This is a genomic window from Streptomyces sp. NPDC057702, assembly GCF_042799315.1.
Classification (GTDB): domain Bacteria; phylum Actinomycetota; class Actinomycetes; order Streptomycetales; family Streptomycetaceae; genus Streptomyces.
Genome location: NZ_JBHVJC010000035.1, coordinates 1 through 45193 on the forward strand (window position 1 = coordinate 1; position 45193 = coordinate 45193).

The 45193-nt window shown below is 74.0% G+C and carries 36 protein-coding genes, 1 tRNA gene and 1 pseudogene; 20 read left to right on the top strand and 18 right to left on the bottom strand.

The features are described 5' to 3' along the window. Positions 1–149: 149 nt before the first annotated feature. Positions 150–1505, bottom strand: a complete 1356-nt coding sequence (locus ACFVFR_RS24915) for a P1 family peptidase (protein WP_383705432.1) — start codon at positions 1503–1505, stop codon at positions 150–152. A 340-nt stretch (positions 1506–1845) separates the two neighbouring features. On the opposite strand from ACFVFR_RS24915, the gene ACFVFR_RS24920 reads away from it, so the two are divergent. After that, positions 1846–2397, top strand: coding sequence for an AMP-binding protein (locus tag ACFVFR_RS24920; protein WP_383705435.1), 552 nt, complete (start codon positions 1846–1848; stop codon positions 2395–2397). A gap of 171 nt (positions 2398–2568) precedes the next feature. After that, positions 2569–2754: a hypothetical protein gene (locus ACFVFR_RS24925; RefSeq protein ID WP_383705437.1), complete on the top strand. Its 186-nt coding sequence runs from the start codon at positions 2569–2571 to the stop codon at positions 2752–2754. A gap of 106 nt (positions 2755–2860) precedes the next feature. Here ACFVFR_RS24925 and mscL read toward each other — a convergent pair whose 3' ends face one another. The 6 genes and pseudogenes from mscL to ACFVFR_RS24955 form a co-directional block, all read right to left on the bottom strand. After that, the gene (mscL, locus tag ACFVFR_RS24930) at positions 2861–3406 is read right to left on the bottom strand and encodes a large conductance mechanosensitive channel protein MscL (RefSeq protein ID WP_383705439.1); all 546 of its coding nucleotides are present in this window, start codon (positions 3404–3406) and stop codon (positions 2861–2863) included. 114 nt (positions 3407–3520) lie between these two features. After that, positions 3521–4231 carry a hypothetical protein gene (locus ACFVFR_RS24935; RefSeq protein ID WP_383705441.1) on the bottom strand — a complete coding sequence of 237 codons (711 nt, stop codon included), beginning with the start codon at positions 4229–4231 and terminating at the stop codon, positions 3521–3523. A 588-nt stretch (positions 4232–4819) separates the two neighbouring features. Then, complete coding sequence (locus tag ACFVFR_RS24940) at positions 4820–5701, bottom strand: S-methyl-5'-thioadenosine phosphorylase (RefSeq protein ID WP_383705443.1); 882 nt, start codon at positions 5699–5701, stop codon at positions 4820–4822. A 450-nt stretch (positions 5702–6151) separates the two neighbouring features. Then, entirely contained in the window at positions 6152–6508 is a 357-nt protein-coding gene (locus ACFVFR_RS24945; protein ID WP_383705445.1) for an FmdB family zinc ribbon protein, read from the bottom strand. A 66-nt stretch (positions 6509–6574) separates the two neighbouring features. Next, positions 6575–8002, bottom strand: coding sequence for an MFS transporter (locus ACFVFR_RS24950; RefSeq protein ID WP_383705571.1), 1428 nt, complete (start codon positions 8000–8002; stop codon positions 6575–6577). Positions 8003–9003: 1001 nt separating this feature from the next. Then, positions 9004–10458: pseudogene (locus tag ACFVFR_RS24955) on the bottom strand (potassium/proton antiporter); the annotation flags it as partial. 311 nt (positions 10459–10769) lie between these two features. Here ACFVFR_RS24955 and ACFVFR_RS24960 point away from each other — a divergent pair. Then, a complete protein-coding gene (locus tag ACFVFR_RS24960) occupies positions 10770–13541 on the top strand; it encodes a penicillin acylase family protein (RefSeq protein WP_383705448.1) in 2772 nt (923 codons plus the stop codon). A 199-nt stretch (positions 13542–13740) separates the two neighbouring features. Here ACFVFR_RS24960 and ACFVFR_RS24965 read toward each other — a convergent pair whose 3' ends face one another. After that, a complete protein-coding gene (locus ACFVFR_RS24965; RefSeq protein ID WP_383705450.1) occupies positions 13741–14355 on the bottom strand; it encodes a 5-formyltetrahydrofolate cyclo-ligase in 615 nt (204 codons plus the stop codon). Positions 14356–14455: 100 nt separating this feature from the next. Between ACFVFR_RS24965 and galU the strand changes: the two genes are divergently transcribed. From galU to ACFVFR_RS25000, 7 genes are all read left to right on the top strand, one after another. Then, positions 14456–15358 (top strand): UTP--glucose-1-phosphate uridylyltransferase GalU, encoded by a 903-nt coding sequence (gene galU, locus ACFVFR_RS24970; RefSeq protein ID WP_383705452.1) that lies wholly within the window; start codon positions 14456–14458, stop codon positions 15356–15358. A gap of 4 nt (positions 15359–15362) precedes the next feature. Continuing rightward, positions 15363–16697: a gephyrin-like molybdotransferase Glp gene (gene glp / locus ACFVFR_RS24975; protein ID WP_383705455.1), complete on the top strand. Its 1335-nt coding sequence runs from the start codon at positions 15363–15365 to the stop codon at positions 16695–16697. A gap of 245 nt (positions 16698–16942) precedes the next feature. Continuing rightward, on the top strand, positions 16943–17428 hold the full coding sequence (gene moaC / locus ACFVFR_RS24980) for a cyclic pyranopterin monophosphate synthase MoaC (protein WP_383705458.1): 486 nt from the start codon (positions 16943–16945) through the stop codon (positions 17426–17428). After that, on the top strand, positions 17425–18051 hold the full coding sequence (locus ACFVFR_RS24985) for a molybdenum cofactor biosynthesis protein B (RefSeq protein WP_383705460.1): 627 nt from the start codon (positions 17425–17427) through the stop codon (positions 18049–18051). Before moaC ends, ACFVFR_RS24985 begins: the two co-directional genes overlap by 4 nt. A gap of 14 nt (positions 18052–18065) precedes the next feature. Next, positions 18066–18671, top strand: a complete 606-nt coding sequence (locus ACFVFR_RS24990; RefSeq protein WP_383705463.1) for a GNAT family N-acetyltransferase — start codon at positions 18066–18068, stop codon at positions 18669–18671. 150 nt (positions 18672–18821) lie between these two features. Next, complete coding sequence (glpR, locus tag ACFVFR_RS24995; protein ID WP_383705465.1) at positions 18822–20603, top strand: gephyrin-like molybdotransferase receptor GlpR; 1782 nt, start codon at positions 18822–18824, stop codon at positions 20601–20603. A 92-nt stretch (positions 20604–20695) separates the two neighbouring features. Continuing rightward, positions 20696–20769: transfer RNA gene (locus tag ACFVFR_RS25000), tRNA-Ala, on the top strand. Between the two features lie 134 nt (positions 20770–20903). Here ACFVFR_RS25000 and ACFVFR_RS25005 read toward each other — a convergent pair. Then, entirely contained in the window at positions 20904–21275 is a 372-nt protein-coding gene (locus ACFVFR_RS25005) for a signal peptidase I (protein WP_383705467.1), read from the bottom strand. Positions 21276–21556: 281 nt separating this feature from the next. Between ACFVFR_RS25005 and ACFVFR_RS25010 the strand changes: the two genes are divergently transcribed. Next, a complete protein-coding gene (locus ACFVFR_RS25010; protein ID WP_383705469.1) occupies positions 21557–22054 on the top strand; it encodes a MarR family winged helix-turn-helix transcriptional regulator in 498 nt (165 codons plus the stop codon). A gap of 323 nt (positions 22055–22377) precedes the next feature. Here the strand turns inward: ACFVFR_RS25010 and ACFVFR_RS25015 are convergent, their stop codons facing one another. Then, the gene (locus ACFVFR_RS25015) at positions 22378–23973 is read right to left on the bottom strand and encodes an amidase family protein (protein WP_383705472.1); all 1596 of its coding nucleotides are present in this window, start codon (positions 23971–23973) and stop codon (positions 22378–22380) included. An 806-nt stretch (positions 23974–24779) separates the two neighbouring features. On the opposite strand from ACFVFR_RS25015, the gene ACFVFR_RS25020 reads away from it, so the two are divergent. Continuing rightward, positions 24780–25691 (top strand): LysR family transcriptional regulator, encoded by a 912-nt coding sequence (locus ACFVFR_RS25020; protein WP_383705573.1) that lies wholly within the window; start codon positions 24780–24782, stop codon positions 25689–25691. Between the two features lie 78 nt (positions 25692–25769). Here the strand turns inward: ACFVFR_RS25020 and ACFVFR_RS25025 are convergent, their stop codons facing one another. Further along, positions 25770–26234 carry a MarR family winged helix-turn-helix transcriptional regulator gene (locus ACFVFR_RS25025; RefSeq protein ID WP_383705475.1) on the bottom strand — a complete coding sequence of 155 codons (465 nt, stop codon included), beginning with the start codon at positions 26232–26234 and terminating at the stop codon, positions 25770–25772. A gap of 445 nt (positions 26235–26679) precedes the next feature. Between ACFVFR_RS25025 and ACFVFR_RS25030 the strand changes: the two genes are divergently transcribed. Then, a complete protein-coding gene (locus ACFVFR_RS25030) occupies positions 26680–27783 on the top strand; it encodes a Rieske 2Fe-2S domain-containing protein (protein ID WP_383705477.1) in 1104 nt (367 codons plus the stop codon). 70 nt (positions 27784–27853) lie between these two features. Here the strand turns inward: ACFVFR_RS25030 and ACFVFR_RS25035 are convergent, their stop codons facing one another. The 3 genes from ACFVFR_RS25035 to ACFVFR_RS25045 form a co-directional block, all read right to left on the bottom strand. Beyond that, positions 27854–28669: an SAM-dependent methyltransferase gene (locus tag ACFVFR_RS25035; protein WP_383705480.1), complete on the bottom strand. Its 816-nt coding sequence runs from the start codon at positions 28667–28669 to the stop codon at positions 27854–27856. Positions 28670–28786: 117 nt separating this feature from the next. Continuing rightward, a complete protein-coding gene (locus ACFVFR_RS25040) occupies positions 28787–29842 on the bottom strand; it encodes an aminoglycoside phosphotransferase family protein (protein ID WP_383705482.1) in 1056 nt (351 codons plus the stop codon). Positions 29843–30114: 272 nt separating this feature from the next. Next, positions 30115–30594: a GNAT family N-acetyltransferase gene (locus ACFVFR_RS25045; RefSeq protein ID WP_383705485.1), complete on the bottom strand. Its 480-nt coding sequence runs from the start codon at positions 30592–30594 to the stop codon at positions 30115–30117. Between the two features lie 280 nt (positions 30595–30874). Between ACFVFR_RS25045 and ACFVFR_RS25050 the strand changes: the two genes are divergently transcribed. Together ACFVFR_RS25050 and ACFVFR_RS25055 are read left to right on the top strand one after the other, a co-directional pair. Continuing rightward, positions 30875–31219: a hypothetical protein gene (locus tag ACFVFR_RS25050; protein ID WP_383705487.1), complete on the top strand. Its 345-nt coding sequence runs from the start codon at positions 30875–30877 to the stop codon at positions 31217–31219. A gap of 133 nt (positions 31220–31352) precedes the next feature. Continuing rightward, on the top strand, positions 31353–32135 hold the full coding sequence (locus ACFVFR_RS25055; RefSeq protein WP_383705490.1) for an exodeoxyribonuclease III: 783 nt from the start codon (positions 31353–31355) through the stop codon (positions 32133–32135). Between the two features lie 106 nt (positions 32136–32241). On the opposite strand, the gene ACFVFR_RS25060 is transcribed toward ACFVFR_RS25055, so the two are convergent. Continuing rightward, positions 32242–33090, bottom strand: coding sequence for a MerR family transcriptional regulator (locus ACFVFR_RS25060; RefSeq protein ID WP_383705576.1), 849 nt, complete (start codon positions 33088–33090; stop codon positions 32242–32244). Between the two features lie 343 nt (positions 33091–33433). On the opposite strand from ACFVFR_RS25060, the gene ACFVFR_RS25065 reads away from it, so the two are divergent. Genes ACFVFR_RS25065 through ACFVFR_RS25075 form a run of 3 tightly spaced genes read left to right on the top strand, consistent with a single transcriptional unit; the run spans position 33434 to position 36983 of the window. Beyond that, a complete protein-coding gene (locus tag ACFVFR_RS25065) occupies positions 33434–35071 on the top strand; it encodes a flavin-containing monooxygenase (protein ID WP_383705492.1) in 1638 nt (545 codons plus the stop codon). Beyond that, the gene (locus ACFVFR_RS25070) at positions 35068–36090 is read left to right on the top strand and encodes an alpha/beta fold hydrolase (protein ID WP_383705494.1); all 1023 of its coding nucleotides are present in this window, start codon (positions 35068–35070) and stop codon (positions 36088–36090) included. The genes ACFVFR_RS25065 and ACFVFR_RS25070 overlap by 4 nt, the downstream gene beginning before the upstream one ends. Then, positions 36087–36983: an SDR family oxidoreductase gene (locus ACFVFR_RS25075; RefSeq protein ID WP_383705496.1), complete on the top strand. Its 897-nt coding sequence runs from the start codon at positions 36087–36089 to the stop codon at positions 36981–36983. The genes ACFVFR_RS25070 and ACFVFR_RS25075 overlap by 4 nt, the downstream gene beginning before the upstream one ends. Before the next feature lie 141 nt (positions 36984–37124). Here ACFVFR_RS25075 and ACFVFR_RS25080 read toward each other — a convergent pair whose 3' ends face one another. The 3 genes from ACFVFR_RS25080 to ACFVFR_RS25090 form a co-directional block, all read right to left on the bottom strand. Further along, positions 37125–37310 (bottom strand): hypothetical protein, encoded by a 186-nt coding sequence (locus ACFVFR_RS25080; protein WP_383705498.1) that lies wholly within the window; start codon positions 37308–37310, stop codon positions 37125–37127. 162 nt (positions 37311–37472) lie between these two features. Continuing rightward, the gene (locus ACFVFR_RS25085; RefSeq protein ID WP_383705500.1) at positions 37473–38015 is read right to left on the bottom strand and encodes a hypothetical protein; all 543 of its coding nucleotides are present in this window, start codon (positions 38013–38015) and stop codon (positions 37473–37475) included. A gap of 363 nt (positions 38016–38378) precedes the next feature. Further along, positions 38379–41957, bottom strand: a complete 3579-nt coding sequence (locus ACFVFR_RS25090; protein WP_383705503.1) for a S41 family peptidase — start codon at positions 41955–41957, stop codon at positions 38379–38381. Between the two features lie 186 nt (positions 41958–42143). Here ACFVFR_RS25090 and ACFVFR_RS25095 point away from each other — a divergent pair, with 186 nt between their 5' ends. Beyond that, positions 42144–42773, top strand: coding sequence for a TetR/AcrR family transcriptional regulator (locus tag ACFVFR_RS25095; protein WP_383705506.1), 630 nt, complete (start codon positions 42144–42146; stop codon positions 42771–42773). Between the two features lie 105 nt (positions 42774–42878). Further along, a complete protein-coding gene (locus tag ACFVFR_RS25100; RefSeq protein ID WP_383705509.1) occupies positions 42879–45113 on the top strand; it encodes an MMPL family transporter in 2235 nt (744 codons plus the stop codon). Positions 45114–45193 lie beyond the last annotated feature (80 nt).

Below are 45193 nucleotides of genomic sequence, written 5' to 3' on the forward strand. Positions count from 1 at the left end.
GGTCTGGTGGGTTCGTTTATGTTTTTAAGAGACTGGGCTGTGGCTGTGTGGTGGTCGTGGGGGGTGGGCCCCCCTCCCCCCTCCCCTCCCCCCTCCCCACCCACCCCCGCCCCTCTCCCCGATGGCGCGCGGCCCTTCGGGGCCGTGGCTTAGGGGCCCTGCGCCGCGTACAGGTCTCGGTACGACGGGAAGACGCCTCCGGGTCCGTCGATGCTCTCGGCCGCGAGCATCGCGTCGACGACCGCCCGTGTCAGTACGTCCGCGCCGGCGGCCAGGATCTCGTTGAGCGCTCCGGCTCTCAGGTGGACTCCGAAGGCCGGGTCCACGGCGGTGTCGCGGCTGGTGGCGGCTTGGGCCGTTTCGGTGTCGGTTGCCGGGTCGTTCACCAGCGGTCGGTCGCCTGTGGCCAGGGCGAACACGGTGTCGCCGTCGGAGAGCAGGTGGACCGGTCGTACGGCGCGGGCCAGCCCGTCGTGTGCGGTGCCCGCCAGTTTCTGCGCCTGGGCGCGGCTCAGGGCGGCGTCGGTGGCCACGACGGCGAGCGTGGTGTTCAGGGGCGGGTGCACGGAGGCGGCCGAGCGCCGTGCGGATTCGTTTCGTGCCTCCTGTAGTCGGCGCTGGGCTTCGAGGTGCCGCTCCCGTGACACGGTGGCGTCGGCTGGTGCTGGTCCGCCGCTCCCGCGCTGGTCGCCGGCCCGGTGGTCGCCTGGTCGCGGGCCGTCTCTTCGTTGGCCACCTGTGCGTTGGCCGCCCGGGCGGTGGTCGTCCGTGTGTCGGGTGTCCGTGGGTTGCCGCTCCTCGTCGTACGGGGGGTGCTGGGCGAAGAGGGTGCCGTACAGCCGGCCCGTGGTCGGGTCGACCGGGGAGCCCGCCGCGTTGACGGCGACGAGCGCGGCGACGGTGATGCCGGAGGGCAGCACCACGCTGGCGGTGCCGATGCCGCCCTTCAGCCCGCCGGCCACCGCTCCTGTCCCGGCGCCGACGTTGCCCCGCGTGGGGCCTACCGGCCCGCCGTCGTGGGCGGCGGCGACGGCCTCCCGGCCGAGGCCGGCGTCCGGTCGGGACCGCCAGTCGCCGCCGCGCCCCAGATCGAACAGTGCGGCGGCCGGGACGACCGGCACCACCTGGGCCGGCTCCGGGCCGACCCGGAACCCACGGCCGCGCTCCTCCAGCCACGCCACGACGCCGGACGCGGCGTCCAGCCCGAAGGCACTGCCTCCGGTCAGCACGACGGCCTCCACCTGCTGCACCAGATTGCGTGGATCGAGCGCGTCGGTCTCCCGCGTGCCCGGCCCGCCGCCCCGTACGTCGACCGCGGCCACCACGCCACCGCGCGGCGCGAGCACGACGGTGGTGCCGCTCAGCCATCCCGAGCCCCGTCGCTGGGCGTGCCCCACCCGCAGCCCCCGTACGTCCGTCAAGGCGTCGTGCGGGCCGGGCCGGGGCGCGGCCCGCGCTGTCGTGGTGCTCTTCGGATCGGTCCCCGCGTCGTCAGCGTCCACCATGAGCTCATGCGTATCACGCGGGTCACGCGGGGGCGGGTGCGCGTCGAGCCGGTGGGCACGGGCCCGTGGCCGCGCGTCCTCGGGGCCGCCGTCCGCCGGGCCTGGCGGGCTCGTGCGCCTGTCGACGGGCGAGCCTGGATGTCCCTTCCCGGGGGAGAACCCGCGGTTACCCGGTGCGGCGGCGGGACCTCGGGGTAGCGTGGCCGGCGGCGGTGAATATGCCGGGCAACGGCCCGTGAGCAGGGTCAACGGGAGTGTCAAAGGCTGCTGGCACCACATCTGACGTGCGCGTATAGCGTTCGTTGATTGGACGTCAACGTCAGCCCGCGACTCTTTTCTCATGTTCGCCGTATCTGACACCACCGCACCAGCCGCCGCCACCACTCCGCCTCCCGCCATGACCACGCCGGGGGCCGTATCGAGTGGTTCGGGGGAACCGGTGGCGTTGCGCTGGGTCGGCGAGCAGGGGCGGGCCGAGGAGTTCACGCATACGCAGCTCCTCGACCAGGCGACCCGGGCGTCAAGCATGCTGACCGAGCTTGGCGTCAGGTCCGGAGACCGGGTGGCAGTGATGTTGCCGCTGGTGCCGGAGTCGGTCGTCACGACGCTCGCCTGTGGCCGACTCGACGCGTCCCGTGTCTCGCTGCCCATGAGGGAGCCGGTGGGAGCCCTGCGCGAGCGGATCAGGGAGTCCGGTGCACGCGTGCTGATCACCGTGGATGGGGTGCTACGGGATGGGCGCGCGTACGGGTTGAAGACTGCGCTCGACCGGGCGCTGACGGGATGTCCCGAGGTCAGGGCGGTGCTTGTCGTGCACCGACTGGGGCTTCCGGTCCGTTGGGTTGCGGGCCGGGACCACTGGTGGCACGAGAGCCTGGCCGCCACTCGGTAGATCGAGGGCCACATCACAGGGGCAGGCCGAGACGATCCTGCCCCGCCGCGTTCCGCGGCTGCCGGTTGGGGGACCGGCAGCCGCAACGCGGTCGGCACCGAGCATCGCTCCGGCACGGGGGACCGGAGCGATGCTCGGTGCCCTGCTGTGTGCCGGACGTACCCTGGAGGCATGAGTACCGCCCCCGCCTCTGAACCGCGCGATCCGGCTCCCGCGCTGATCTTCGACGATCCGCTGGCGCAGCGATCCTCGGACGATACGGACCAGGGGTGGGGCGAGCGGACTCCAAGGGCGGGCGAGGACGGCGCCGCCGACCTGGCCCGCTTTCTCGACGAGAAGCCGCCCCACCATCTGTGAGAGAACCCGGGGCGATGGGGCGGCCGCATCGCTGTCCCTCCCGGCCGCCCACGGGGGACGCCGCTGACGACGCCCCGTGGCGCGCGGGCGAGGCGGGACGGACCGCCTAGCGCTCGGTCGGCGCCGGCCCCGTGTCCGTACCCTCGTCGTCCGCACCGGCGGAGGAGGGTGCGGCGGGATTCGACCCCCCGCGCTGGGCGACCAGCACGTCGCGGATCTCGCGCAGCAGCTCCACCTCGCTGGCCTCCGCCTCGGCGTGCTCCACCTCGGCCTGCTTCTCCTTGGCTGCCTTGCGCGCCAGGTAGCGCGACATGGGCAGCACCATCAGGAAGTACACGACCGCCGCCGTGATGAGGAACGTCAGGGTGGCGCTGAGCACCGTGCCCCACATGATCGGGACGCCGCTGACCACGTCGCCCGCCTCGTTCGTCTCGCACGGGCCCTTGAGACAGGAGCTGTACCTGTCGAGGTCCTTGGTGCCGAACGCGCCGACAAGCGGGTTGATGACGCCCTTCACCACCGAGTTCACGACATTGGTGAACGCGGCGCCGATGACGACGGCTACTGCCAGATCGATGACGTTGCCGCGCATCAGGAAGGCCTTGAAGCCATCCAGAACGCTCTGCTTCTCCTCGGTCGCCGTACTGCTCACGGCCGCGCCTCTTTCCACTATCGGATTTCCAGATTCCGCAACTTATGGCACGGCGGAGCAGCGCTGTCCAATCCGTCCACTCGAATCCGTGAGTTGACAGCACACGGGCACGAATCATCGTTGCACCACCGCCAGGCGCGCGGTCAGGCCGGCGCTGACCAATGTCGTCGCGGTCTCCCGTGGCACCGAGAGCACCACGAGCGCGCCGTCGCCCGGGGCCGTCTCGTGTGGTCTCGGCACGTCGACCACACGGGCGGCGCGCGCCACCAAGCGGGGGCCGACGGAGGCATCGCGCGCGGAACCCGCCCGCCGGGCGGGCCGGTCCGGGGCCGCGCCCTCGGCCTCGGGTGAGCCGTCACCGGCCGGGCTGCCAGCTGGCCCGTCAGCCGTGTCGCGCGGTCCCGTCTCTGGCCCCGTCACCGGCTGGCCCGCCCAGTCAGCGGCGGGCTCGGCGGCCAGCACGTCCACCAGGTCGCCCCGGCGCAGCAGTCGTACGACGCCCGCGTCGGCGATCCGCACCGGCGCCGCCCGCAGGTCCGCCGGCGAGCCCTGGCGCACTCCGGAAGCTGGGCCCGGCGAGTCGCTCGGGGGCGACGAGGCGCCAGGGGCCCGCACGTCAGCCACGCGGGGCGGGGTGTTCGCCTCCGGCCGTGGGGTGGCGGGGGAGGAGCCACCGGCGCGTTCGTCGCCCGCCGGGCTCGCGGCGATGGCCGCGGCCAGGACGGCCGTGGCCACGAGGCCCAGGGCCGCCACGCGTCGTCGCTTGCGCAGCACGCGGTGCAGTCGGTGCCAGCGGGCCCGGCGTACACGCACCGGCTCGAACAACGGGACACCACGTGGCACGGGGGTGGCCCGGTCGCGCCCGGGCGTGATGTCCGGGTGCTGAGGAGAGTCGGGACGGGGAGCTGAGGGGACGTACGCGGACATGTGAGAACACCACCTGCCGTGCGGAGTTGCGGAGTCGTGGCCCTGTGGCCGCAGACCCCACGGTGCACGTGGTGGGCAGATCGTGCTGGCGGCTGTGGACGGCCATCATGCTGTGAACAACTCCGTCACCCGTCCGAGTCACCCCAGCATCCGCGCCCCGGCCACTCCGCGCCCCGGCCACTCCGCGCCCTGGCCACTCCGCACGCGCCGCTGGCGAGCGCCAGTGGGGGAGCCGCCCGAGCGCGTACCGTTCGACGCCCGGCCCGCCGCCGCCCCAACGCGCCCGCACCGTAACCCGGTTGAAGCTCGCGTACGCCGGCGGTCACCACCGAGCCCCCGATCACGCCCCGGTCGGCCACACACCCCGGTTGGCCGGCCGCGCCCGGCGTTCAACCCGCCCCGCCCCGGACCGGAACCGACCCAGGCCAACCCAACTCCACTTGACCCCAGGCCAACCCGGGCCCCACCTCAGCCCCCCGCGCGGCGTTACGGCAGGTCGATGCCCAGGTCGCGACCCCCGTGGGGGTCCGCGCACTCGCAGGCCCGCTCGTCGGTGGTCGGGAGGGCGGCGACCGCGTCGAACAGCACCTCGCGCAGCCGGCCCACGTTCGCCGCGAAGACCCGCATGACAGCCTCGTGGGATACGCCTTCGCCCGCCTCCGTGCCCGCGTCCAGGTCGGTGACCAGGGTCAGGGACGTGTAGCAGAGCGCGAGTTCGCGGGCGAGTACCGCCTCCGGGTGGCCGGTCATGCCGACCACCGACCAGCCCTGCGCGGCGTGCCAGCGCGACTCCGCGCGGGTCGAGAAGCGCGGGCCCTCGACGACGACGAGCGTCCCGCCGTCCACGGGTTCCCACGCGCGCCCGCGCGCCGCCTTCAGCGCCGCCTCGCGCCCCGTGGAGCAGTACGGGTCGGCGAAGGTCACGTGGACCACGTTGGGTCGGGGCCCGCCCGCGGAGAGGGGCTCGCCGTCGAAGTACGTCTGGGCGCGGGCCTTCGTGCGGTCCACCACCTGGTCGGGTACGAGCAGGGTGCCGGGGCCGTACTCCGGGCGCAGGCCGCCGACCGCGCACGGGCCGAGCACCTGGCGTACGCCCACGGAGCGCAGTGCCCACAGGTTGGCGCGGTAGTTGATGCGGTGCGGCGGCAGATGGTGCTCGCGGCCGTGCCTGGGCAGGAACGCGACGCGCCGCCCGGCCACCTCGCCGAGGAAGAGCGAGTCGCTGGGGGCGCCGTAGGGCGTGTCCACGGTGATCTCGGTCACCTCGTCGAGGAAGGAGTAGAACCCCGATCCGCCGATGACCCCGATCTCCGCCAGGGGCGCGGTTCGCGGTGCGGGCAACGGTGTTGTGCTCTGCGTCTCGGCCATGCCGTCACCCTAATGGCGCCCCGTACGGGTCGTGCCAGGACCCCGGCACGTCCCGTAGGGGGTCTACGAGCCGGCCGCTCGCGCACTCCCCTCGCCACCTCGTGCACCCTGCGCAGGGCACCTCGCGCGCGCCCGGCCGTACTGGCGCGACCCCGTACGGCCGCGAGCCTGTGCGCCAGGGCCCCCTGTGCGTCAGGGCCACGCATCTGTACGTCAGGGCCACCCTTCTACGTCAGGGCCACGCACGTCTGTCAGGGCCGGGCCCGCCCCACCCCAGCCCGCGCCCGGGCTCCCCGCGTACGCCCCGCCTCCCCGCGAGCGCCAGGGCTCCCGCGCGCCCGGGTCGGCGCGGCGTGGGCGGCCCGGCGTGGGCGCTCGTATGACAAAGCCCCCGCTCGCCTCGGGTGGAGGCGGGCGGGGGCTTCGTGGAGGTCTGCGGGGCGCGGCGCGTCAGGCGGCCGTGGTGCCCTTCGACGTCGTGGACGTGCTGCCGCTCGACGTGCTCGTGCTCTTCGTCGACGAGGACGAGGACGAGGAGTCGGACGACGAAGACGAGGACGTCGTCGACGAGGACGCGTCCGAGCCGCTCTTCGTGGATTTCGAGGAGCTCGGGGTGCTGCTGGAGGAGGCGCTGCGGCTGTCGGTCCGGTAGAAGCCGGAGCCCTTGAACACGACGCCGACCGCCGAGAACACCTTCCGCAGGCGTCCCTGGCAGCTCGGGCACTCCGTAAGCGCCTCGTCGCTGAACTTCTGCACCGCTTCAAGGCCCTCGCCGCAGGCGGTGCACTGGTACTGGTAGGTCGGCACGTGATCCTCCTGGCACTCTCACTCAATGAGTGCTAACGACGCTCCATAGTGCAGCATTCCGCGGCATCAGTCCACCGGGACGGCCTCGCGGTGACCGACCCCACGTGTGGAGCCGCTCACCACCTGGCCCGTGGACGGGGTGGCGAGGTGCTCGCGGAGCAGCAGCAGGGTGACCAGGGCCAGGCTTGTTCCGGCCAGGGGCACCACGAACCCGGCGCTCGGTCCGAAGCCGTCCGCGAGCTGGCCGGCGGCGGTCGCCGCGCCGGCCTGGCCGAGCGCCACCGCACCGGTGAGCCAGGTGAACGCCTCGGTGCGCGCGGTCGCCGGGACCAGGGTGTCCACCAGCGTGTAACCGGTGATCAGTGCGGGTGCGATGGTCAGTCCGACCAGCAGCCCGAGCGCGCCCAGCAGCGGCACCGCGTGCACCGCCCACAGGGCGGAGGTGGCCAGCGTGAGCAGCGGGTAGGCGATGAGCAGCCGCTGCCGTGGGCTGCGCCGCCAGCTCAGGGCGCCGCAGACGATTCCGGCCACCATGTTGCCGGCCGCGAAGACGCCGTAGAGGACGCCGTTGATGCCGGGCCGGCCGATCTCCTCCGTGAAGGCGGTCAACGAGACCTGAAGGCCCCCGAAGACGGTGCCGATGCCGAGGAAGACCACGGCCAGGACGCGGACGCCCGGCACACCGAGGGCCGAACCGGCCGGCCGTCGCGCCCCGGTGCCGCCCGGCCCGGCAGCACCCGAGTCCCGCGCCCCGGCCCCCGCGCTCCGCGCCCCGGCCTGCACGCCCCGCGCGGCCGAACCCGCGCCCCGCGCCCGTATCCAGCGCACCGCCGCGCGCGGCACCCGCGTACGCGAGCGGCTCGGCGCCCCCGCCCCCGTACGCGGGTGGCTCGGGGCCGGCTGGGTGTGGCGCTGGGCCGCGAACAGCAGCCCGCCGACGAGCGTCAGGGTGGCCTCGGCGACCAGCCCCGCGGCCGGGTGCGCGCCGGTGCACAGCGCGGTGGTCAGCACCGGGCCGATCACGAAGGTGAACTCGTCCGTCACCGACTCGAAGGCCGCCGCCGTCGTCTGGAGCGATGCCCGGCCCCCGCCGGCCGCCCCGGCCGCGTCGGCGCCCAGCAGCGCTCCCCAGCGGGCCCGCACCATCGGCCCCACCTGGGGCACCGAGGCGCCGGCCGGAACGGCCGCCAGGAACAGCGCCCACAGGGGCGCGCCGCCGAGCGCCAGCGCCGTCAGCGTCGCCACCGAGACGGCGTGCGTGATCACTCCGGGGACCAGCACGGCCGCCTGCCCGAAGCGGTCCGCGAGCCTGCCGCCCTGCGGCGCGAAGACCGCCATCGACACACCGGCCGTGGCCGACACCGCGCCGGCTATGCCGTACGAGCCGCTGGTGTGCTGGACGAGCAGGACGATGCCGATGGTGAGCATCGCGAACGGCTGCCGCGCCGCGAAGCCGGGCAGGACGAACGACCAGGCCCCCGGGGTCCGCAACAACTGCCGGTAGCCGGGCTTGCCCGCCCGCTCCGCCCCGCCCCGTCGACGCGTGAACCAGCGGCGCGGGCCCCGTGCCGCGCCGGCCGCCGGGGAGCGACCATCACCCCCGGAGCCGTGGGCGACGCCGTCGCCCGCCGCGTCATCCGCCCGGCCCCGCACGACGGACACTCCGCCGGAGCCGGAGCCGGAGCCGGAGCCGGAGCCGGAGCCGGGCTCGGACTCTGGGCCGGGCTCGCCCGCGACGCGCTCGCTCGCCGGGTCACCTGTCGAGCCCCGAGGGGGAACCCCGCCCGTCGAGCCCTCCGTGGCGGGCACGCCCGCCGCCCCGCGATCCTCCGGGGAGGACTCACGCGCGCGGTCGGCGCCCCCTACGGGAGAGCCGTGCGGCACACCGCGCGCGGCGCGCTCGGCGCCGCGCGCGGGGGGTGGGAGTGGGAGCGGGCCCGTCGGGGCGGGGGTGGGGGGCCCGTCGGCCGGTTCGGGGGAGACCGTGGACACCACGGCCCTGGCCTTTCCACCGCCTGGTAGCACACCGTGGGTACGCCACGGAGTGCCGAGAGCTGTCCTCTCGCGCATGACCGTGGTAGATACCGGACCGGCCGCCGTGCGGTCGCGCCAGCTCTGCGTCAGACAGAGTTGGTCGGTTATTGCCTATGAGCGTCCATGTTATCGACAGGTTTTCGCATGGCGTTCGGGCTGTGATCAAGCTCATCCCGAACGTGGTCGCCGGGCGTCGCGCTCGCGCCGTGCGGGGTGCCGGGGGTCGGCCCCGGGGAGCCCGTCGTGCCACCGCCGTCGCGCCCCGCCGCCGACGTGCGCCCCACGTCGGCGGCGCGCCCCCCGTCGGAGCCGGGCCCCGCCGTCGACGTACGCCCCGCGCCGCGCGCCCGGGAGTCACCTCGGTCGCCGGCCGTGCCGCCGTCCCGGCGCCGCCAGGGCCACGGTGGCCAGGCGGACGGGGGGCCAGCGCGGCGGGCCGGCGCCGTGGGGGCGGTGGCCTCGCCGCCCGTGCCGAGCCAGTCCGCCAGCTTGCCGCCCCGGCTGACCGCCCGCAGCCGCCGTTCGGCCGCGTCGCGGACCGGGTCGGTGGTCACCACCAGCAACTCGTCGCCGCTGCGCAACACGGTCGCGGGGCCGGGCACGAAGCTCTCGCCGCCCCGGACGACCAGCGTCACGGCCGCGCCGGCGGGCAGCCGCAACTCGCTGACCTCCACGCCGTGCATGCGTGAGCCCTTCGGAATGGTCAGCGACAGCAGGTGCCCGCGCAGCCGCTCCAGCGGTGCCGACTCCACCCCCAGGTCCGCGGTCAGTTCCGAGTCACCCAGCCGAAGCCACTTGGCCAGCCAGGGCAGCGTCGGGCCCTGCACCAGCGTGTAGACGATGACCAGCACGAAGACGATGTTGAAGACCCGCTGGCTCTGCGGGACCTCGGCCACCATCGGGATGGTGGCCAGCACGATGGGCACCGCGCCGCGCAGCCCGGCCCAGGACAGCAGCGCCTTCTCCTGCCAGGCGGTACGGAAGGGCGCCGTGCTGACCAGAACCGACACCGGTCGTGCCACCGCCGTCAGGACCAGGCCCACCACCAGGGCCGGCACGATGTCGTCACCCAGTTCGTGCGGCGTCACCAGCAGGCCGAGCAGGACGAACATGCCGATCTGGGCGATCCAGCCGAGCCCTTCGGCGAAGCCACGGGTGGCCGGCCAGTGCGGCAGCCGCGCGTTGCCCATCACCAGCGAGGCGAGGTAGACGGCGAGGAAGCCGGAGCCGTGGGCCAGCGCGCCACCGGCGTAGGCGACGACCGCGATCGCCAGCACCGCGATCGGGTACAGGCCCGAGGCGGGCAGCGCGACATGCCGCAGGCCGTAGGCGCCGAGCCAGCCGATGGCCAGTCCGATCGCCGCGCCGATGGCCAGTTCCAGGGCGATCTCGCCGATCAGGACGTACCAGTGCTCGATCGGTCCGGACGCCGAGAAGGCGACGACCAGGATCACCACCGGCGCGTCGTTGAAGCCGGACTCGGCCTCCAGCGCGCCGGTGAGCTTGGAGGGCAGCGGCACCTTGCGCAGGACCGAGAAGACGGCCGCCGCGTCGGTGGAGGAGACCACGGCTCCTATGATCAGGGACTGCTTCCAGTCGAGGCCGACCAGGTAGTGCGCCCCGGCCGCGGTGACCCCCACGCTCACCGCGACGCCGACCGTGGAGAGCATGGCGGCCAGCGGCAGCGCGGGCTTCACCTCTCGCCACTTGGTGCCCAGACCACCCTCGGCGAGGATGACCACGAGCGCCGCGTAGCCGATGACCTGGGTCAGTTCGGCATCGTCGAAGGCGACGCCGACCAGACCGTCCTGGCCTATGGCGACGCCGATACCGAGGTAGATGAGCAGGCTTGGCAGCCCGCTGCGGGATGACAGGCGCACGGCGGCCACGGCGACCAGCAGGACCAGCGCGCACATCAGCAGGAGTTCGTTGAGGTGGTGAACAGTCAGGGGCCGACCCTTTCACGAGGATTTCGACCGAAACGCTTGACCCCGGCCGACCGGAACTTCATTGCCTTACCTAACATTTTACGGGTTCTTAACGCCCTGAATCGAGGTGGGGGCGGCGCCAACTGTTCGTCCGCGCCGGTTCGCCCTGATCGGCGGCGGTCGCCACGCCCGCTCGCCTGCCCGATCGCCCGCCACTGACTCCGCGTAGGGGAGCCGCCCGCGCTCCGGCTACGGTTGCTCCAGCACTCCAGGTCCACCCTGCCCCTCGAAGGACAGCGATGCCCTCCCGCGAAGAATCGACCGCCCCTTCCGGCAAGAAGAAGAGGAAGAGGCGGCGCGCCCGTCTGATCGTGATCGCAGTCGTGCTGGCGCTCGTGGCGGGTGTCGGCTACGGCGTGTTCTGGAGTATCAGTACGGTGCGCGCCTCGTTCCCCGAGACCACCGGCTCGATCCAGATCGACGGCATGACGTCCCCGGTCCAGGTCAAGCGGGACGGCAACGGCATCCCGCAGTTGTACGCGGACACCTCCGAAGACCTCTTCCGCGCTCAGGGCTTCGTCCAGGCCCAGGACCGGTTCTGGGAGATGGACGTACGGCGCCACCTGACGGCCGGGCGACTGTCCGAGATGTTTGGTTCCGACCAGGTCGAGACCGACGCGTTCCTGCGCACCCTGGGCTGGCGGAAGATCGCGCAGCGCGAGTACGACACCAAGCTGTCGGCCGAGACGAAGAAGTACCTCACGGCGTACACGGCGGGCGTCAACGCCTACCTCGCCGACCACGAGGGCGAGGAGCTGTCGGTCGAGTACGCGGCGCTGAACTTCGAGAACGACTACAAGCCGCAGAAGTGGGACCCGGTCGACTCGGTCGCCTGGCTCAAGGCCATGGCCTGGGACCTGCGCGGCAACATGCAGGACGAGATCGACCGCTCGCTGGCCAGCAGCCGGCTCAGCGCGCGCCAGATCGAGGACCTGTACCCCAGCTACCCGTACGACAGGAACCGCCCGATCGTCGACCGGGGCACGGTCAACCCGCTCACCAAGGAGTTCGACCCCAAGGGGCGCAAGGAGCAGCCGGTCGGGTCCCAGACGCCCGTCGGGGGCGCGAACACGGGCCTGGGCCAGGGCCTCCAGAGCGGCCTGTCCTCGCTCTCCAAGACGCTGGACGAGATCCCCGCGCTGCTGGGCCCGAGCGGCAACGGCATCGGCTCCAACTCGTGGGTCGTCTCCGGCCAGCACACCACCACCGGCAAGCCGCTGCTGGCCAACGACCCGCACCTGGCGCCGCAGATGCCCTCGCTCTGGTACCAGATGGGCCTGCACTGCAACCGGGTCAGCCCCAAGTGCGCCTACGACGTCGCCGGCTACACCTTCTCCGGCATGCCCGGCGTGGTCATCGGGCACAACGCGGACGTCGCCTGGGGCATGACCAACCTGGGCGCCGACGTCTCGGACCTGTACCTGGAGAAGGTCACCGCCGACGGCTACCTCCGCGACGGCAAGCAGCAGCCCTTCACCACCCGCAAGGAGACCATCAAGGTCGCCGGCGGCAAGGACCGCACGATCACCGTGCGGGCCACCGGGAACGGCCCGATCGTCTCCGACCGCGAGGACGAACTGGAGTCGGTCGGCAAGAAGGCACCGGTCCAGGACGCGGCCCCGGACCGTGGCGAGGGGTACGCCGTCTCGCTGCGCTGGACCGCGCTGGAACCCTCCAAGACGATGGACGCGGTCTTCAAGCTGAACCGGGCCAGCGACTTCACCCAGTTCCGCGCCGCCGCCGCCGACTTCGCCGTCCCCTCGCAGAACCTCATCTACGCGGACACCAAGGGCAACATCGGCTACCAGGCGCCCGGCCGGATCCCCACCCGGGGCAAGGACAAGAACGGCAAGGCCATCGACGGCCGCTACCCCGCGCCGGGCTGGGACTCCGCCTACGCCTGGACCGGCTACATCCCGCAAGAGGCCCTGCCCTACGAGTACAACCCCAAGCGCGGCTACATCGTGACCGCCAACCAGGCCGTCATCGACCGCGAGCGCTACCCGTACCTGCTCACCAACGACTGGGGCTACGGCGCGCGCAGCCAGCGCATCACCAGCCTCATCGAGTCGAAGATCAAGGACGGCGGCAAGGTCTCCACGGACGACATGCAGTCGCTCCAGATGGACAACTCCAGCGAGATCGCCAAGGTGCTCACCCCGTACCTGCTCAAGATCAAGATCAAGGACGGGTACGTCCGCGAGGCGCAGGACCTCCTCAAGGGCTGGGACTACACGCAGGACGCCGACTCGGCCGCCGCCGCGTACTTCAACGCCGTCTGGCGCAACACCCTCAAGCTCGCCTTCGGCAACAAGCTCCCCAAGGAGCTGCGGGTCAAGGACCAGTGCCTGCGAGTGCGGCCCGCCGGCGACACCGGGCCGGTCGAGGACCTGGACGACGACAGCGACCTGATCACCGAGTGCGGCGAGCGCGACCGGGACGCGGCGCAACCCGACGGCGGCGACCGCTGGTTCGAGGTCGTGCGGGGCCTGCTCAAGGAGCCGAACAACGACTGGTGGCACACCGGCGGCAACCGAACCCGGCGCGGCACCGACAACCGCGACGAACTGCTGGCCCGCGCCCTGCGCGACGCCCGGTACGAGCTGACCTCCAAGCTCGGCAAGGACATCGACACCTGGAGCTGGGGCCGTCTGCACCAGCTCACGCTCAGGAACCAGACCCTGGGCACCAAGGGCCCCGGCCTCATCCAGTGGATGCTCAACCGTGGCCCGTGGAACCTCAGCGGCGGCGAGGCGGCCGTCAACGCCACCGGCTGGAACGCGGCCGGCGGCTACGAGGTGGTGTGGGTCCCGTCCATGCGCATGGTGGTCAACCTCGACAACCTGGACAAGTCCCGCTGGATCAACCTCACCGGGGCCTCCGGACACGCGTACCACAAGCACTACGACGACCAGACGAGCAAGTGGGTCAAGGGCGAGATGCTCGACTGGGCGTTCAGCGACAAGGCCGTGGACGAGGCGACCGACGACAAGTTGGCCCTCACCCCCTGACGCCGCCCCCGCGCGCCCGACCGGGCCCGCCCCCACCCCGCAGGTCAGCGGCGTGGAGGCGGGCCACGGCCGGGCGGCGGGCGCCGCCTCCGGTGAGCGCCGGTGCGGCCGGATCCGACCGGTCGCATCGGCGCTCACGCGTGCGGGCCCACCCCCGACGGGCGGGGCGGGCGTCCACCGGGCGCGCGAACGGGGTCGCTCAGCACTCCGGCGGGCGGAACCTGCGCACGCCCTCGGGCGTCACCACGGCATGGACCGCCCGATCGTGCGGGTCCCGGGGGACCCGCTCCAGCACCTCATCGGCGTACAGCAACACCACCAGCGCCGGGCTCGCCCCCGCGCTCTCCAACCGGGCCAGCACCCGGTCGTAGCTGCCACCGCCGCGCCCCAGCCGCACCCCACGCCCGTCCACGGCCAGCCCCGGCAGCAACACCGTGTCGGCCGCGAGCACCGCCTCGGGCCCCAGGCGCGGGCCCGCCGGCTCCCACAGGTCGATCTTGCCGGCGTGCGCCACGCGCGCCAGGCTCTCCGGGCCCGTGTACACCGCCCAGTCCAGGTCGTTGTCCGCCAGCAACACCGGCAACAGCACCCGCGTCCCGCGCTGGCGCAACACCTCCAGCAATGCCCGCGTGCCCGGTTCGCCCCCCACCGAGACGTACGCCGCCACCGTCCGCGCCGCGCTCAACTCGGACAACTCCAGCGCGTGCCGTACGAAACCGGCCGCCGTCGCCTCGACGTCATCTGGGGTCAACCTGGACCTCATCGCCAGGAGGTCTCGCCGCAACGCCCGCTTACTACCGTCGGCCCTGTCCATGGCACGTATAAACCCCTCGTTTGTGCTGCTCCTGTGACGCCTCGGGTCATATTTCGCAGGTCAACATGATCTGCGCAAAAGCACCGGTAGGGTGCTCCGCATGACTCCATCACGCACTCGGATCAGCAAGGCTGTCATCCCCGCCGCCGGCCTGGGGACCCGCTTCCTTCCGGCCACCAAGGCCACCCCCAAGGAGATGCTGCCGGTCGTCGACAAGCCCGCGATCCAGTACGTGGTCGAAGAGGCCGTCAGCGCCGGACTCTCCGACGTCCTCATGGTCACCGGCCGTAACAAGCGCCCCCTGGAAGACCACTTCGACCGCAACTACGAACTCGAAGAGGCGCTGCGCCGCAAGAAGGACGAGTCCCGACTCGCCCGCGTCCAGGAGTCCAGCGACCTGGCCACCATGCACTACGTCCGCCAGGGCGACCCCAAGGGCCTGGGCCACGCCGTGCTGTGCGCCGCGCCGCACGTGGGAGACCAGCCCTTCGCCGTACTCCTGGGCGACGACCTCATCGACCCCCGCGACCCGCTGCTCTCCCGCATGATCGAGACCCAGGAGCAGCACGGCGGCAGTGTCGTGGCCCTGATGGAGGTGGACCCGGCGCAGATCCACCTCTACGGCTGCGCCGCCGTCAAGGCCACCGACGCGCAGGACGTCGTCCGCGTCACCGACCTGGTCGAGAAGCCGGACGCCGCCGACGCACCCAGCAACTACGCCGTCATCGGCCGCTACGTCCTGGACCCCGCCGTCTTCGAGGTCCTGCGCACCACCGAGCCCGGCCGGGGTGGCGAGATCCAGCTCACCGACGCCCTCCAGGCGCTGGCGGCCAACGAGACCCTCGGCGGCCCCGTCCACGGCGTCGTCTTCCAGGGCCGCCGCTACGACACCGGGGACCGTGGCGACTACCTGCGTGCCATTGTCAGACTCGCGTGCGAACGTGAGGATCTGGGTCCGGACTTCCGCGCCTGGCTTCACCGTTACGTCACCGAGGAGATGTAGCCCGTTGAGCAGCACCGCCGAACCGGCCACCCGCAGACCCGAGCGCACCTGGCTGGTCTCCGAGCACCTCGACGACGTCCTTGGCCGACTGCGCCCGCTGGACCCCATCGAGCTGCGCCTGCCGGACGCGCAGGGCTGCGTCCTGGTGGAGGACGTCACCGTGCCCGTGGCCCTGCCGCCCTTCGACAACAGCTCGATGGACGGCTATGCCGTGCGGGTGGCCGACGTGGCGGGCGCCAGCGAGGAGTTCCCGGCGGTCCTGGCCGTCATCGGCGACATCGCGGCCGGCAGCGGCCAACTTCCCCACGTCGGGCCGGGGGAGGCGGCCCGCATCATGACCGGCGCGCCGCTGCCGCCCGGCGCCGAGACGGTGGTGCCCGTGGAGTGGACCGACGGCGGCAGCGGCGGCGGCCCCGCCAGCGGCATGCCCGCCCACAGCGCCGCCCCCGAGCACGCCGGCGGCCAGGTGCGGGTGCACCGGCCGGCGCCCGAGCGGGCCCACGTGAGGGCCAGGGGCAGCGACGCGGGCGTGGGCGAACTGGCGCTGCGCGCCGGCACCGTGCTCGGCCCCCCGCAGATCAGCCTGCTGGCCGCGATCGGCCGGGGCACCGTGCGCGTCCGGCCCCGCCCGCGCGTGGTCGTCCTGTCCACCGGCAGCGAACTCGTCCCGCCCGGCCAGCCGCTGGGCCCCGGTCAGATCTACGACTCCAACAGCTTCGCGCTGGCCGCCGCCGCCCGCGACGCCGGAGCCATCGCCTACCGCGTCGGCGCCGTCACCGACGACGCCGCCACGCTGCGGGCCACCATCGAGGACCAACTCATCCGCGCCGACCTGCTGGTCACCACCGGCGGTGTCAGCGTCGGCGCCTACGACGTGGTCAAGGAAGCCCTGAGCGGCCCCGACGACGACAGCGACGGCGTGGAGTTCCGCAAGCTGGCGATGCAGCCGGGCAAGCCGCAGGGGTTCGGCTTCGTCGGCGACGGGGACGGCGGCCGGGACCGCGCCCCCCTGCTGGCCCTGCCCGGCAACCCGGTCAGCGCCTACGTCTCCTTCGAGCTGTTCGCGCGCCCCGCCATCCGCACCCTGATGGGCGTCGACCCCGTCCACCGCACCGTGGTCACCGCCGTCTGCCCCGAAGGCGTGCCCAGCTCGCCCGCCGGCCGCCGCCAGTTCCTGCGGGGCCGCTACGACGCGGACGCCAACGCCGTCACGCCCGTCGGCGGCTCCGGCTCCCACCTGGTCAAGGCCCTCGCCCACGCCAACGCGCTGATCGTGGTGCCCGAGGAGACCACCTCCCTGGAGCCCGGCGAGAGCGTGAACGTCGTCCTGCTCGACTGAACGCCACCGGCCAACCGACCCGGCGAGCCGAAGGGGCCGGGCCCCGACGGTCGCCCCGACCGGGCCGGCCCGGGGAGCGCGCGTCGACGAGGTCGCGTGAGCCGGCGGGGCCGCACCGCCGGCGCCACCCGGCCCGGCGGTGCGGCGGGCCGCGCTACCACGGGGCCCCGTTCGGCGGGTGGTTGCCGCGCTGACCCACCGGCCCGGCCGGTACGGTGGCTGCCCCAGGACCGACCGGGAGAACGATGAGCAGCGCCCAGGACCACCTCACCCACCTCGACGACGCGGGCGCGGCACGCATGGTCGACGTCTCGGCCAAGGCCGTCACCGCGCGTACCGCCACCGCCAGCGGCCGGGTGCTCGTCACACCGCGCGTGATCGCCCTGCTGCGCGGCGACGGCGTGCCCAAGGGCGACGCCCTGGCCACCGCGCGGATCGCGGGCATCATGGGAGCCAAACGCACCCCCGAACTGATCCCGCTCTGCCACCCGCTGGCCGTCTCCGGCGTCCGGGTGGACCTCTCCGTCGCCGACGACGCGGTGCTCATCCGCGCCACGGTCAAGACGACCGACCGCACCGGCGTGGAGATGGAGGCCCTGACGGCTGTCACCGTCGCCGCGCTGACCGTCATCGACATGGTCAAGGCCGTCGACAAGGCCGCCGTCATCACCGACGTCCGGGTCGAGGAGAAGTCCGGCGGCGCCTCCGGCGACTGGAGCCGTACGTCATGACCACGACCCCACCCGCCGCCGGCCACCCCGAACAACCCGCCCCGCCCCGCGACCCCGCCCCGCCCACCGGAGCCCCCGACGAGCGCCTCCACGACGACCGGCCGCGCTACCGGGCCCTGGTGGTCACCGCGTCCCAGCGCGCCGCCGCCGGCGTCTACCCCGACAAGGGCGGTCCGCTGCTCGCCGAGGGGCTGGCCGCGCTGGGCTTCGCGGTCGACGGCCCGCGCGTCGTGCCGGACGGCGACCCGGTGGGAACGGCGCTGCGCGAGGCGGTGGCCGCCGCGTACGACGTGGTCGTCACCACCGGCGGCACCGGCATCGCGCCCACCGACCGCACCCCGGAGATGACACGCGCCGTCCTCGACTACGAGATCCCGGGCATTCCCGAGGCGCTGCGCGCCGAAGGGCTGGCGAAGGTACCGACGGCCGCGCTGTCCCGGGGCCTGGCGGGCGTCGCCGGCACCACCCTGATCATCAACCTGCCCGGTTCCTCGGGCGGCGTCCGCGACGGCCTGACGGTCCTGGGCCGCCTCCTGACCCACGCCGTGGACCAGCTGCGGGGCGGCGACCACCAGCGCCCCGCCGAGCCCGTGCCCGACGGGTCGGTCGGGAGCCCGCGCTGAACGCCACGTGGCCGGTGGCGCTGGTGGACGGCCCCACGACCCTGCGCCCGATAAGGCTGCGCGACCAGCGCGCCTGGCGTGACGTCAACCGTCGCAACCGCGAGTGGCTGCGCCCCTGGGAGGCGACGATCCCGCCGCCCCCGCCCGGCGGGCCGCTCGCCCAGCGGCCGACGTACCGGCAGATGGTCCGTCACCTGCGCGCCGAGGCGCACGCCGGCCGGATGCTGCCCTTCGTCGTGGACTATCAGGGACGGCTGGCCGGCCAGTTGACGGTCGCCGGGATCACCTGGGGCTCGATGTGCTCGGGCCACATCGGCTACTGGGTGGACAAGGCCGTCGCCGGGCGCGGTGTCATGCCGACCGCGGTGGCCCTCGCCGTCGACCACTGCTTCCGGTCGGTCGGGCTGCACCGGGTGGAGGTCTGCATCCGACCGGAGAACGTCCCCAGCCGCCGCGTGGTGGAGAAGCTGGGCTTCCGCGAGGAGGGGCTACGCCCCCGCTACCTGCACATCGACGGCGCCTGGCGGGACCACCTGGTCTACGCGTTGACGGCGGAGGAGGTGCCGGAGGGGCTGCTGAGCCGGTGGCACCGGATGACTCCGGGCGCCTCACCGATATAGAAGAGACATTCGATAAGGGCCACATTTTGAACACATTTGCCGGTCACTCGTCGCATCAATCACAAAAAAAGCTTGAGATATGAGCCAGATCGTGCGACACACCGCGCCAATTGGCGGATCGGCCCACTCCGCTCCCTCTACCGTGTCACCGTGAGCAGCAGCGGCCTCATCTACGCAGTCATCGTCGGGGCCTGGGCCGCCTATCTGGTGCCCATGTGGCTCCGCCGGCAGGACGAACTCAACGACGCCCGCCCCACGGAGCGCTTCAGCACCGCCATCCGGCTGTTGTCCGGCCGAGCGGCCATGGAGCGGCGCTACGCCAAGGGGCTCGACGTCGAAGGGCTTCCGGGGGCCGCGTCCGACGATGCCCACGCGCCCCGGCGCACGGCGGCCGACGCCGATCCGGGACCGGCGGCCCAGGGCCGCGACGAGGCCGGAGCCGTCGGTCCGGACGACGAGACCGACGTCGTCGATGTCCGCGCCTTCGCCCAGCCCGCGACGATGAGCGTCACCGTCACCGACGCGCTGAGCGTGGACCCGGCCGTCGCCTACCCCGCCGTCCCGCTCGCCGACGCCCCGGCCGAGCCGGCGGCACGCGCGGCCGAGCCAGGGGCCGGCCCCCCCGGCCGGCCGGGCGCCGCCGGCGCGGACGACGGCCCCGCCGAGCGCTCCCGGCGCGCCAAGGCGCTGGCCCGCCGCCGGCGCACCACGGTCATCCTCTTCCTCGCCTTCACGATCGGCGCGGTCGTCGCCGCGGTCGGCGGCGTCGCCTTCCTCTGGGCCCCGGTGGGCCCGGCCGCGCTCCTCAGCGCGTACATCGTCTACCTGCGGGTGCAGGAACGCCGCCGCTTCGCGTTCACCATGGACCAGCGCCGCGCGGAGCTGGCCGCCCAGCGGCTGCGTGAGCAGCGCGGGCGCGCGGTGCCCGGCCCGGCCCGGCCCGCCGCGCCGGGCCCCCAGCCAGGCGAGGGCCCGACCGGCGGGCCCGACCCCGACCGTGGCCCCACCCCCGACCGAGGTCCCGACCGCCCCGCCGCGCCGCGTCCCGCCGTGGACCGATCCGCCCCCGAGCGGCGTGGCCCCGACCGGCCCGGCCCGGAACGCCGCGGGCCCGAGCGCCGTGGGCCGGCCCGCCCGGCCGTCGAGCGCGACCCCGCCGTCCGCGCCCAGGCCCCTGGCGGCGAACCGTCGCGCGTCCCGGCGAGCGGCCCGGGAACGCCCCGCCCGTCATCCGGCGCGGACCCCGCCCGCCGCCGCCCACCCGGCGCGGGCATGCCCCGCCAGCCCGCCGGCCCCACCGACCAGCCCCGCCCCCCGGCGCCCGGCGACACCCCGCCCGGGCAGCCGCCGTACGAGGCCGAGCGCGGCGCGCGCCGTCCCCCCACCGACGACCCGACCCGACGGCCCCAGGACCCGGCCCGCCGGGCTCCCGACGACGCGCCGGCCCGGCGCGCCCAGGGCGGCGACCCGGGGCGGCGCGGCCCGGGCGAGGGAGCGGCCCGGCGCGCGCCTGGTGACGCCACCGCGCCACCCCCCGTGGCGCGCTCCGCGCACGCCGCCGACCGCAGGGCCCTGGTCGAGCAGACCGACCACGCGGAGTGGGTGGACGAGCGGGAACGGGAGCGCGGCGGAGCGACGGGCGAGAGCTGGGACCCGATCCCGGTGCCGCTGCCCACCTACGTCACCGCGCCGGTCGCCCCCCGCGCGCGAGCGGACGCCGATCTCGGCGCCCCCGACGGCTGGAGCCCGGCCCGCTCCAGCGCGGCCGAACCCACCGACGCCCCACCCGAGCCCGTCACCCCCACCGACGTCGAGCCGAGCCCCCCTCCCGGCTCCGGCCCACCCCCACGTCGCCCGACCCGCGACCGTGGCCGCACCCCGCTGTTCGACCAGTACGCCGACGAGCCGCACCCCCGCGCGGCCAACGAGTGACGCCCGCCCCGCCCACCACCACCGTCACTGACCAGCGCGGGAGCGGATTTCCAAGCACCCCGATGGGGATGCTAGAGTTTCACTCGTTGCAAGGGCCTGTGGCGCAGACTGGTAGCGCACCTCGTTCGCATCGAGGGGGTCAGGGGTTCAAATCCCCTCAGGTCCACCGCAGCAGCTTCTCCGGGGTCATCCCGAAGGGGTTCGTGAAATCCCGTCCGATCTGGTGATCGGGCGGGATTTCGGCGTTTCCGGGGGCCGGTTCGCGTGCGAAGCCCCGCGACGGTCGTCGCGGGGGCCGCGCTACGGGGCTGTCGGCACCTTGTAGCCGGGGACGGAGGGCCAGCGGACCGTGAGGACCACGGACTCCTCTTCGGCCCGCCAGGAGTGGTCGACGCCTCGCCCCCACACGACGTAGTCGCCCTGCTCGGTCAGGAGGACGCTGCGGCCGGGCAGTTCCACGCGGAAGCGCCCGCTGATGAGGACCAGCAGGGCGGTGCGTTCCTCGCCCGTCACCCACTGGGCCCGCTCGTCGCCCGGCGGGTGCACGCCCCACTTGATCTCCACGTCCTCGCTGTGCCGTGGATCGGAGGCGTCCTTGAAGTGCCCCAGCAGCCATCCCCGGTCCAGGGACGCGTCCTTGCCGGCATGGCCCACGTACACGCTCTCGGTCATGGCTCCGGAAGGTAGCAGGCGGCCCGCGTCGGCACGTGGGGTGGCCACCCCCGGCACCGGTCGGCGGGTTCCGGGGCGTGCCGTCACCGGCCCTCGGGGTCCGGGGCCGACGCCACCAGGAGTCCCTGCGCGACGCGACCCGCCGGTCCGCGTCGACCGGGCCTCGGGAGTGTCCAGTCGCCCGGCGAACTCCCGGCCGTGCCCGCGCGACACGGGGCGGGGCGAGGGAGCGTTGGTATCTTCGACGGTGGGCGTTTCAGGTGGTTGAGGGGAGTCGACTCATGGCGCGCAGCGGTAACGCCGGGCAGGGTGGGGTGCCCCCGCGCCCCCGGGAGGACTTCCTCATCGCCGAGCGGTCCGGGTATCTCCTGCACAAGGCCGCGCTGTCGCTGGTCGACGACGCCGAGCGGGCCCTGGAGACGGTCGGCATGCGCACGCGGTACTTCTTCGTGCTGGCCGCGCTGGCCGGCGGGCCCGAGCTCTCGCAGCAGGACCTGAGCCGGCTGCTCAACCTCGACCCGACCACGGTCGTGACGGTCATCGACGAGATGGAGCGCAACCAGCACGTCGAGCGTCGGCGTAACCCGCTCGACCGGCGGCGGTACAACCTGCTGCTCACCGACACCGGTCGGGCCGCGCTGGCGGGGGCGGACGGTGTGGTCACCGAGGTGGAGACGGCCTTCTTCGGCATGCTCGACGACGCCGAGCGCCGGGTGCTGCGCACGATGCTCGACCGGATGCTCGCGGGCCGCTGGCCCGCGTCGGTGTGCGGCGACTGAGCCACGCCCCTCGGACCAGGACGAACGGGGCCGGCTTTGGCCGTAACCGGTGCGTGCGCCGCCCCGTGGGACGCGCCCGCCGGTAGGCGGCGGGTACGTGCGCCGCCGGGCGGCGGCCGGCCCCGGGTGGGGTCGGCCGCCGCCCGGGTGGGCGCCGGTGAGCGCGGGGCGCCAGGGCACGTGGGCTGACGAGCCGGGCGCGCGGGAACTCGTCCGCGCTGTCGGTACGTCCGGTACGTCCGGTACGTCCGCGCCCTGGGGTGACCGCGTCGTGGGGTGACCGCGTCGTGGGTGGCCGTGGCGTGCGGGTGCGTTTCGTGCGGTCAGCGGATGGGGGCCTGGCCCACCGTGGGCAGGTAGCGCGGGGCGCGCCAGGCGTCCAGGCGGTGCTCCACGGCGGCGCCCAGGGACAGCAGCTTGCCGTCCTGGCGGTCGCCGGTCATCAGGAGCAGGCCGACGGGGAGCTCCTCGGCGAAGCCGGCGGGCACCGAGAGCGAGGGGTACCCGGAGACGGCGGCGGGGGTGGAGGAGGGGATCACGTCGTTGTCGCCGCGCGCGCAGTCCGTGGTCCAGGCGGGCGGGTTCGTCGGCGAGGCGATGGCGTCCAGCCGGTGGGTGGCCAGCGTCTCGTCGATGGAGCGACGGGAGAGGTCCTTCAGCTCGGCGCGGGTGCGCAGGTACTCCGGGTCGGTGGTCGGCGGCGCGGCCAGGGCCTGCTCGAACAGTTCCTGTCCGGTGAAGCAGGTCTGCTCACCGGGGTGGGTGCGGTTGAACTCGATCAGCTCGGCCAGGTCGCGCGGGCCCTCGCGGGTGGCGAGGTAGGCGTCGATGTCCCGGTGGAACTCGCTCAGCAGGGCCGGGAACTCCAGCTCGGCCAGCCGGTCCTGGTACGGCGGGGTCACCTCGACGACCTCGGCCCCGGCCGCGCGCAGCTTCTTGGCCGTACGCACCATCAGGGCGTCCACCTTCGGGCCCAGCGTGGGCAGCCGCCACAGGCCGATGCGCTTGCCGCGCAGGTCACCGGGGTGGGAGGGGCGCGTGGCGGGGCTGTCGTGGCGGGCCGCGGCGTCGCCGCTGAGCACCGCGAGGGTGAGCGCCGTGTCGGTCACGTTGCGCGCCATCGGGCCCGCCGTGTCCTGTTCGGCGGAGATCGGCGCCACGCCGTCCCCGCTGACCAGGCCGAGGCTGGGCTTGAGGCCGACCACGCCGTTCATGCCGGCCGGACACACGATGGAGCCGTCCGTCTCGGTGCCGATGGCGACCTGGGAGAGCGAGGCGGCCAGCGCCGCGCCCGAGCCGGAGGAGGAGCCGCACGGGTTGCGGTCGAGCACGTACGGGTTGTGGGTCTGGCCGTCCACCGCGGACCAGCCCGAAGTGGGCTTGGCGGCGCGGAAGTTGGCCCACTCGGACAGGTTGGTCTTGCCCAGGATCACCGCCCCCGCCCGCCGCAACCGGGTCACCAGCGCGGCGTCGGTCTTCGGCGGGCTGTCGGCCAGCGCCAGCGAACCGACCGTGGAGGCGAGGCCGCGGGTGTCGACGTTGTCCTTGATGAGCACGGGGATGCCGTCGAGCGGGCCACGGGTGGTGCCGTTCCGGTGCCGGGCGTCGCTGGCGGCGGCCTGCCGGCGGGCGGTCGGGTCGGTCCGCAGTACCGCGTTGACCTTGGGATCGACGGTCTTGATCCGCCACAGGTACGCGTGGGTCAGCGCCGACGGGGTCAGCGAGCCGTCGGCCATGCGCGCCTGTAGCTCGGGGATGGTCACCGTGTCCAGATCGACCCCCAGTCTCGGGGGCGAGTCCACGGGTGGGGAACTGTCGGTGCCGCTCACGGCGGCCTGTGCGCCGGCGCCCGGGGCACCGGTCAGAAGCGACCCCGCGAGCATGGCGGTGATCAGCGTGACAACGCTCCTCTTCCTCATGGGGGTTAGCGGACTACAGCCCGGCGCCTCGACGCAAGAGCGCCACACGGCGCATGCGCCCCGTTGTGCGATTACCTTCACGCGCCCCCCAGAGGCGCCCCTAGTCACCGGCGCCCTGCGCGCCGGTTCGGGTCCTCCGCCGGAGTGCGTCGACCGCGTACCCGACGGCGCGTCAGATGGGTGTCGGGGTGGGCCAGGCGGTGCGGCGGGCGGTGTGGCGGTCAGCGCGTCGGCGCGTGCGGCAGGGGCTGGCGGCACGTCAGGCGGGTGCCCGCGCGGGGCCGGCGGTGCGTCGGGTAGGCGTCGGGAGTGGGGGCGAGTCGTGCGCCGGGTGCGTGCCGGCCGTGGGGCCGGCGGTGCCTCGGACGGGGGCGGGCGCGTAGCGGGCGGTGCGTTCGGGTGGCGCGGCCGGGGGCGTGCGGTGGGTGGCGCGGCGGATGGGCCGCGTGGGCGGCGGGGGCGTTGGTCTCGGCGCGTTCCCTGGTGCCGGCCGGCCCGTTCGCTGGACGGACGCCGCCCGTCGACCAGGCGGCCGGGAGGCTGGTCGGGTGGTCGGGTGGTCGGGGCAGGCTGCCGTCTGGCGGTCGAGCCCGGGCGCGGGGCGGCGCGGGGCGGCGCGTACGGTCGAGCCGAGGCCGGTGGCCCGGGGGTGGGCGCGGGGGCTCGGGGTGGTCGGCCACCAGGGCGGGTTCGGCGGTTCGGCGGCGCGCGGTGTCGGTGCGGGCTCCCTTCGGGTGAGGGGGCGGGGGCACGGCGGGTGGGTTTGACCGTGTCATGATGATCACGACGGCATGGCTGGGGGAGCGATGGACCTGCTGCAACTGCGCTACTTCCGGGCGGTGGCCCGCTTCGAGCACATCAGCCGGGCGGCGGAGGAGCTGCGCGTGGCCCAGCCCTCGGTCAGCCGCACCATCGCCCGCCTGGAGGCCGAACTGGGCACCGCCCTCTTCGACCGGCAGGGCCGCCGCATCCGGCTCAACCAGTACGGCGCGCTGTTCCTGCGCCACGTCGAGCGGGCGCTGAGCGAGCTCGACGACGCGCGACGGGCGGTGGCCGACGCGCGCGACCTGGGCCTGGGGCGGGTGAGCGTGGGCGCCGAGACGCTGCTGACCCTGGCCCGCGCGCTCGGCAGCTTCCACGCCGAGCACCCGGCCGCCGACGTACGGCTCTACCAGTTCAACGTGCCGGAGATGGAACGGGCGCTGCGGGCCGGGGACGTCGACTTCTGCGTCGCCTCCCAACCGCTGACCGGGGCGCGCCTGGAGCGCGTCGAGCTGGCGCGGGAGGAGGTGCTGCTCGTCGTGCCCCACGGGCACCGCCTGGCCGGTCGGCGGAGTGTGACGGTTCCCGAGCTCGCCCACGAGCCGTTCGTGGTCACCCGGCCCGGCAACTGGCCGCGTACGCTCCTCGACCGGCTGTTCGCCGCCGAGGGGCTCACCCCGTTGGTGGCCTGCGAGGCCGACGAGCCCGGGGCCAGCGGGGACCTGATCGGCGCGGGCCTGGGCATCGGGCTCGGCCCGGCGATGTCGCGGCACGAGGGGACGCGGGCCCCGGTCGACTGGGTCCGCGTCGACGCCCCCGACTGCTACCGGGTGCTGTCCCTGGTGTGGCACCGGGACGCCTATCTGTCCGAGGCGGCGCTGAAGTTCCGGTCCTTCGTGACCAGCAAGCCGTTCATGGAGCACCGGTTCCCGCACGCGACGCGGGCCGAGCCCTAGGGGATCGGCCCGCGCTGTCGGGGGCGTGCGCGGGGGGACCGGTCGGGTCGGCGCCGCACGCCCCGGAGCCCGGTGCGGTTACGGCGCGGATCTGCCGGCCAGGTGCCGCAGGGTGGCCACCAGTCGCCCGCGGTCGTGCGGGGTGAGCCAGCCGAACAGCTCGTGGCCGACGCCGGCGGCGATCTCCTGGACGGCCGCCAGCCGCTGGTGGCCCTCGGGGGTCAACCGCACCGCGTAGGCGCGTCGGTCGTGGACGGCGCGGCGGCGCTCGGCCAGTCCCTGTCGCTCCAGCTCGTCGATGATCCGGACCATGGCCGACTTGTCCACGTGGAGTAGTTGGATCAGTTCCCGCTGGCTGACGGGGCCGTGCAGGGCGAGGCCGCGCAGGACGTCGAAGTGGCGGGCCTCGATGCCGGCGGTGCGAAGTCCGCTGCTGAACGACTGGCGGCAGCGCTGGTGGGCGGCGGCCAGCAGGGTGCTCAGCGCCGTGTCGTCGGTGATCGGGTCGAGTGTCGCGGGCCTCTGGGGCGGCTTGTCTTGCACGGCCGCCATCGTAAAGGTGGACAAGTTAATCTTATTTGAGACTGTCTTTTGAAATCCTTTTACAGCGGGCCCAGCGCGTGGAACGCCGGGCCCAACAGACGGTGACCACCGGGCGAAACGCGGACGGGACGCGGAGGCGCCGGCGCCAGGGGGCGAGGCCGCCGGACCCGGACGGCGAACAGGTGGGAGCGAAGGCGCGTCCCACGGGGTGGGGCGCGCGCGACGGGCGGAGCCGTACGGATGGGGCACCTGGTCCGCCGTATCACGATTGCTGCCGCCATGCGGGGACAAACCTCCTGCCAGCTCATTTCACGTCTTTCGGTGAGCGTGGCGCGAACGGTCGGCGTGCCACGGGCCCGGGCCACGACGCTGGAGCGAGCCCGTACGCGGCGGGTCCGACCCCGGTGGGCCGGACGCGGCGCGGGGCCCGAGCGAAAGGGGCGCCATGACCGTGCCGAAGCCACACCGACCCGAACCCCACCTGCCCCCCGAACACCCGCCTGCCGGGCCCCCGTCCGCCGGGCCCCCGCGCGCGGACCCGGCCCGGCCCGGGGCCTGGCGTCCGCCGCCGCCCTACCCCGACGGATGGTTCCCGGTCGCCACGCGGGCGGAAGTGGGGCCGGGGCGGGTGGTGACCCGGCGCCTGCTGGGCGAGGACGTCGTGGTCTACCGCACGCGCGGCGGCCGGCTGCGCGCGGTGCGGCCGTTCTGCCCGCATCTGGGGGCGCACCTGGGGCACGGCGGCCGGGTCGAGGGTGAGGACCTCGTCTGTCCCTTCCACCACTTCGCGTTCGGGCCGGGTGGGGAGTGCGTCCGGACCGGCTACGGCACGCCGCCGCCACGGGCCCGGCTGACCTCGCTGGAGTGCCGGGAGGCGGTCGGGCTGATCTTCGTGTGGCGGCACGCGCGGTCCGAGCCACCCTCGTGGGAGACCACCGCCCCGCCGCGCGGCGACTTCGGGCCGTCCCGCCACGCCGTGCGCACCCTGGTGGCCCACCCCCAGGACTTCATGGAGAACGTCGTCGACATCGGGCACTTCACGCCCGTCCACCGACTGGCCGCGAGCGTCGTCGCGGAGCCGCGGTTCGAGGGCCCGCGCATGGAGACCACGTACCGACTCGGGCGGACGAACGGAAAGCGGAACGCCCTCTTCGCCTCGGCGCCGCCCACCCGGGCGCTGGTGCAGGGGCTGAGCACCTTCAGCACGGAGACCACCGTGCCCTGGCTGGGCATGGACGTGCGGGCCTGGTTCTGCGTGGCGCCGGTGGACCCGGTACGCATCGCCCTGTGGCTGTCGGTCGCGGTGCGGTTCCCCCGACTCCGCCCCCGGGGCGCGGCCCGCGCGCTGGCCGCGCTGACACCGGGGCCGCTCGCGTGGCTCAGCACCTTCGAGACGGACCGGGACGTTCCCATCTGGGCGCACAGCAGCTACCTGGAGCAGCCCCGACTGGCCCAGGGAGACGGGCCGATCACCCGGTACCGCAGGTGGGCCCGCCAGTTCTACAGCGGCTGGCCGCCCGGCCCGCCGCCGGCCCGCCCCGACGCCTGACGCGGCGCGACGGGCGGGCGGGTCCGCTTCGGGCGGCGCGGCGGTCAGGCGGCCGGACGAGGGCGACGGGTCAGTTCTTGCGGGCGACGGCGCCGTACATGGCGATGTCCCGGTCGTCGATGGCCGGGTCGGTCGTCGCGTCCGGCTTCCAGTGGTGGACCTGCGTGACGCCCGGCTCCACCAGGTCGAGGCCGGCGAAGAACGCCTCGGCCTCGGGCCGGGTGCGCAGCCGCATCGGCATGCCGCGCCGCTCGTACTCGCTGGCCACCCGGCCCACCTCGTCCGGCGCGAAGTCGGCCGTGCCGATGGTCATGGCCAGGAAGCTGCCCGCCGGGAGCGGGTCGAGCAGCCGCCGCACGATGCCCATCGCGTCGTCCTCGTCCAACAGGAAGTGCACGATGCCGATGATCATCAGGCCGACGGGCCGGGTGAGGTCGAGCGTGTCGGCGACCTCGGGGGAGGCCAGGATGGCCGCCGGGTCGCGCATGTCGCCGTCGATGTAGGCGGTACGCCCCTGCGGCGTGCTGACCAGCAGCGCCTGAGCGTGGGTCAGCACGATGGGGTCGTTGTCCACGTAGACCACGCGCGAGTCGGGCGCCGTGCGCTGGACGACCTCGTGCAGGTTGGGCTCGGTGGGGATGCCGGTGCCGATGTCGAGGAACTGGCGCACCCCCTGCTCACGGGCGAGGTACTGCGCGGCCCGGTGCATGAAGAAGCGGTTCTCCCGCATGTGCACCGGAAGGGCCGGCCACTCCTGGCACATGGAGTCGCCGGCCTCCTGGTCGACGACGTAGTTCGTCTTGCCGCCCAGGATGTAGTCGTAGACACGCGCGGAGTGCGCTTCCTGGGTGTTGATGCGGTCCGCAGGGTAACCGTTTCTGGCCATCGTGCTCGCTCCCTCGTCGCTGGCCGTCCACGGTGTGCACGGCGTGCGACGAGTCTACGGATTACTTTGAGGGGCCAAGCAGTTGGGATCGGGGTTGTGTACGCCTCGGAGCAGGCGTTATACGCCGCGTGGGGTAGCGGACGCGATCGGCGACGACACCGCGCGCCAGGCCCGTTCCCGCTGGACACGCAGCAAGGGCAGCGGGCTGTCGTCGTCTCCGTACCGCCGGTCGGCCAACCGGACCAGCGTGTCGTACCGCGCGAGCAGCAGGCCGCGCCGACGGAGCGCGGGGCTGTGGCCGGCGCGGGCCGCCACGCGGTCGGCGACCGGCGCGCCCACCGCGATGGCCAGGCCCGCGATGTCCTCGGCCGGGTCGCCCAGGGCCGCGTCCGTCCAGTCGAGCACGCCCGTCACACGGCCATCGTCGCTGATCAGGAGGTGTTCGCCCTTGAGGTCGAAGTGGCCGAGGCAGGGCGCGAGTTCCCCGGGGTCGGCTGTGTCGCCGTCGCTCGGTGCCAGGTCGAGCGGTACGGCCGGGGCGGGTGTGAGGGGGGTGGCCGGGGCGCCCTGGGAGCGGTCGGAGGGCACGTACGGTGCCCGGCGTAGCGGGTTCGGCGCGGGCCCGGGGGCGGTGGGCGGCGCCGCGAGCCAGGCGTGCTGAGCTGGCTCGAACTCGCCGTCGGCTACCAGGCGTTCGGCGACTTGGAGCGCGGCCTGTCGTGACGCGGCCAGCGGCCGGGGTTCCTGGCGCGGTACCCCGAGGGCCGACGCGGCGGCCGGGTCCACCGCGCGCAGCCCGGCCAGCAGTGCGGCCAGGTCGGCCTCGCCGGCCGGGGCGGGGGGCCGCGTCTCCGCGCTGGTGCCGGGCAGCCGGGTGTCGAGGGTGAAGGTGAGCCCGGGCGCCCAGGTGCCGTGCGCGACGCTGGCCGGCACCGCGACCGTCAGGCGCGGGCGGAGCAGGTCGCGCAGCGCGATCTCGCGCCGCTGCCGCTCGGCGCCGGCCCGGTCCAGGGCCAGCCGCAGCACGTACGCCTCGCCGACCCACCAGGTCGCGTGCTCACCTCCCTCGTCCACGGGGCGCGGCGCGGCGCGGAGCGCGTCGGGCAGGCCGGCGGCGACCAGCAGTCGCCGCAGGTCGTCGGGCGATGCCGGGGGCGTGGGCGAAGCGGGCATGGGCTGCGGACCGTCGTTCCTCGGGCGGGGCGGGGCGGGGCGGGGCGCGGGCGGGACGGTCGGCCGGTGGTGCGGGCGGTCGACCGCCGGGCCCGGCGATCACGGGCGGCACGCGCCGACCACGCCCCCGGGCTCGCCGGGCCGTGGGTGGGCACGCCCGGCCATCATGCGCGGGGGCATGCCGGGACGCGAGAGGATTTCGGGCCGCGCGGGGGCGGAGCGGCCGGGTGGGAGGCGCGGGCTCGGGCGGGCGATGCCGAGGCGGCGGGGGCTCAGCCCAGGGGCTTGGTGTAGCAGCGGCTCTCGTCGTGGAAGCGGTAGAGGCCGAACTTCGGTTCCTGGGGCACGTACGCGCACGACTCGTACAGCGCCAGCGCCTCCGGCTGCTCGATGCCGGACTCCAGCACCATGCGGGTGCGGCCGGCCGCGCGCGCGTCGTCCTCCAGGGCGGCGAGTATGCGCCGGGCCAGCCCCCGGCCGCGCGCCGCGCGCACCACGAACATGCGCTTGAGCTCGGCGTCCCCGTCCGCGTACCCCTCGTCGTTCGCGTCCTGGGTGCGCCAGCCACCGCTCGCCACCGGGGTGCCGTCCGCGTCGTAGGCGAGCAGGTAGAGCCCGGTCGGCGGGTCGAACTGGTGGGGCTGGAGCTCGCTGTCGTCGGGCTCGCCGTAGCGCTCGACGTACTCCTGCTGGACCAGGTCGTTGAGCAACGCGGCGTCGGGGTGGTCATACGACACGGGCACGATCTGCATCCTCGTATCGTACGGGCGTGCGGTCGCGGGTGGCCGGTCTCGCCGGGTGCTCCCGCGCTGGTGGGGCGGGCCGGCGGCGGGGGCGGACCCGGTGTGCGGCGGGCCGGTCGCGCGGCGGGCCAGGCGGGGTGCGGCGGGGGCGGGCGGCGCGGTGGTACGGCGTGCCCACCGGACCCGGCGAGGTGAGACGTTGGTCACTCTTCCTCGGTGCGTGTGGGCGTGGTGCCCCGTTTTCTCCTCACTCACGGTGTAGGGGCCGGGCGCGCTGAGAGGGAACACGATGAGCGAGACGCCGAGTGATGCGGAGATCCTGCGCGCGGTGCGCCGCGTCCACGACCTGGAGCGGCGGCACGAGGCGTTGCGGGCCCGGCTGGACGGCATGGCCGAGGCGCGCAGCCCGGAGGACGTGGCCGAACAGAACCGCTACGGCGAGGCGATGGCGGCGACGGCCGAGACCCTGCTGATCGAGTCCGTCTTCGCGCTGGAGGAGATCGGCCTCTCGCTGGCCGCCCGCGCCGTCGAGGTCACCGCGGCGGCCGAGGGCATCAACCTGCCCGGCGCCCCGTCGCCCGGCCCCGCCGCGCCCGGCGCGCGGGCACCCGACACCGCCGTGCACCGGGGGTGAGCCCGCCGCCCACCCCGCCGGAGGCGAGCGTTCCGCCCGGGCGTGCGCGAGGGCCGGGCCGGGCGGCCGGCGCGTAGGCTTCCTGGGGTTCGGTGAGCGACTGGAGAGCATTGTGACGCGTACGGTGACGACGGTGAACGTGAACGGTCTGCGGGCCGCCGCGAAGAAGGGCTTCGTGCCCTGGCTGGCGGCGACCGAGGCGGACGTGGTGTGTCTCCAGGAGGTGCGGGCCGAGCCGGAGCAGTTGCCGGCCGAGGTGCGCGCGCCGGAGGGCTGGCACGTGCTGCACGCGCCCGCCGAGGCCAAGGGCCGGGCCGGCGTCTCGCTGTACACCCGCGAGCGCCCCGAGAGCAGCCGGATCGGCTTCGGCTCCAGCGAGTTCGACGCCGGCGGGCGCTACGTGGAGGCCGACCTGCCGGGGCTGACCGTCGCGAGCCTCTACCTCCCCTCCGGCGAGGCGAACACGCCCCGGCAGGAGGAGAAGGAGCGCTTCATGGGCGAGTTCCTGCCCTACCTCAAGGAGTTGCGTGAGCGCGCCGCGGCCGGCGGGCGCGAGGTGCTGGTCTGTGGCGACTGGAACATCGCCCACCGCGAGGCCGACCTGAGGAACTGGAAGGCCAACCGCAAGAGCGCCGGCTTCCTGCCCGAGGAGCGGGACTGGCTGGGCCGGGTCTTCGACGAGGGCGGCTACGCGGACGTCGTACGGCGCCTGCACCCGGACGTCGAGGGCCCGTACTCCTGGTGGTCCTACCGGGGCAAGGCGTTCGACAACGACAGCGGCTGGCGCATCGACTACCACGTGGCGACCCCCGGCCTGGCCGAGCGTGCCACCTCCGCCGTCGTGGAGCGCGCCGCCTCCTACGACCTGCGCTGGTCCGACCACGCGCCGGTGACCGTCACGTACGCGTCCGCGTAACCCCGGGGCCGGCGAGCGGGCCGGCGCGCGCCCGGTCGCGGCGCGGGTGCCTCCCCGCGCACGGGAGTGGGGCGCGCGCCCGCGCGGGGGGCCGGCGCCCCCGGCCCTACCCCTCCGCGATCTCCGCCGCCCCCGGCTCGGCCCTTGTCGCCGCCCCCGCCTCGGCCGTCTCGGTGGCTCCCGCCGCCCCCGCCGCTGCCGCCTCCGCCGGCGACGGCCGCTGCTGGGGCTGGGGTTGGGGCTGGCCCAGCCACTTCTCCAGGTCCGCGCGGACGCGGCGGTCCATGGCCAGGGACAGTTCCGCGTCGACGATGCTCTTGGCGCTCTGCCGGAGCCTGTCCAGGGTCGTGGTGACGCGGGCGGTCTCGTCGGGGGTCAGGCCCTCGCCCTCGCCGGCCCGGGCGATGACGTCGGCCAGGACGTGGGTGCGGACGAGCGCGGTGAAGGTCTCCGTGACGGCCTCCATGTGCTGCCGCAACTCCCGCCCGGCCGCCAGCACTTCGGACAGCGGCACGCCCTTGGTGACCAGTTCGTGCGAGGCGTCCAGCAGCCGGCGGCTGACGTGGACCAGGTCGTCGCCGTCCACGGCCAGGTAGCCCAGGTCCAGCGAGGCCGCCAGGTTCTCCGGGGTGACCTCACCGGTGAAGTAGTCGGCCAGCTCCTGTGGCGTGAGCTTGACCGGGGTCTCCTGCGACCACGGCACGGAGATGGCGGCGGCCAGCCCCAGCACCTCGCCCACGTCGCGACCGCTCTCGAAGGCGGTGAGCAACTCCGCTATGCCGCCCAGCGTGTGGCCGCGTTCCAGAAGGGCCGCGATGGTGCGCAGTCGGGCCAGGTGGTGCTCGGTGTACCAGGCGATGCGGCCCTCGCGGCGCGGTGGCGGGATGAGCTTGCGCTCGCGGTAGAAGCGCAGCGTCCGTACGGTGATGTCGGCCGCCGAGGCCAGCTCCGCCATCCGGTACTCGCGCCCCAGCGGGGCCTTCGTCGTCTTCGCCACCCGGGCAGCCTATGCCGAGCTGGCCGGATCGCGCGGGCCGGCGCGGGGCGCCGCCGACCGCCGCCGCCCCACCCTCCCCCGCTGCCCCGACCGGCCCCCGAACGCCAGTCGGGGCCCGGTTCCCCGGTGGCGCGGGGCGTGCCGCGCGGAGTGCGGCGTCCGTGGCGGGCCCGTACGACCCGGGGGTGCGACCGTCGGTAACTTGCCGCCGCACGACCCCTACCGCTCGGTATGGTCCTGCCTTACCCTCCTAACCGTGCCAGTGATTGCTGGCGCGGTTTCTTGACTCGGGAGGCGTGGGATGGCCGAACATGAGCACGTGCGGGTGGCGGTGATCGGCACCGGCTTCGGCGGGCTGGGGGCGGCGGTCCGGATGCGGCGCGAGGGCATCACCGACTTCGTGGTCCTGGAGCGGGCCGACGCCGTCGGCGGCACCTGGCGCGACAACAGCTACCCCGGCTGCGCCTGCGACGTCCCCTCCCACCTGTACTCCTTCTCCTTCGCGCCCAACCCCGAGTGGCCGCGCAACTTCTCCGGCCAGCCGCACATCCGCGCCTACCTGGAGCGGGTCACCGACACCTTCGGACTCCGCCCGCACCTGCGCTTCAACTCCGAGGTGCGCGCCGCCCGCTGGGACGGCGAGCACCTGCGCTGGGAGCTCGACACGGCCAGCGGCACGTACACCGCCGACGTCATCGTCTCCGCCACCGGCCCGCTCTCCGACCCACGGGTCCCGGCCGTTCCCGGACTCGACGGCTTCCCCGGCCGGGTCTTCCACTCGGCGCGCTGGGACCACGACTACGACCTGCGCGGCAAGCGCGTGGCCATGATCGGTACGGGTGCCTCCGCCATCCAGATCGTGCCCGCCATCGAGTCCACCGTCGAGCGCCTCACCCTCTTCCAGCGCACCCCGCCCTGGGTGCTGCCGCGCGCCGACCGGAAGATCACCGCCATCGAGCAGTGGCTGCACCAGAAGGTGCCGGCCACCCGCGCGGCGCGCCGTGGACTCCTGTGGGGCATCCGCGAACTCCAGGTCAGCGCCTTCACCAAGCGCCCCCAGCAGCTCGGCCTGATCGAGGCGCTGGCCAGGTCCCATCTGCGCAAGGGGATCAAGGACCCGGCGCTGCGGGCCAGGCTCACCCCCGACTACCGCATCGGCTGCAAGCGCATCCTGCTCTCCAACAGCTACTACCCGGCGCTCGCCCGACCCCATGTGGACGTGGTGGCCTCCGGGCTGGCCGAGGTGCGCGGCTCGACGCTGGTCGCGGCCGACGGCACCGAGACCGAGGCCGACGCGATCATCTTCGGCACCGGCTTCCACGTCACGGACATGCCCATCGCCCAGCGCGTGACCGGCGCCGCCGGCACCACGCTGGCCGAGGAGTGGAAGGACGGGATGGAGGCCCTGCGCGGCAGCACCGCCGCCGGCTTCCCCAACTTCATGACGATCATCGGCCCCAACACGGGCCTGGGCAACAGCTCGATGATCCTGATGATCGAGTCGCAGCTCAACTACCTGGTCGACTACCTGCGCCAACTCGACGCCCTGGGCGGCCGGGCCGCGCTGGTGGCCCGCCCGTCGGCGGTGCGCGCCTGGACGCGCCGGGTGCAGGAGCGCATGAAGCGCACCGTGTGGAACGTCGGTGGCTGCGACAGCTGGTACCTGGACGCGGCCGGCCGCAACACCACCGTCTGGCCCGGCACCACCAGCGAGTTCCGCCGCGCCACCCGCGAGGTGAACCTCGCCGAGTACGACGTGCTGCGCGCCGGCCCACCGGCGGCCGACGACGACACCCGTACGGATGTGCCGGCGCATGCCCAGGGCGCACCCGTGGGTAGGTCAGGCACGTCCACCCCACCCGCCGAGCGAGCCGCGGCGCCGGCCGCGTCGGCCACCACGCCGCAGGCCGACGGCCCAACCACGGAGGCCGTTGCGTGAACCGGCTGAGCTCCACCGCCCAGGGCAGGTACGCCCCGCCCACCCCCACCCGTGAACTGACCGTCACCACCGCCGACGGCGCCCGCGTCCACGCCGAGCAGTTCGGACCGGACGACGCTCCGGCCGTGGTCCTGGCACACGGCTGGACCTGTTCCATCGCCTTCTGGGCGCCGGTGATCCGGGAGTTGGCCGACGACCACCGGGTCATCGCCTACGACCAGCGCGGACACGGCCGTTCCGCCCCGCCCCCCTACGGCGCGTACACCACCGAGACGCTGGCGGACGACCTGGCCGCGGTGCTCGACCAGACCCTGACCACCGGGCCAGACGGGGCCCCGGAGCGGGCCGTCGTGGTCGGCCACTCCATGGGCGGGATGACGATCATGGCGGCGGCTCGCCACCGGGAGCTGCGCGAGCGGGCCGCCGCCGTGCTGATGTGCAGCACCGGCGCCGGCCGGCTGCTGGACGAGACGCTGGTGGTGCCGACCCCGCGCGGCCCGGTCCGCCGGCGGGTGCACACCTTCGTGCTCGGCTCGGCCGCCCCGCTCGGCCGGGTCACGCCGGTCGCCCGCCGGGTGCTCAAGTACGTGACGATGGGCCGCGCCGCGACGGTCGAGATGACCGACGCCTGCGCCCGTGTCGTGCACGCCTGCCCGCGCCGGGTGCGCGCCCAGTGGGGCCACATGATGGGCGACATGGACCTGGACCGGCACGTCGGCGAGCTGACCCCGCCCACCGCCGTCCTGGTCGGCACCGCCGACCGGCTCACCCCACCCGTGCACGCCCGCCGGATCGTGGCCGCGCTGCCCCACTCGCTGGGCCTGACCGAGCTGCCCGGCATCGGACACATGACCCCGCTGGAGGTGCCGGACACGGTGACCGCCGCCATCCGCGGCCTGGTCGCCGACCACCTGCGCGAGCCCGCCGCGACCCCGGCCACCGCGACCCCGGCCACCGCGTCCCCGAACGCGTCGGCCACAGCCGACGTGGCGACGACCAAGGAGCGACGATCGGCATGAGCGCACGACACAGCCTGGAAGGCCAGGTGGCCGTGGTCACCGGAGCGGCGCGCGGCGTGGGGGAGTTGCTGGCCCGCAAGCTCTCGGCGCGCGGCGCCACGGTGGCACTGGTGGGCCTGGAGCCCGAGGAGCTCAAGCGGGTGGCCGAGAGCCTGCACGGCCCGGGCGGCCACTGGTACGCCGACGTCACCGACCACGCGGCGATGTCCCAGGTCGCCCGGGAGGTCAAGGAGCGGTTCGGCACGGTGGACATCGTCGTGGCCAACGCCGGCGTGGCCACCGGCGGCCCGTTCGTCGAATCCGACGAGCGGTCCTGGAACCGGGTCATCGAGGTCAACCTCATCGGCAGCGCCACCACCGCCCGCGCCTTCCTGCCCGTCCTGCTGGAGAGCCGGGGCTATCTGCTCCAGATCGCCTCGCTGGCCGCGATCACCCCCGCCCCGCTGATGAGCGCGTACTGCGCGTCCAAGTCCGGCGTCGAGGCGTTCGCGCACAGCCTGCGCGCCGAGGTCGGCTACCGGGGCGTACGCGTCGGGGTCGGCTACCTGAGCTGGACCGACACCGACATGGTGCGCGGCGCCGACGAGGACGAGGTGCTGCGCGACCTGCGGGCCGGCCTGCCCTGGCCCGGCAACCGCACCTATCCGCTGGGCCCGGCCGTGGACCGGCTGGTGGCGGGCATCGAGCGGCGCTCGCCGCACGTGTACGCGCAGTGGTGGCTGCGCGGCATGCAGGCGGTCCGTGGCTACCTGCCGGCCCTCGTCGGCACCGTCGGCCAGCGCGAGATGCGCCGCTTCGCGCCCCGCCTCGAAGCCCGCCGGGGCGCCGGCCGGGGCCTGGTCGGCGCCGGCGGCGGCGCGGACGAGGCGGCCCGGAACAGCCGCCGCGGCTGACCGGGCCTGACCCGGGTCCGGCCCGGTATCACGGGAGGAGGGGCGCGCCCACGGGCACGCCCCTCCTCGGGTACCGGGTCGAACCGGCGTCCCCGGACGCCGTGCCGGCCACCGGCCGGCTCGGCGCGCGGGGGCGCGTTCTCAGGTGAAGCGGTCCTTGGCGTCGTCCAGGGTGTCCTGGACGCCCTCCTTGGCCTGGTCCCCCTTCTCCTTGCCACGCTCCTTGGCGTCGCTCTGGTCGTCCTTGTCCTTGGACCCGCCGAGCTTGTCCTTGGCCTGCTGCCGCATCTGCTCGGCCTTGTCCTTGAACTGGTCCGAAACGCCCATGGTGTTCCCTCCTCGGGGTGATCGGGGATGGGCCCCGATCAGCCTGACACGGGCCCTCGTACTTCGCATGTCGGGCATTTTCGCCCCGCCCGTGAGCGGCCCGCCACCCGCGTGGGGCGGCCGTGGGGCCCGTCAGTCGGCAGGCTCGCTCCGCCGTCCCCGCTACGGTCTGCGGCCACGCCCCTGCGGGAGCTGCCCCAGATGCACGGCGCGGTGGATGACCTGCGCCAGCTCCCCGGCGTCCGCGGTGAACGTGTCGACGCGGATCCTGCGGGGCCTGTCGCCGCGCAGTTGGAGAGCGAAGGTGAACCCCATACCCCGGGCCTCGGCCAGGGGCCGCCCGTCGTCGCCCTTGGCGCTCACCCGCTCGATGTCCGTCCAGGGGATCACGGTGGCGGTGCCGGCCACCCGGTGGGTCAGTCCCCGCTCGTGGACGTCGAAGCACTGCTCCCGGGTGCGAAGCGCCTGCACCAGCCGCCAGATCCCCAGGCCCAGACCCATCAGGGCGGCTCCGAGCAGCAGGCCCGCCACTTGCGGCGCGCTGTCGGCGGTGTTGAGGGAGTCGATGGCCATGGGTACTCCGAAGGCCGCGCCCACGGCGCCCGCGACCATGAGGACACCGGCCTGGCGCAGGCGCCTGCCGTTGTCGGTACGGTGCTCGCGGACGAACCCCCCGAGCTGTTGGGCCGCTTCCCTACGCCGCATCAGGTCCCCTCCCGATTGCCCTCACCCGGTGTGACCACCCCGAGTGCTCCAACGACGCCGGCCCGGGGAGAGCTGTCGAGGCGCCCACCGGGCCGGCCCCGCCATGTTCGCACGCCCCCGCGCGCGCCCCACTGGCCGAACACGTCTCAACTCGGCCTCGGGTCAGAGGGGTTGGGGACGCCCCGAGGGGCGCGGCGGACGCGGCTCGCGGGCCGTGGCGGCTGGACGCCGTTCGGGCGCGGAGCCCAGCCGTGGCGAACCGCGCGGCCCGGTCACCTCGGCCGGGCCGGGGCCCGTCAGCTCCGCCGGCCGGTGGCGCCCCCCGAGTCTCGGCCCCGTCGGCCGCCGGCGGCCGACGGTGGCTCAGGAGCGAGGCGGCAGTGGTGGGCGGCTGCGGTCGGGTACGGCGGAGTAGTCCGGTGGCCGCGCGGCCGGGTGGCGTTCGAGCAGGTCCAGTGCGGTGCGCACGGCGACGGCGAGTTGCGGGTGGCGGCCCTCGGCCCAGTCCAGCGGCGAGCGCGGGGCCTCGATGTCCGGCTCCACGCCGTGGTTCTCCACGCCCCAGCCGTACGCGTCGAACCAGGCCGCGTTCATCGGCACGGTGATCGCCGTGCCGTCCACCAGTCGGTGCCGCCCGGTGATGCCCACGACCCCGCCCCAGGTGCGCAGCCCCACCACCGGGCCGAGGCCCAGCAGTCGGAACGCGGCGGTGATCATGTCGCCGTCGGAGGAGGTCATCTCGTCGGCGACGGCCACCACGGGCCCGCGCGGCGCGTCGCCGGCGTAACTGACCGGCTGGGCGTGGCGGGTGAGGTCCCAGCCGAGGATGGTGCGGGTCAGCTTCTCCACGACCAGTTCGCTGATGTTGCCGCCCGCGTTGCCGCGTACGTCCACGATCAGCGCGGGCCGTGACATCTCCATGCGCACGTCCCGGTTGAACTGCGCCCAGCCCGACCCGCCCATGTCGGGGATGTGCAGGTAGCCGCACCTGCCGCCGCTGAGTTCGCGCACGACCTCGCGCCGCTTGGCGACCCAGTGCTGGTAGCGCAGCGGGCGTTCGTCGATGAGCGGCACGATGGCCACCCGGCGCGGCGGGCCGGCGCCCTCGGCGGGGGTGAAGGTGAGCTCCACCGTCGTGCCGCCGGCCGCGGTCAGCAGCGGCGCGGGCCCGGCCACCGGGTCCACCGGCCGGCCGTCCACGTGGGTGAGCGTGGCGCCCTCGCGGATGCCCGAACCGGCCAGCGGGGAACGGGCCTTGGAGTCGGAGGAGTCGCCCGGCAGGATGCGCGAGACCACCCAGGACCCGTCCCTGGCCCGGGTGAGGTCCGCGCCGAGCAGGCCGATGGCCCGCTGGTAGTGCGGCGGCCCCTCGTTGCGGCGGGCGGGCGAGACGTACGCGTGCGAGGTGCCCAGCTCGCCGAGGACCTCGCGCAGCAGGTCGGCGAACTCGTCGGGGGAGGCGACGCGCTCCAGCAGCGGCCGGTACTGGTCCAGGATCGCGTCCCAGTCCACCCCGCCCAGCCCCGGCTCCCAGAAGTACGACCGGACCAGCCGCCCCGCCTCCGCGTACGCCTGGCGCCACTCGGCCGCCGGATCGACGTCGTGCAGGATGCGCCGCAGGTCCATCTGGACCGTGGAGTCCGCGTCCGCGAGGTCGTTCGCCGGCACCACGCGCAGGTCACCGTCGTCGTTGACGACCAGCCGGGAGCCGTCGCCGCTGACCGCGAACCAGTCGACGGCGCTGGTGAGTTCGCTCCGTCGGGCCTTGGCGAGGTCGAAGTGTTCCAGGGTGGGGCGACCCGAGGTGTCGGCCGGGTTGGCGAACGTCTCGCCCAGCGCGCCCGAGATCGGCCAGCGCAGCCAGACCAGCCCGCCGCCGCTGACCGGGCACAGCGAGGAGTACTTGGACGCGGCGACCGGGAAGACCGTGACCCGGCTGGCCAGCCCCTCCACCTCGACCAGGACCTTGCTGTCCAGATCGCCGGCGGTCACCGCCGGGTCGAGCCCGCCGGCGGCCGGCCGGCCCTCGGGCGAGAGCGCGAACGGCGAGGGCGTGGCCGAGGACAGCGGCACCAGGTAGGGGCGGCAGCCCAGGGGGAAGGACAGGTCCCCGGTGTGGACGTCGTAGACCGGGTCGAAGCCGCGCCAGGAGAGGAAGGCCAGATAGCGCCCATCGCGCGTGAAGACGGGCTGTTCGTCCTCGAACCGCCCGTCGGTGACGTCCACGATGGCCCGCCCCAGGGTGCCGGTGGGCCGCAACCGGGCGATCTTGATCTTGCGTAGCGAGCGCCCGATGTGCGGATGCGACCAGGCCAGCCACGCCGAGTCGGGTGAGAACGCCAGGTCCCGCACCGGCCCGTTCGCCGACCGCGCCAACTCGCTGACCACGGGCGTGGTGGGTGCGGCGGGTGCCTGCGGGGCCTCGGTCGCGCCGGCGCCCGTCGGCGCGGCGGCGTCGTCAGCCGTGCCGGGCAGCCCCTGCTCGGCCGCTGCCTCGGGGGCGTCGGCCACCTCCGGCGCCTCGCCCGCCCCAGGCACCTTGGCCGCCTCGCCCGCCCCGGGCGTCGCGTAGTCGGTGGCGGGGCCCATGCCGGGCAGCGGCTCGTCCATGGTCCGTGGTTCGTCCTCCGGGCGGGGGGCCGCGTCCACCAGCAGCAGCCGGCCGTCGTGGGTGGCCACGGCCAGCCACTCGCCGTCGGGCGAGGCGACCATCTCGTGCACCCGGCCCAGCCGCCCGGCCGCCAGCCGTCGCGGCCGGGAGGGCCCGGTGGCCCGGGGGAGCTGCGCGATCTCGATCGCGTCCGCACCCTCCACGTCGGTCACGTACGCCACCCGCCCGGTCGGCCCGAGCATCTCCGGCAGCCGTACGCGCACGCCCGGCGTGTCCGCGATGGTGCGCGCCGGGCCGTCCCGGTGGGTGAGCCAGTACAGGCTGCCGCGCACGCCCACCGCGCTGGCCCGCCCGGTCTCGTCCACGGCCAGCGAGCGCAGGTGCGCGGCGGCGGGCACCTGGTACGAGCGCCGCCCGGTGCGTGGCCCGCCGAGGCGTACCGGGACCCGCCGGGGCCGGCCCGCCGGGCCCAGGTCCTCCACCAGCCACAGGTCGCCCGCGCACTGGTAGACCACGCGCGTGCCGTCGGTGGCGGCGTGGCGGGCGTAGAAGTCCGCATGATCGGTGTGTCGTCGCAGGTCGGAGCCGTCGGGCAGGCAGGAGTAGAGGTTGCCGACGCCCTCGTGGTCGGAGAGGAAGGCGATCCGCCCGGCGACGAACATCGGGCTGTCCAGGTGCCCGTACACCGTCGGCACCAGCCGGGTGCCGTGCAGCCACAGGCGGCCCATCGCCCCGCCCCGGTAGCGCTTCCAGGAGGCCGGCTCGTGCGGGGGCTTGCCGGTGAGCAGCAGCGTGCACCGGTTGCCGGGCCCCTCCCCGGCCAGTTCCTCGCCGCCGAGCTCGACGCCGGCGAGGTCGGCCGCGTCCAGGTCGGCGACGGCGATGTCGGAGACCGGGCCCCACGGCAGCCGCCCGCCCGGGCTGCCGTCGGTGGGCAGGCTGTAGGCCCAGGAGTAGTACGAGAACGGCTGGCCGTGCGAGGAGACGGCCAGGATGTCCGAGCGCCCGTCCTTGTCGGGGGGCGTCCAGCCGCACACCCGGGTGTCGGTGCCGCCCCAGTAGGTCAGCCGGCGGGCCGGCCCGCCCCCGGTGGGCGTGAGGTAGATCTCCGGGTCCAGACTGCGCCAACTGGTGTACGCGATCTGGGTGCCGTCCGGGGAGAAGCGCGGATGGCCCACGCGAGTGCGATCGACGGTCAACCGCCAGGCCCGCTCGGGCGTCCTAGCAGGAGCGGTCAGCGATGCGACCCAGAGGTCGTCCTCGGCCGCGAAGCAGAGCAAGTCCCCATGGAGATGCGGAAAGCGGACATAGCTGTCGTCGCTAACGGTCACCCGTCCATGCTTTCGGTCCCGGGGGCGCGCGGCAACTCGGTTGGGCGCACTACATGCGTGCGAAGTGTTTTACCCGCGCATGGTTGCGCTGTGATGCACGACACGAGCGAAACGGCGTCGTTTCGTTGACGCGGAGCGTATGGTGAGGGTGTACGAAACCGTTTCGTTCGGAAGGGGGTGTGCTCCATGCAGGTCGCCGCGGGCAAGCCAGCGACGCGACGCAGCAGGCTGACCCCCGAGCGGGAGGGCGAGCTCTACAACGCCGTCATCGAGCTGCTCCGCGAGGTGGGCTATGAGGCGCTGACGATGGACGCGGTCGCCGCGCGCACCCGGGCCAGCAAGGCCACGCTCTACCGCCAGTGGAAGGGCAAGCCGGAGCTGGTGGCCACCGCGCTGCGGTCGCTCAAGCCGGTCGCGCTGGAGGAGATCGACACCGGTTCGCTCCGGGGCGATCTGCGCGAAATGGTGCGTTGCGGAGAGCACAACGCCGAGCGTGACGCGGATCTGCTGCGCGGCCTGGCCCACGCGGCGCACGACTACCCGGATCTTGAGCAGGCGCTTCGAGAGCTGCTCATCGCCCCCGAACTCGTCGCCCTCGACGCGCTGCTGACGCGCGCCGTCGCCCGAGGGGAGATCGTCGCGGGAACGCCCGCCATGCACTTCGTGCCGCACATGATGACCGGGGCCTTCGTGGCCCGCCCGCTGATCGACGCCGCGTACGCGGACGACGCCTTCCTCTACGGATACATCGACGCCGTGATACTCCCCGCTCTCGGCGCCGACCCTGACGTGACCACACGCCTGGCCGTCACCTAGATTCGGCTTTACCCGAAAGACCCCATCCCAGCGCGCCGCTCTCGTCGCTGGGCTGGTCCAGCACGTCCCTGCCACTCCACTATTTCGACGGGAGCACCCCTTCTCGTGGCCACCTTCCTATACAAGCTCGGCCGATTCGCCTTCAGGCGACGCCGGTTCGTCGCCTTGTTCTGGGTAGCGCTGTTGGCAATCGCCATCACGGGCGCCGCCACCGCAGCCAAGCCGACCGAAGAGAACTTCTCCGTACCCGGGACCGAGGCGCAGGAAGCCTTCGACCTGATGGAGAAGCGCAGCCCCGAGGTCAGTGCCGACGGCGCCAGCGCCCGGATCGTCTTCCGCGCCCCCGGCGACGAGAAGATCACCGATGAGAAGAACAAGAGCGAAGTTCTCAAGGTGATCTCGGACGTCCAGAAGAGCTCGGACGAGGTCCTCCCGATCGCGGACCCGTTCGCGACCGGGACCGTCAGCAAGGACGGCACCACGGCCTTCGTGACGGCCACCTACAAGGTCAGCTCCATGGAGCTGAAGGACAAGACCAAGGACGGTCTGGAGAAGGCCGCGATCGACTACGACGACGACGGCGGCAAGAAGCCGGCCGTCGAGGTCGGTGGCGACGCGCTGGAGACCATGCCCGAGCAGGGCGCGACCGAGATCATCGGTATCGCCATCTCCGCCGTGGTCCTCATCATCACCTTCGGCTCGCTGGTGGCCGCCGGGCTCCCGCTGCTGACCGCCCTGATCGGCGTCGGCATCGGCATCTCCTCGATCACCGCGCTGGCCAACGTGCTCGACCTGGGCAGCACCACCTCGACGCTGGCCATGATGATCGGCCTCGCGGTCGGCATCGACTACGCGCTGTTCATCGTCTCCCGGTACCGGGCCGAACTGGCCGAAGGCAGGGAGCGCGAGGAAGCGGCCGGACGCGCCGTCGGCACCGCGGGCTCCGCGGTCGTCTTCGCCGGTCTGACCGTCATCATCGCCCTGGTCGGCCTCGCGGTCGTCAACATCCCGGTGCTGAGCAAGATGGGCTTCGCCGCCGCGGGCACCGTGGCCATCGCCGTCCTCATCGCCATCAGCATGATCCCCGCGATGCTCGGCTTCGCCGGAAAGCGCATCTTCGGCCGCAAGGCCCGCAAGAAGAGCGAGAACGGCATCCCGAGGGCCTCCGACAAGCCCAAGATGGGCACCCGCTGGGCCCGCTTCGTGCTCCGTCGCCCGGTGGCCGTGCTGCTCCTCGGCGTGGTCGCGCTCGGCGCCGCCGCTGCCCCGGTCAGCAAGCTGGAGCTCGGCCTGCCGGACGACGGCTCGCAGCCGACGGACACCACCAAGCGCAAGGCGTACGACCTGGTCTCCGACGGCTTCGGCGTCGGGTACAACGGCCCGCTCATGGTGGTCGTGGACGCGGCCAAGGCCAAGGACGCGCAGGACGCCGGCAAGACCGTCGCCGACAGCATCCGCAAGCTGGACGACGTCGCCAGCGTCACCGACGCCGCCTTCAACAAGGCCGGTGACACCGCGACGATCACGGTCATCCCGGCCTCCAAGCCGAGCAGCACGGAGACCGAGGACCTGGTCTCCAACATCCGTGACCAGGCCGACGGCTGGAAGTCGCAGACCGGGGCCAAGGTCCTGGTGACCGGCACCACGGCCATGAACATCGACATCTCGAAGAAGCTGAACGACGCGCTGGTGCCCTACCTGGCACTCGTGGTCGGTCTGGCCTTCGTCCTGCTGATGGTCGTCTTCCGCTCGGTCCTGGTTCCGCTCAAGGCGGCGCTCGGCTTCCTGTTGTCCGTCGTCGCGGCGCTCGGCGCCGTGGTCGCGGTCTTCCAGTGGGGTTGGCTGTCGGGCCTGTTCGGTGTCGAGCAGACCGGCCCGGTGATGAGCATGATGCCGATCTTCATGATCGGCGTGGTCTTCGGTCTGGCCATGGACTACGAGGTGTTCCTCGTGACCCGCATGCGCGAGGCGTACGTCCATGGCGAGACGCCCGAACAGGCCGTGGTGACCGGCTTCACGCACGGCGCCCGTGTGGTCTCCGCCGCCGCCGTCATCATGATCAGCGTCTTCGCGGGCTTCATCGGCTCGCACGACCAGATGGTCAAGATGATCGGCTTCGGCCTGGCGATCGCGGTGCTCTTCGACGCCTTCGTCGTCCGTATGGCCATCGTTCCGGCGGTGCTCGGGCTGCTCGGCAAGAGCGCCTGGTGGCTGCCGCGTTGGCTGGACAAGGCCCTGCCGAACGTGGACGTGGAAGGCGAGAAGCTCCAGAAGCAGCTCGGCGACCCGGCCCCGGCGCAGCAGGACAGCGACCCGGACGCGCGTCTGACCCGGGTGTGAGCGCGGGTCCGCGCGGGGCCCCGGCGGGGGCGGCGGGGCCCGCCCGGGGGGGGGCGCGCGGGGCCGGGCCCCGGGGGGAC

Excerpts from the sequence above, each read along its gene's own strand:
- ACFVFR_RS24915 (WP_383705432.1), bottom strand. The coding sequence starts at position 1,505 with ATGGTGGACGCTGACGACGCGGGGACCGATCCGAAGAGCACCACGACA.
- ACFVFR_RS24920 (WP_383705435.1), top strand. The coding sequence starts at position 1,846 with ATGTTCGCCGTATCTGACACCACCGCACCAGCCGCCGCCACCACTCCG.
- ACFVFR_RS24925 (WP_383705437.1), top strand. The coding sequence starts at position 2,569 with ATGAGTACCGCCCCCGCCTCTGAACCGCGCGATCCGGCTCCCGCGCTG.
- ACFVFR_RS24940 (WP_383705443.1), bottom strand. The coding sequence starts at position 5,701 with ATGGCCGAGACGCAGAGCACAACACCGTTGCCCGCACCGCGAACCGCG.
- ACFVFR_RS24960 (WP_383705448.1), top strand. The coding sequence starts at position 10,770 with ATGCCCTCCCGCGAAGAATCGACCGCCCCTTCCGGCAAGAAGAAGAGG.
- ACFVFR_RS24965 (WP_383705450.1), bottom strand. The coding sequence starts at position 14,355 with ATGGACAGGGCCGACGGTAGTAAGCGGGCGTTGCGGCGAGACCTCCTG.
- galU (WP_383705452.1), top strand. The coding sequence starts at position 14,456 with ATGACTCCATCACGCACTCGGATCAGCAAGGCTGTCATCCCCGCCGCC.
- moaC (WP_383705458.1), top strand. The coding sequence starts at position 16,943 with ATGAGCAGCGCCCAGGACCACCTCACCCACCTCGACGACGCGGGCGCG.
- ACFVFR_RS24985 (WP_383705460.1), top strand. The coding sequence starts at position 17,425 with ATGACCACGACCCCACCCGCCGCCGGCCACCCCGAACAACCCGCCCCG.
- ACFVFR_RS25005 (WP_383705467.1), bottom strand. The coding sequence starts at position 21,275 with ATGACCGAGAGCGTGTACGTGGGCCATGCCGGCAAGGACGCGTCCCTG.
- ACFVFR_RS25010 (WP_383705469.1), top strand. The coding sequence starts at position 21,557 with ATGGCGCGCAGCGGTAACGCCGGGCAGGGTGGGGTGCCCCCGCGCCCC.
- ACFVFR_RS25015 (WP_383705472.1), bottom strand. The coding sequence starts at position 23,973 with ATGAGGAAGAGGAGCGTTGTCACGCTGATCACCGCCATGCTCGCGGGG.
- ACFVFR_RS25020 (WP_383705573.1), top strand. The coding sequence starts at position 24,780 with ATGGACCTGCTGCAACTGCGCTACTTCCGGGCGGTGGCCCGCTTCGAG.
- ACFVFR_RS25030 (WP_383705477.1), top strand. The coding sequence starts at position 26,680 with ATGACCGTGCCGAAGCCACACCGACCCGAACCCCACCTGCCCCCCGAA.
- ACFVFR_RS25035 (WP_383705480.1), bottom strand. The coding sequence starts at position 28,669 with ATGGCCAGAAACGGTTACCCTGCGGACCGCATCAACACCCAGGAAGCG.
- ACFVFR_RS25040 (WP_383705482.1), bottom strand. The coding sequence starts at position 29,842 with ATGCCCGCTTCGCCCACGCCCCCGGCATCGCCCGACGACCTGCGGCGA.
- ACFVFR_RS25045 (WP_383705485.1), bottom strand. The coding sequence starts at position 30,594 with ATGCAGATCGTGCCCGTGTCGTATGACCACCCCGACGCCGCGTTGCTC.
- ACFVFR_RS25050 (WP_383705487.1), top strand. The coding sequence starts at position 30,875 with ATGAGCGAGACGCCGAGTGATGCGGAGATCCTGCGCGCGGTGCGCCGC.
- ACFVFR_RS25060 (WP_383705576.1), bottom strand. The coding sequence starts at position 33,090 with ATGGCGGAGCTGGCCTCGGCGGCCGACATCACCGTACGGACGCTGCGC.
- ACFVFR_RS25065 (WP_383705492.1), top strand. The coding sequence starts at position 33,434 with ATGGCCGAACATGAGCACGTGCGGGTGGCGGTGATCGGCACCGGCTTC.
- ACFVFR_RS25075 (WP_383705496.1), top strand. The coding sequence starts at position 36,087 with ATGAGCGCACGACACAGCCTGGAAGGCCAGGTGGCCGTGGTCACCGGA.
- ACFVFR_RS25080 (WP_383705498.1), bottom strand. The coding sequence starts at position 37,310 with ATGGGCGTTTCGGACCAGTTCAAGGACAAGGCCGAGCAGATGCGGCAG.
- ACFVFR_RS25085 (WP_383705500.1), bottom strand. The coding sequence starts at position 38,015 with ATGCGGCGTAGGGAAGCGGCCCAACAGCTCGGGGGGTTCGTCCGCGAG.
- ACFVFR_RS25095 (WP_383705506.1), top strand. The coding sequence starts at position 42,144 with ATGCAGGTCGCCGCGGGCAAGCCAGCGACGCGACGCAGCAGGCTGACC.